The organism is Pseudomonas sp. Tav-5-1A (assembly GCF_055755055.1).
Window position 1 is genome coordinate 5905871 of the sequence record NZ_CM146901.1, and the last position, 55696, is coordinate 5961566.

Here is a 55696-nt window from a genome sequence, read left to right on the forward strand (position 1 = left end):
TCGTTGCCGTGGGAATGATCAGCGAAGGAACTGACATTCCTCGACTACAAGTATGTTGCTATCTGAGCAGAATTCGCACTGAGTTGCATTATAGGCAGGTTTTGGGGAGAGTCCTGAGGAGAGGCGGATCTGCTGACGAGGAGGCATGGTTGCTCGTCCTCGCGGAACCCTCGTTACAGCGTTTTTCCCACCGAATAGCAGAAGACCTCCCTGACGATCTCGCGGTGGTTAGTCATACTCAATTACTCAGAGTGGAAAGAGTAGGCGATTTCTGTCCAGCTGAAAATGCTCATGAACCGCTTCCCGCGCGCGCGCATGAGGTGTCGCGTAATGACAATGACGATACTGAGCATTGCTCACTAGAAGGGCGGCTGGTTCAAGAGGCAGCGTACCAAATGGACCTCTCCTCAACGTATCGAACCCAGATCCTTTCGATCTTCTGACCTTCGATGACATTTCACCCGGGGGGGAGAACCGCGAAAGGTGGCTCTGGATGCATCATCCAGCCAGCTTGACTTGCTTTTCGGGATAGCAAGCGTCTGTACCTAGCTAGGGTCACCGTGGCCAATTTTCGCCTCGCGCCCCCCCCCCCGGCTGTATTTAGTCAATCTCATCTGGTCAAGTCGAATGCAAATAGGTGGTCAAGTCAATGCAATTACGCATACCGTAGGGCATTGGCTGAATCACATATCGGCTTAGCCTTTCAAATCCCGCACATTGGCTAGGAGGAATTCACCTAAGCGTGTCCCCGGCATCACTACTCCTCTTTCAAGGCTCCGGTCTGTAGCGACAAATTAATCTACCCAGAGTGAATCTCATGTCAAAAAGATCATCTTTGTGATCTGTCACACCTAGAACAACGCCCTATGACTGCGGCGCAGGCAAAACCGCTAAAAATCCCCATTCCCCTAAATCCCTCTTGGCTTCGCACGAGCAGTGGCTTCGGCCACCAATGGATTTTCGGGCCAATAGTGCTTGGGGTATCTACCCTTGAGATCTTTCTTCACCTCGACATAGGTGCTGCGCCAGAAGTTGGCGAGATCCTGGGTGACCTGCACAGGCCTGCGGGCCGGTGACAGGAGATGCAGCATCAGCGGCTGATTGCCTTGGGCTATGCGAGGGGTTTCTGCTAAGCCAAACAGCTCTTGAAGCCGCACTGCTAAGATTGGGGGATGTTGCGAGTAGTCGATACGGATATTCGAGCCTGACGGCACTTGGATCGCCTGAGGCGCCCGGGCCTCCAGCTCCTGTGGAAGCGGCCAAGGTAGGAGGTTTCTGACCATCGAAGACAGATCCAGCTGGCTAAAGTGGCTGAGCCTCGTGACTTTACCCAAGTACGGCGTGAGCCAGTTTTCGAGTGTATCGAGGAGGTTGGCATCGCTGACATCAGGCCATTTGCTCTGTGCCTGGCCACTCTTGATATCCAGCTGACGCAGCAGGTCGACCCGCGCCTGCCACTGCCGTAGCTCAGGGTTCCACGGCAGGAGCTCGATGCCCTTACGCCTCACCAGGTTGACTAAGGCCAGCGAACGGGTTTGCTCATCAAGACTAGGCAGGGCTTTCGTCGACAATATGAGTTGCCCAACCTTCAACTGCCGCTCAGCCTTGAGCCCCCCTTCCCTCTCGTCCCAATCGACCTCATCAACAGACCTTACAAGGTCAGCCAACTCGTCATCGAACAGGGCCGGATCAAGATTACTCGCTAGGTAGATCCGCTCTTCGCGCTGCCCTTGCCGGCTACTCAGGTCGGCTACCACCAGCCACTCGTGCTTGGTGAGGGCATCGGGCTCTGGGAACACCGCAGCTCGACCGTTAGAGAGACGATACTCAGATACACCTGCACGCCTCTGCAAGCCGATTCGGTCAGGGTAGGCGAACGCCAATAGACACCCTACCCATCTTGGGTGATCGGACTCGCTAACAGGGCTGGAGGCCTTCCCGCGCAGCAGGGATCGGTACTGCCGAGCAGACTGCTTCACCCGCTGGAGGGAACCACCAATACGACGTGAATGTTGCTCGCCTGACAGGGCACTCAACCTGGTGTGAAGGTCGGCACCTGCTCCACGCAGGATGTCCTTTTCACCCAGCAGAGCCGCGATGTTGCACGCGAGGTCATCCAGGCCCATCCAATTGCCCTTGATGAGCATGTGAGCGATCCGTGGATGCGCTGGGAGCTCGCTCATGGCTGATCCGTGTGGCGTGAGCTGTCCAGCATCGTCAAGTGCGCCCAGGCGCTTCAGCAGGTCTCTGGCTTGGCCGAAAGGGGCTGATGGCGGTTGGTCGAGCCAGGTCATCTCTTCCGGCTTCATTCCCCACCGGGCTAGCTGGAGTGCCAGGGCTACGAGATCCGCTTGCAGGATCTCTGGAGTGCTGTGGCCAGCCATTTGCTCGTGCTGCGATTCCGACCACAGGCGATAGCAAACACCTGGCTCCAAGCGCCCTGCCCGCCCCGCACGCTGGGTAGCACTGGCCCTCGAGATACGCTGCGTGTCGAGTCGGGTCATGCCACTGCGAGGATCAAACTTCGGCACTCGCTCGAGACCACTGTCCACCACCACTCTGACGCCTTCGATGGTCAAGCTGGTCTCGGCGATGTTCGTAGCCAATACGATCTTCCGCGAACCCTTGGGTGCTGGGTCAATAGCAGCACGCTGGGCGTTCAGGTCGAGGTCACCGTACAGCGGGCATACGTTCACGTCTGGACGGCTACTCAACTGCTCCTTGAGGTTTTCTGCCACCCGCCGAATCTCTGCCTGCCCAGGAAGGAAAACCAGAACGCTTCCCGACTGTTCATTGATGGCGGCTAAGCAGGTGTCTGTGACTCGCGCATCGATTCGCTCGCCCGGCTGATAGGGGCTACCCCAAACCGTTGAGACCGGATACATCCGCCCTTCACTGGTGACCACAGGCGCATCATTCAGCACCTTTGAAAGGCGAGCACCTTCCAGCGTTGCGGACATCATGAGCAGCTTCAGCGGGGGCTCATCACGTAGCAGTTCGCGAGCACTCAGACACAGAGCCAGTGCAAGGTCAGAGTCAAGATTTCGAAGGTGGTACTCGTCGAAGATGACCACACCCACACCGTCGAGCGCGGGATCATCTTGAAGCCGGCGAGCCAGGATACCTTCGGTGACCACCTCGATCTGAGTTCGCGGGCCTACCTTCCTTTCAAGGCGAATGCGGTAGCCGACGGTCTCACCAACCTTCTCACCCAGTTCACTCGCCAAACGCTCAGCCGCCGCCCGAGCAGCCAACCGGCGAGGTTCGAGCATCAGGATCCTCTGGTCACCAAGCCAAGGTTCGTTCAGGAGCGCTAGGGGTACTCGAGTGGTCTTGCCCGCACCAGGTGGCGCTTCAAGGATCACTTCGTTGCGGTTGGCCAGGGCCTCTCGTAGGTCTGGCAAAACGAGGTCAATAGGTAGAGAAATCATCGAGGCTCCAAATCAGGGACGCAGTATATGACGGGCTCTGTGGAGAGGTGGTTCAGCTCAAAGGCTGTGAAGGGAAAGACGGGAGTTTTTGACAGACAAATGATGATTTCCGTGCAATCGGCAAAACATGAAATTCGTCGAAGATCACCAGGCCAACGCCCTCCAGCGCTGGATCCTCCTGCAGGCGGCGGGTGAGAATGCCCTCGGTGACCACCTCGATGCGCGTGTTCGGCCCGACCCGGCTGTCCAGGCGAATGCGGTAGCCCACGGTTTCCCCGACCTTCTCGCCCAGCTCGCTGGCCAACCGCTCGGCCGCAGCACGTGCGGCCAGGCGCCGGGGTTCGAGCATGAGGATGGTCTGCCCGGCCAGCCATGGCTCGCCCAGCAACGCCAGCGGCACGCGGGTGGTTTTACCGGCGCCGGGCGGGGCTTCGAGGACAGCTTCGTGGCGCGCCGCAAGCGCCTGGCGCAGGTCGGGCAGAACGGCATCAATCGGCAATGAAATCATGGTGGCTCCCAGGCAAGCCGGCAAGTATAACGGCGAACTAGAGCCTTATAATCATGGTCTTAGTATCAGCACCCCTGTAGGGTTGCATTCACCATTTCGGAGATTCCCATGCGTATTCCTTCGCGTTTGATTGGCGGTGTGCTGGTGGGCGCCCTGCTCACCCAGGTTACGGCCTGCGGCAGCCTGTTCTACCCTGAGCGTCGCGGCCAGATCGAAGGCCGCATCGACCCGGTCATTGCCGTGGCCGACGCCGTCGGGCTGCTGTTCTACATTATCCCGGGCCTGATCGCGTTCGGTGTCGACTTCGCCACCGGCGCCATCTACTTCCCCCATGGCAAGACCGCCCAGGTAGCGCCGGAAAAACTGCACGAGGCGGTAAGCGCCGACGGCAAGGTGGACCGCGCGAAACTGGAGGCTATCCTGCAGAACGAACTGGGCCGCACCCTGCCCTTGAACGACCCGCGCCTGATCGAAAGCCGTGGCAGCGCGGAACAACTGGCCATGTACGGCCTCAAGCCCGCCGCTTAAGCACAGGCCACCATGACCACATCCGCTCACCACATCAAGCTGCTGCGCCTGGCCACACGTGCTTCCCTGGCCACGGCGGCCATCCTGATCGTCGCCAAGGCCATCGCCTGGTGGTTGAGCGGTTCGGTCAGCCTGCTGGCCGGCCTCACCGACTCGGTGCTGGACGGCGCCACCTCGTTCCTCAACCTGCTGGCGGTGCACTATGCGCTGCGCCCGGCCGATGAAGACCACCGCTATGGCCACGGCAAGGCCGAGGCCATGGCGGGCATGGCCCAGGCCTTGTTCATCGGTTTCAGTGCGGTGCTCATCGCCTACCAGGCGGTGGAACGGCTGCAGAACCCGCAGCCGCTGGGGCAGGCCGGCATCGGCATCGCCGTGATGGTGCTGTCGTTGGTACTGACCGCAGGGCTGCTGGCCATCCAGTACAAGGTCATTCGCGAAACCGGCTCCACGGCCATTCGCGCAGACTCGCTGCACTACCGCTCGGACATGATGCTCAACGGCAGCATCCTGGTGGCCTTGCTGCTGGCGCAGTTCGGCTTCGGGCAGATGGACGCCTTCTTCGGCCTGGGTATTTCCCTGTACATCCTCTGGAGCGCCTACCAGATCGCCCGCGAAAGCGTGGCCATCCTCATGGATGAGGAACTGCCCACGGACGTCAGCGCGCAGATGCTGGCGCTGGCCTGCGCGGTACCCGGCGTGCTGGGTGCCCACGACCTGCGCACGCGGGTGTCGGGCAACCACTGGTTCGTGCAATTGCACCTTGAGCTGCCCGGCACCTTGAGCCTGACTGCCGCCCACGCCCTGTGCGAGCAGGCGGAAGCGGCGATCATGGCGCAGTACCCCAAGGCCGAAGTGCTGGTGCACGCCGACCCGGAGGAAGTGGTGCAGGCCGGCAAGGCCCACACCCCTCAGTTCACCCTGTAGCCCCGGGTGCTCAGGCAGGACGCCATGGCATTGCGGTAGCTGTAGACCACCGCCGGGTCAGGCTGGTAGGTGGCGTTGGCGGGGTCGAAACCGGTCTGCTGCACGGCGGTGCGATAGCACTCGTACTTGTCCTGCTGGATCTGTTCCGGGCTCTGGCCGTAGGCCGGGTACACCGCCACGTCATAAGGGTCGGCGGCGGGCTGGGGCTGCGGCTCTGGCTCAGGCGGCGGTTGGATCTGTTCCTGGGCCACCGGCGGGTTCACCACCACGTAGTCCTGGCTGTCGTCCGCCCACTGGTAATAGCTGCCGGCAGCCATGAAGAACAGCGCGCCACCAATCCAGACTTCGCTGGCGTAGTCGGGCAGGTAGCGGGTACGAATGCCGTAGGGCGGCCGTACGACCACGTAGCGCGGGCCATCCGGGCGGTACCAGTAGCCATTGGAGAAGAAGTAGTCACCGCCGCGATACGGCACGCGGTAGGACTGCCCCGGGAAGCGATCGACATACTGCCCCGGCCGGTACTGCGGGCCCGAGCCCCAGCCGTTGCCGTAGCCACCCGGGCGGCCCGGCCAGCGGTGGTCGTCGTGGCGGTCGCGGTTGGGCATGTCGGCGTAGTTGCCACGGATAGGCGGCTGGGTCTGGCGCACTTCATCCGGATGCGGGCGAATCGGCGGCTGCTCGACCTGCTGCTGGCGCGGCTCCTGGTGGAACTGGTATTGGCCGCTCTGCTGCGGCGCACGTTGCTGTTCCTGGTGGAACTGCGTGGGCGTGTCCTGCTGCTGATGGAACTGCGGCTGCGCGTTCTGCGGCCGGGCATTGCCGGGCTGCTCGCGGTTGAAGTTCTGTTGATGAAACTGGTACTGGCCGCTTTGTTGCGGGGCACGCTGTTGCTGTTGCGGCGGTTGTTGTGGCTGCTGTTGTTGTGGCTGCGGATGGTTTTGCTGCTGGCCACCGCCATGCTGCTGCCCTTGGGGGCCCCGCTGTTCCTGCTGCGAGTTAGGCCCTTCGGCCAGGGTTGGAGCGCTGACGCTCACACAGAGCAGACCAACACCTGCCATGTGCCAGATGCGCGACTTCATGCTTTTCCTCACGGGGGGATGGTTGGGGCGTATAGATAAGACTGGAAAAACCGCCCTCGGTTCTTCAAGTTTATCAGCCTGTATGCGATGGGTATCGGCGGGGACATGTTTTTCGTGCGCGGCGTTTTTCGCGCACAAATAAAGAAGGGAGGCCCGTCGGCCTCCCTTGAGTGTCTTCTGTCCTGCTCGACGCTTGTGGCGCCGGCTCACCTCACGCCGCCTTCTGGGCAGTGTGCAACCCGGGGGCCAGCACAGCCCCTGTGGGGGTGGTGGCCGCAACCTGCCTGCTTGGGTCTGGTTGCAGTGGACTCGTGTCCGGGTAGTGATTCTGGGTAAAAGAATACGGCGAACGCGGCGGCAGGGGATTGCTAAGATTGCTGACGAAAACATCACTTGCGCAATTTTTGCCTTCAGATGGATAATTTGCAGCAATATTAAAGATCAAGGGCAGATCCATGAGCAAGCTGGACCGATATGACCTGAGCATTCTGGCTGAATTGCAGCGCGATGCTCGTATTTCCAACCAGGAACTGGCCGAGCGTATCGGCCTGTCGCCCTCGCCGTGCTCGCGCCGGGTCAAGCAGTTGGAGGACGACGGCTACATCACCCGCCAGGTCGCCCTGCTGGACCGCAAGATGCTGGGCCTGAGCCTCACCGCCTACGTGCACATCGGCATGGACCGCCACACCCCCGAGCGTTTCGAGAACTTCGAGGCCGCGGTGCGCGCCCTGCCCCAGGTGCTGGAATGCAGCCTGGTGACCGGAATGGAAGCCGACTACCAGTTGAAGGTGGTGGTGCCGGACATGGACCACTACCAGAAACTGCTGCTGGGCCACTTGACCCGTATCGACGGCGTCACCAGCGTGCGCTCCAGCTTCGTGCTGAACCAGGTACTGGCCAGCACCGAGCTACCCCTCACCCACCTGCGCACCTGACGGAGGCTGCCCATGGACCCGGCGGTATTCGAAGAATGGATGATGACGATACTGGTGACCGTGCTGATCGGGTTCATGGGGTTTATCGTCTGGGACTTGGCGAAGAAGTCCAAGGCCGGACGGTTTGGCACCCTTATCCTGTTTGCGGTGTTGGGCCTGGGGATCCTCGCGTTCGTGATCAAGAGCGTGGTGATTGCGGTGATTGAGGCCCATTGACCGCAGTGCGCCGGGACGCGGCCGGTGGCCGCTGCTACGGGCGGGGGGCGGGGACTTCGCGGTATTTGCCTTGCTCCAGGCCATCCAGTGCCCAGTCGCCGATGCGCACGCGCACCAGGCGCAGGGTGGGCAGGCCCACGGCGGCGGTCATGCGCCGTACCTGGCGGTTGCGACCTTCCTTGATGATCAGTTCCAGCCAGTGGGTGGGCACGCTCTTGCGGAAGCGCACCGGTGGGTCGCGTGGCCACAGGTCTGGCTCTTCCAACAGGCGGGCCTGGGCCGGCAGGGTCATGCCGTCGTTGAGTTCGACGCCCTGGCGCAGGCGCTGCAGGTGTTCTTCGGTGGGCTCGCCTTCCACTTGTACCCAATAGGTTTTCGCCAGCTTGTGCCTGGGGTCGGCGATGCGCGCCTGCAACTGGCCGTCGTTGGTCAGCAGCAGTAGGCCTTCACTGTCACGGTCCAGGCGCCCGGCCGGGTAGATGCCGGGGATGTCGATGAAATCCTTGAGCGTTGCGCGCCCTTCGCCGTCGCTGAACTGGGTCAGCACGTCGAACGGCTTGTTGAACAGGATCAACCGCGGCTCGGCCGGCGGCGCCTTGGCCACGCGCCGTGGCTGCCCGGGTTTGGCAAAGGGTTTGGCGCCCGGGCGGCGGGCGTTGGTGCGGGGTGGCAAAGGCATGGGGGCAAGGTTTCAAGGCAGCTGGGCCGACTATGCTAGTGGGCCCGGCGCCTTTGGGCAAACCTCAGCGGAACGGCGGCTCGTCGAAGCTGCGCAGTTTGCGCGAATGCAGCGAAGTCAGCTCGGTGCGCAGCAGGTCCAGGGCGGCGATGCCGATCTTCAGGTGCTGGCTGACCGCGCGGTTGTAGAACGCGTTGGCCGAACCCGGCAGCTTGATCTCACTGTGCAGCGGCTTGTCGGACACGCACAGCAAGGTGCCGTACGGCACGCGCAGGCGGTAACCCTGGGCGGCGATGGTGCCACTTTCCATGTCCACGGCCACGGCGCGCGACAGGTTGATCAGCGGCCGTTCCTGGGCCCAGCGCAGCTCCCAGTTGCGGTCGTCGTAGGTCAGCACGGTGCCGGTGCGCAGGCGTTTTTTCAGCTCGTCGCCACGCTCGCCGGTGATCTGCGCGGCCGCTTCCTGCAGGGCCATCTGCACCTCGGCCAGGGCCGGGATCGGGATGTTCGGCGGCAGCACGCGGTCGAGGATGCCGTCCTGGCGCATGTAGGCGTGGGCCAGCACGTAGTCGCCGATGGTCTGCGACTGCCGCAGGCCGCCGCAGTGGCCGATCATCAGCCAGCAGTGCGGGCGCAGCACGGCCAGGTGGTCGGTGATGTTCTTGGCGTTGGACGGGCCAACGCCGATGTTGACCAGGGTCACGCCGTCGCCATCGGCAGCAATCAGGTGGTACGCCGGCATCTGGTAGCGGTGCCACACCACGCTGTCCACCAGGGCCTGGGCCTGCTCGCTGGCCATGCCCTTCTCGATCACCACGTTGCCGGGCATGACCATGCGCACGAAGCGCGGGTCGCTCTGCAATTGCTCCAGGCCATGGCTGACGAACTGGTCGACGTAGCGGTGGTAGTTGGTCAGCAGGATCCACGGCTGTACGTGGCGCCAGTCGCTGCCGGTGTAGTGGATCAGGCGGCGCAGGGAGAAGTCGACGCGGGCGGCGTCGAACAGCGCCAGCGGCATCGGGTCGGCAGTGGCCCAGTCGTACAGGCCGTCGGCCACGCCATCGGTGGCAGCGGACAGGTCGGTGCTGGGGAACACGCGGGCCAGGGCGGCGGCGGTGACACCGCTGCCGGCCAGCTCATCGCCCTGCTCGACCACGTAGGGGTACGGGATGTTCTGCTCGCTGACGCCCACTTCGACAGTGACGGAGAAGTCGCGCATCAGCGGCTTGAGCTGGTCCAGCAGGTAGGTGCGGAACGCGGCCGGCTGGGTGACGGTGACCGAATAGGTGCCCGGCGACTGTACCTTGGCGTAGGCGCGGGTAATGGGCGGGACTTCGCCGCTGTAGGTGTAGGTGACGCGCAGTTCCGGGTAGTGGAACAGCGCGCGCTGGGCCGCGTCGGGTTCGCTGCGGTCCTTGAGGTATTGCTTGAGCGCCTGGCTCAGGGCCTTGGTACCCCGCTCGTGCAGTTCAGCCAGACGATCGACGGCTTGTTCGGCGGTTTCGACAACAACAAAGGCTTCGGCAGTTCGAGTCACGGTGCGCTTCCTGTCTGATCTTGCAGACCTCCATCTTGCCTGTAACAACACATAAAGGCACGTGTTGCCCGTGACGCGGCCAGGCGCCCGACCTGCGTAGCAGCTGCCGAAGGCTGCGTCCGGCGAAGGACCTGCGTTGCCTGGGGACGCGGCCTGCGGCCGCTGCTACGGGAGGTGGGGGGTTGAGCGTTGGACCAGTGATTCGACGTCGAGGCCGCGCGGCAGCGCGCCGTAGGCGCGGCCGCCGCCGCTCAGGCGGCTGGCGATGAAGGCGTCGCTGACCAGCGCATTGCCGGCCTCCAGCAACAGCTTGGCCTGCACCGCCAGGGCAATGTCCTCGGTGAGCTGGCGGGCGCGGTACTGGATGTCGCTGGTGTCCTGGAACGCCGCTTTCAGCCCGCCGATGTGCGCCGCCAGGCGGCGATCACCATGGCCGTCACCCAGCTCGGCGAACAGGGCATCGAGCACGCCCGGTTCCTTGGACAGGGCGCGCAGCACGTCCAGGCACTGCACATTGCCCGAGCCTTCCCAGGTGGAGTTGACCGGCGCCTCGCGGTACAGCCGCGGCAGGATGCTGTCCTCGACATAGCCGGCGCCGCCCATGCACTCGGCGGCCTCGTTGATCATGGCCGGGGCGCGCTTGCAGATCCAATACTTGCCCACTGCCGTCATCAGCCGGGCGAAGCGTGCCTGCTGGCCGTCTTCCAGATGGTCCAGGGCCTGGCCCATGCGCAGGCTCAGCGCCAGCGCCGCCTCGCTTTCCAGCGCCAGGTCAGCCAGCACGTTCTGCATCAACGGCTGCTCGGCCAGCACTCGGCCGCCCACCTGGCGATGGGCGCAATGGTGCGCGGCCTGGGTCAGCGCCTGGCGCATCAGCGCGCTGGAGCCGACCATGCAATCGAAACGGGTCATGGCCACCATCTCGATGATGGTCGGCACGCCGCGGCCCTCCTCGCCCACCATCCAGGCCAGGGCGCCACGGAACTCCACCTCACTGGAGGCGTTGGAGCAGTTGCCCAGCTTGTTCTTCAGGCGCTGGATGTAGAACTCGTTGCGGGTGTCATCCGGGCGGTGGCGCGGCAGCAGGAAGCAGGTCAGGCCCTTGTCGGTCTGGGCCAGGGTCAGGAAGGCGTCGCACATGGGCGCCGAGCAGAACCACTTGTGCCCCACCAGTTCATAGGCCTGGCCCGGCCCCGGGGCGCCCACGGGGAAGGCGCGGGTGGTGTTGGCGCGCACGTCGGTGCCGCCCTGTTTCTCGGTCATGGCCATGCCCAGGGTGACCCCGGCCTTGTGCGCCATGCCGACGTTGCGCGGGTCGTACTCGGTGGCCAGCACCTTGGGCAGCCACTGCTCGGCCAGGTCCGGTTGCAGGCGCAGCGCCGGCACGCTGGCGAAGGTCATGGTCAGCGGGCAGCCACTGCCGGCCTCGGCCTGGGTGTGCAGGTAGGTCATAGCGGCGCGCGCCACGTGGGCGCCGGGGCGCGGATCGGTCCAGGGCAGGGACGGCAAGCCGTGCTCGACGGCCGCGCGCATCAGCTCGTGATAAGCGGGATGGAATTCCACCAGGTCGATACGGTGGCCGTAGCGGTCGTGGCTGCTGAACACCGGCTTGTTCTGGTTCGCCAGGAACCCCGCCGCCATCAGCGGCCCACCGGCCAGGGCACCGTAGGCGTCGATGCGCGCCTCGGCCCAGCCGCCACCGAAGCGCTTGGCCCAGGCCTGCAGCGGCAGGTCGATGCGCCACAGGTTGGCGCCATCCAGGGGCGGCGGCTGGTTGCTGACTTCGTGGGTTTCGGCGAACTGGTGCAGGTTCATGGCGGGCTCCTGGGGCAGGTTCATACCCCAGTGAATCACGCTACCCGCCCCTGTCAAAGTGACATACCGGCCTAAATGTCGGCGCTTTCGCCCTGCACCTTGACCAGCAACCAGCGGTGCAAGGTGGCTTGCAGCTCTTCGAAACGCACCGGCCGGTTCAGGCAATCGCTCATGCCGGCCTCCAGGCAACGCTCCCGTTCCTGGCGCTGGCCCACCACCGCCAGCACCGGCAGGCGCGCGCAACCGGGCAGTTCACGCAGGCGCCGGCAGGTGGCGAAGGCGTCGGTGAGCGGCGTCTGGCAGTCCAGCAGCACGGCGTCGAACCGCTCGCGGTGCAACAACTCCAGCGCGGTAATGCCATCGTCGGCCGTGCGCACGCGGTAGCCCAGCTTGAGCAGCATGCCGCGGATCACCAGCTGGTTGATGCTGTTGTCATCCACCAGCAGCACCGTGCAGTCGTGGGGCGAGCGCTGGGTGCGCTGGTGCTCGGTACGCGGCCCGGCCGGGGTTGGCCCCAGGTCGTCCACCAGGCCCAACTGCACGTGCAGTTCGAACCAGCTGCCGCGCCCCGGTTCGGAGTGATGGCTGAGCTCGCCGCCCATCAGGTCGGCCAATTGCCGGCAGATCGCCAGGCCAATGCCCAGGCCGCCGTATTCACGGGTCATGGAGCCGTCGACCTGGAAGAACCGCTGGTACAAAGTGGCGTCGGCCAGTTGGCTGAAGCCAATGCCGGTGTCACTGACCTTGAAGCTCAGCGCCAGGCCGTCCGCCGTGCGCTCGCCCACGCGCACCCGCAGCCCCACCGAGCCCTGGCGGGTGAATTTGACGGCGTTGTCCAGCAGGCAACCCAGGCACAGCGCCAGCTTCTTCGAGTCGCCCTGCAGGCGCTCGGGCAGGTCGCTGTCGGTTTCCACCGAGAACGCCAGGTGCTTGGCCTGGGCGGCCCGGCCGAATTGCATCTGCAGGCCGTCGAGCAGGGCCTGCACGCCGAACGGTTCGTGGCGCGGGTAAAGCTTGCCGGCCTGCAGTTCGGTGAGGATGAGGATGTCGTCGACCATGCGCATCATGTCCCGCGCCGAGCCGGCCGCGGTCTGCTGGTACTGCTCGAGTTCGGTGTCCATGGGCACGGTCTGCATCAGCTCCAGCGAGCCGATCACACCGTTCATGGGCGTGCGCAGCTCGTGGGTGACAGTGGCCAGGAACTCGTCCTTGAGGCGGTTGCTGTTGGCCAGTTGCTGGTTGAGCAGTTCCAGCTTCTGCCCCGCTTCCAGCAGCACTCGCGCCTGTTGCTCGCGCATGGAGTTGATGCGGTCGGCCAGGGCCAGGGACAGCAGCCCCACCTCCAGCGCCGAGCCGATCTGGCTGGCGTACATGGTGATGAAGACGTTGGGCAGGTAGCCCAGCACCATCAGGGTGTTGACGATGCCGCCCGCCAGGAACGCGGTCCAGGCGATGATGAAATAGCGTGCCAGGCGCAGGCCGCGCCACCAGGCGATCAGGCCGGCGCTGAAGATCACCACAGTGAACACCAGCGCCAGCGCCGTCGCCAGGCGCAAGGCCATGCCGTAGGTGGCGGTCAGCGACAGCATCATCGTCACCACGCCCACGCCCATCAGCACCATCAGCAGGCGGTCGAGCCAGCGGCTGTGTTCGGCGGTCTGCAGGAAGCTGCGGGCGAACTGGCTGCCGAACAGCGCGGCCGAGCCGATCAGGAACGGCGTGGCGGCGTTGGCCCACCAGGGGTTCTCGGGCCAGAAATACTGCACCCCGGCACCGTTCACCGACACCTGGTACAGGCCGAAGGAGGCGATATAGAGGATGTAGTAGAGGTAGCTGCGGTCGCGCACGCTCAGGTAGATGAACAGGTTGTAGACCAGCATCCCCAGCAGCACACCGTAGATCAGGCCCAGCACATACAGACGGGTGGGCTGATCTTCAAGGTAAGCGGTATAGGACCACAGGTTCAGCGGCGCCTGCACCGAGCCTTCGCTGTGAATGCGCAGGTAGGCGGTGGTGGTCTGGTTGGCCGGGAACGGAATGGCGAACACGTAGTTGTTCTGCTTGATCTCGCGCACCGAGTACGGCAGCTCGTCGCCCGTGCTCTGGGTCAGGCGGAACTTGCCGTTGGGGTCGGCCAGGAACAGTTCGATGCTGTCCATGGGCGGGTACGCCAGCTCCAGCAGCCAGTTGCCCACGGCCTCGGGGTCCTTGGGCACGTAGCGCAGGTCCACGCGCAGCCAGAACACCGAGCGCGAGTAGCCGGCGTTGAGCACGGCTTCGCTTTGCCGATGAAAACGATCGGCAAAGGCCGCGGACGAAACCTGCTCGATGCTGGCCGAGCCATCGACATCTTCATAGACTTGCATCACGTGCCCCAGGGGAAGGGTGCGCGTGGACTCGTCAAAATCGAGCGCGCAGGCCAGCAGCGGTAGCCAGCCCACCAGTAGAATCAGGAAATAGCGCATACAGCCCCAGCGTAGCCTGTCCGAGCGCGTCAGGAAGCCCCCATTCCCTTTGAGACGACGTCGTCCGGCAGTGCCTGTTATCGGTTTCGAAGCACTCTAGCATAGCTTCTTGCCACTAGCGCAGCGGCTGTAAAAAATTGTATCGAAGGCTCTAGGTCGGCGCTTTCAGCCAACACCAGGAAAAACTGCCTGACTATTGCGACAAAAAAACAGCCGATGCCGCCCGGTCCCGGCAAAAGCGTTTGGTGGTAAGCTCGCGCACCATGAATATCTATAGCTCCCGCCCCGTTGTCCTCTGTCTCTCCGGCCACGACCCCAGTGGCGGCGCCGGCCTGCAGGCAGATATCGAAGCCCTGATCGCCCAAGGTTGCCACGCCGCCCCGGCCGTGACCGCCCTGACCGTGCAGGACACTGTCAATGTCACCGACTTCCGCGTGCTCGACCGCGAGTGGGTACTGGCCCAGGCCAATGCCGTGCTCAACGACTCCGAGGTGGCCGCGGTCAAGCTGGGCATGCTCGGCTCGCTGGAAATGGTCGACACCGTGGTCGAGCTGCTCAGCCAGCACCCGCACCTGCCGATGGTCTGCGATCCGGTGTTGCGCGCCGGTGGCGGCGGCCGCCTGGGCAAGGACGAGGTCGGCTACGCCATGCGCGAGCGCCTGTTGCCCCTGGCCATCATCGCTACCCCTAACCTCCCCGAAGCTCGCATCCTGGCCGAACTGCCCGAAGGCAGCGCCGACGAATGCGCGGAAAAACTGCTGCCCTACGTGCGCCACCTGCTGATCACCGGCGGCCACGGTGACGAAACCGAAATCCACAACCGCCTGTACAGCCGTGACGGCCGCCGCCAGACCTTCATCTGCCAGCGCCTGCCCGGCAGCTATCATGGTTCGGGCTGCACCCTGGCCAGCGCCCTGGCCGGCCGCCTGGCCCTGGGCGAGCAACTGGAGAGCGCCGTGCAGTCGGCCCTCGATTACACCTGGCGCACCCTGCGTGACGCCGAGCAGCTCGGCAAGGGCCAGTATGTGCCTCGCCGCCTGCCACTGGATTTCTGCTCGTAACGCCGCGCCATAGAGGTAAGTGTGATGAAACTACGTGGCCTTTACGCCATTACCGACAGCAAGCTGCTGGCCGGCCGTTTCCTTGACTACGTCAAGGCGGCCCTGGACGGCGGCGTGCTGCTGCTGCAATACCGCGACAAGAGCACCGACGAGGCCCGCCGCCTGCGCGAGGCCGAAGCACTGCGCAAGCTGTGCGAACCGTACAAGACCCAGCTGATCATCAACGATGACGCCGAGCTGGCCGCCCGCCTGGGCGTGGGCGTGCACCTTGGCCAGACCGACGGCCCGCTGACCCCGGCGCGTGCGCTGCTGGGCCGCAACGCCATCATCGGTTCAACCTGCCATGGCCGCCTCGACCTGGCTGAACAAGCTGCCCGCGAAGGCGCCAGCTACGTGGCCTTCGGCGCCTTCTTCGACTCCAGCACCAAGCCCGACGCCGGCCTGGTGCCCCTGGACACCCTCAGCCAGGCCCGCGCCCAGTTCAAGCTGCCGATCTGCGCGATCGGCGGCATCACCCTGGCCAACGCCCCGCAACTTCTGGAACAGGGCGCCGACCTGCTGGCCGTGGTCAATGCCCTGTTTGGCGCCGACACCGCCCAGGAAGTGACCGCTCGCGCCCGCGCGTTCAACGCCCTGTTCGAATCCGCCTGATTAACGAGACCCTGATTATGTCCCGCTCCGAAACGCTGTTTGCCAACGCCCAGAAACACATCCCCGGTGGCGTCAACTCGCCCGTGCGTGCCTTCAAGAGCGTGGGCGGCACGCCGCTGTTCTTCAAGCACGCCGCCGGCGCCTACGTCACCGACGAAGACGACAAGCGCTACGTGGACTACGTGGGCTCCTGGGGCCCGATGATCCTGGGCCACAGCCACCCCGACGTGCTGGACGCGGTGCGCAAGCAGCTGGAGCACGGCCTGTCGTACGGCGCGCCGACCGAGATGGAAACCCAGATGGCCGACCTGGTCTGCTCGCTGGTGCCGTCCATGGAAATGGTGCGCATGGTCAGCTCGGGCACCGAGGCCACCATGAGCGCCATTCGCCTGGCCCGTGGCTTCACCGGCCGCGACAGCATCATCAAGTTCGAAGGCTGCTACCACGGCCACTCCGACAGCCTGCTGGTAAAAGCCGGCTCCGGCGCCCTGACCCTGGGCGTGCCAAGCTCGCCGGGCGTGCCCGCGGCCTTCGCCAAGCACACCCTGACCCTGCCGTTCAACAACCTGCAGGCCGTGGCCGAAATGCTGGCTGAAGTGGGCGAGGAAGTGGCGTGCATCATCGTCGAGCCGGTGGCCGGCAACATGAACTGCGTGCCGCCTGCGCCAGGCTACCTGCAAGGCCTGCGCGAGCTGTGCACCCAGCACGGCGTGGTGCTGATCTTCGACGAAGTGATGACCGGCTTCCGCGTGGCCCTGGGCGGCGCCCAGGCTTACTACGGCGTCACCCCGGACCTGAGCACCTTCGGCAAAATCATCGGCGGCGGCATGCCCGTGGGCTGCTTCGGCGGCAAGCGCGAGATCATGTCGCACATCGCGCCGCTGGGCCCGGTGTACCAGGCTGGCACCCTGTCGGGCAACCCGCTGGCCATGGCCGCAGGCCTGACCACCCTGAACCTCATCAGCCGTCCCGGCTTCCATGACGAGCTGAGCGACTACACCACGCGCCTGCTCGACGGCCTGCAGCAGCGCGCCGACGCCGCCGGCATCCCGTTCGTGACCACCCAGGCGGGCGGCATGTTCGGCCTGTACTTCAGCGGCGCCGACGACATCGTCACCTTCGAAGACGTGATGAGCAGCGACGCCGAGCGCTTCAAGCGCTTCTTCCACCTGATGCTGGAAGGCGGCGTGTACCTGGCGCCAAGCGCGTTCGAGGCGGGCTTCACCTCCATCGCCCATGGCGACGCCGAGCTTAAAATCACCCTGGATGCGGCCGAGCGCGCCTTCGCAGCGTTGAAATAAGAACGTTGTGGGAGCTGGCTTGCCAGCGAGCTTTTGAGGCCCTGAAAAGCTCGCTGGCAAGCCAGCTCCCACACAGCGTTCCAGCTGTTACTTTTACTCAATCCCTACCCACAGAGCAGAAAAACGAGTAAAGACTTTGTAAGGACAGGCCGGCTTATTTCATAATGTGCCACCAGTCCTTGTTCTGGCCGGGTCCGCCCGTTTCCTGTTGAGGTAAGTCGATCCCCATGAACCGCACCGGCCGCGCCCTTGCCCTGGGCTGCCTGTTGCTTCTTCAGCCCCTGCTGGCCTCGGCAGGCGGCAATTCGCTGTTGATTCCGGCGATGGGTCGCTGCACGCTCAACACCCAGCCCCAGGACCTGCCACAGGCCCTGGCCAGCTGCCAGGCGGCCGCCAAGTCCGGCGACGCCCAGGCGCAATACGAGCTGGGGCAGTTCTACTACGACGGCACCGCCACCCCCCGCGACCTGAACCAGGCGCTCAATTACTTCGAGCAGGCCTCGCTGCAAGGCCATGCCGACGCGCAATACCACCTGGGCTTGATGTTCTTCCACGGCGAAGGCGTGCCGGCCAACAACGTGCAGGCCTATATCGTGCTGAAGATGGCCGCCGTGAACGGCCAGGAAGACGCCCTGGACAGCGCCGACGAGGTGGCCGCGCAGATGCCGCGCGACCAGTTGGAAATGGCCACCCAGGTGCTGGGGCAGATTTTCCGCAAATACCTGCTGGAACTGCAGACCGCCGACGGGCGCTCGCCCTTCTCGCCGCTGCCCTGAGCTGACGCCGTTACTTCTCCGGCATCGGCATGGGGAATGGCATCACGTTGCTGACGCCGCGGGCTTCGCTGATTTTCGGCGTGCCCAGGCGCTCCACTTCGTCGATGCGCACGATCGAATGCATGGGCACGAAGCTGCGCACCACGCCCTCGAACTGGGCCTTGAGTTTTTCTTCGCTAGGGTCCACGACCACCTGGGTGCGCTCGCCAAAGACGAATTCCTCGATTTCCAGGAAGCCCCACAGATCACTCTGGAAGATCTGCTTGGCGTACATCTCGAACACCTGGCCCTGGTTGAGGAAAATCACTTTGTAGATTGGAGCTTCGCGTTTGGTCATCTTGGGTGGGTAACAGTCGGGGGTGGTAAAGAGGGCGAAAACTATAGCACAGGCGCCCGCCCGGCAATGCCAGGAACCCCGCTCGAAGATGAGCCGACCGATGGCAGGGCGGTTGTTACCGGGGTGGGCGCGTGCATTACATGACCACTGGACATCTGGGGCCTTTCGCCGCTGGCCTGCTGGGGTTATCCTTGAATCCAACTCAATTGCCGTCGGGCGGCTAAAAACGACCTTGAACGCACCCATAGAACCTCATCGCTTCATCCTCGAGCCCTTCGAGGCTCGCCGCTTCGCCAACCTCTGCGGGCAGTTCGACGAACACCTGCGCCTGATCGAACAACGTCTCGAGATCGAGATCCGCAACCGCGGCAACCAGTTCGAGCTGATTGGCGAACCCACGCACACCACCTCTGCCGAGCACCTGCTGCGTCGCCTGTACCGGGAGACCAAGGCCACCGAGCTGTCCCCGGACCTGGTGCACCTGTACCTGCAGGAGTCGGCCATCGAAGAGCTGGACAACCCGTCTTCCAACGAAGTGCCGGTGTCGTTGCGCACGCGCAAGGGCATGATTCGCCCGCGCGGGCTGAACCAGCAGCGCTACGTGAAGGAAATCCTGGGCAACGACATCAACTTCGGCATCGGCCCGGCCGGTACCGGCAAGACCTACCTGGCCGTGGCCTGCGCGGTCGACGCGCTGGAGCGCGAGCAGGTGCGCCGCATCCTGCTGGTGCGCCCGGCGGTCGAAGCCGGCGAGAAGCTGGGCTTCCTGCCCGGCGACCTGGCCCAGAAGATCGACCCGTACCTGCGCCCGCTCTACGACGCGCTGTACGAGATGCTGGGCTTCGAGCACGTGGCCAAGCTCATCGAGCGCCAGGTGATCGAGATCGCCCCGCTGGCCTACATGCGCGGTCGCACCCTGAACAACAGCTTCATCATCCTCGACGAAAGCCAGAACACCACCGTCGAGCAGATGAAGATGTTCCTCACCCGCATCGGTTTCGGCTCTACCGCCGTGATCACCGGCGACATCACCCAGGTCGACCTGCCCAAGGGCACCAAGTCGGGCCTGGCGCACGTCATCGACGTGCTCGATGGCGTGCCAGGCATCAGCTTCACCCACTTCAAGCCCAAGGACGTGGTGCGCCATCCGCTGGTGCAGCGCATCGTCGAAGCCTACGAGCGCTTCGATGCCCGCCCGGTAGAAAAGGACAACGTGCGCAATGGTTGAACTGGACCTGCAGGTTGCCACCAATGACCCGGTGCCCAGCGAAACGCTCTTCCAGCAATGGTGCGAGACGGCGCTGGGCATGCGCAAGGGTGACTCGGAGCTGACCATCCGCCTGGTGGACGTGCCCGAAGGGCGCGAGCTGAACAACACCTACCGTCATAAAGATTACGCCACCAACGTCTTATCCTTCCCGGCAGACGTGCCTGACGACATGCTCGACATCCCGCTGCTCGGCGATCTGGTGATCTGCGTGGCGGTGGTGGAACGCGAAGCGGCCGAACAAGGCAAGTCGCTGGAAGCGCATTGGGCGCACCTGGTCATCCACGGTTGCCTGCACCTGCTTGGTTTCGACCATGAAGAGGACGAGGAAGCCGAGGAAATGGAAGCGCTGGAACGAGAGTTGCTTGCCAAACTGGGTCATCCCGACCCCTATGCAGACGACGATGAACACTAATATTCACCACCGAAACAGCAAGGATCACGAGAAAAGGGCCATGAGCGAAGATCGATCGAGCAACGGGCAGAAGTCATGGCTGGGTAAAATCACCCAGGCTTTTGCCCATGAGCCGAAAAACCGCCAGGAGCTGCTGGAGCTGCTGCGCGAAGCCCACCAGAACAAGCTGCTCGACAGCGAAGCGCTGACCATCGTCGAAGGCGCTATCCAGGTTGCCGACCTGCAAGTGCGCGACATCATGGTGCCGCGCTCGCAGATGATCAGCATCAAGTCGACCCAGACACCTCGCGAATTCCTGCCCGCGGTGATCGACGCCGCCCACTCGCGCTACCCGGTGATCGGTGACAGCCACGACGACGTGATCGGCGTGCTGCTGGCCAAGGACCTGCTGCCGTTGATCCTCAAGGAGAACGGCGACAACTTCAACATCAAGGACCTGCTGCGCCCGGCCACCTTCGTGCCCGAGTCCAAGCGCCTGAACGTGTTGCTGCGCGAGTTCCGCGCCAACCACAACCACATGGCCATCGTCATCGACGAATACGGCGGCGTGGCCGGGCTGGTGACGATCGAAGACGTGCTGGAACAGATCGTCGGCGACATCGAGGACGAGCACGACGTGGAAGAGGACAGCTACATCAAGCCTCTGCCCAGCGGCGACTTCCTGATCAAGGCCCTGACGCCCATCGAGAACTTCAACGAGTTCTTCGACAGTGAGTTCTCCGACGACGAGTTCGACACCGTCGGTGGCCTGGTGATGAGCGCTTTCGGCCACCTGCCCAAGCGCAACGAGACCACGGAAATAGGTGCTTACCGCTTCCGCATTCTCAACGCCGACAGCCGCCGGATACACTTGCTGCGCCTGACCCCCATTTCCCGCTGAAAACGCATTAAGGATCAAAATGCGCTGGATCACCCGCCCCGGCTGGCCCGGTAACCTGCTGGCCGTGGCGGCCGGTGCCCTGACTCCCCTGGCGCTGGCGCCGTTCAACATCTGGCCGTTGTCACTGTTGTCGCTGGCGCTGCTGTACCTGGGCCTGCGCGGGCTCAGCCCGCGCCAGGCGTTCATGCGTGGCTGGGCCTACGGCTTCGGCCTGTTCGGCGCCGGCACCAGCTGGATCTACGTCAGCATTCACAACTTCGGCGGTGCCTCGGTGCTGCTGGCCGGCTTCCTGATGCTGCTGTTCAGCATTGCGGTGGCGCTGTTCTTCGCCCTGCCCACCTGGCTGTGGGCGCGCTGGCTGCGCCGCAACGAGGCGCCGCTGGCCGACGCCCTGGCCTTTGGCGCCCTGTGGGTGGCCCAGGAGGCCTTCCGCGGCTGGTTCCTGACCGGTTTCCCATGGCTGTACGCCGGTTATAGCCAACTTGACGGCCCCCTGGCCGGGCTGGCGCCGGTGGGTGGCATGTGGCTGATTTCCTTCGTGCTGGCCCTGACCGCAGCGCTGCTGTGCAACCTGCATCGCCTGCGCCAGCGCGCCTCCTTCCTGGTGGCCGGCATCGTCCTGCTGCTGGCCCCCTGGGGCATCGGCCTGGCGCTCAAGCATCACGCCTGGACCGAGCCCCTGGGCCAGCCGCTGAGCGTGGCGGCCGTGCAGGGCAACATCGAGCAGGAAATGAAATGGGACCCGGCCCAGGTCGACGCGCAGCTGGCGCTGTACCGCGACATGACCTTCACGGCGAAGAAGACCGACCTGATCATCTGGCCGGAAACCGCCGTGCCGGTGCTGATGGACAACGCCCAGGGCTACCTGGACATGATGGGCAACTTCGCCTCCAGCCATAACGCGGCGCTGATCACCGGCGTGCCGATCCGCCAGCAGGTGCGCCACCAGAACCAGTACTACAACGGCATCACCGTGGTGGGCCAGGGTGATGGCACCTACCTGAAGCAGAAGCTGGTGCCGTTCGGCGAATACGTGCCGTTGCAGGACCTGCTGCGCGGGCTGATCACCTTCTTCGACCTGCCTATGTCGGACTTCGCTCGTGGCCCGGCCGACCAGGCGCTGCTGCAGGCCAAGGGCTACCAGATCGCGCCGTTCATCTGCTACGAAGTGGTGTACCCCGAGTTTGCCGCGGGTGAAGCCGCCAAGGCCGATCTGCTGCTGACCATCAGCAACGACACCTGGTTCGGCACCTCCATCGGCCCGCTGCAGCACCTGCAGATGGCACAGATGCGTGCCCTTGAGGCCGGCCGCTGGATGATCCGCGCCACCAACAACGGCGTCACCGCGCTGATCAACCCGTTCGGGCAGATCACCGCGCAGATCCCGCAGTTCCAGAAAGGCATCCTGTACGGCGACGTGGTGCCCATGCACCAGCTCACGCCGTACCTGCAGTGGCGCTCGTGGCCGCTGATCATCCTGTGCCTGGTGCTGTTCGGCTGGGCCCTGCTGGCCAGCCGCATCGCCAAGACGGTGTGATTGGGGCCTCGGCTCCCCCGTAGCAGCGGCCGAAGGCCGCGTCCAGGGCACCACGGCAGGGCCAAGACGCAGCCTTCGGCAGCTGCTACGGATTAACGGTAAAACAGGCGATACCCGACCAACCCCACCGCCTCGTTCAACAACTGCCCGCTCTGCCAGAACGCCTTGCCCTCGGGCATCCAGCCGCCCAGCGGGCGGGCGTTGTCGATGCCCAGGAAGCCCACCGGCGCGCTCACCACCTCAAGGCCCGCATGTTCGAAGCTCCAGCGCGCCCGCGGCATGTGCCAGGCCTGGGTGACTACCACCACGCGGTGGATGCCCTGGGCCTTGAGGATCTCGGCGCTCAGGGTGGCGTTTTCCCAGGTGGTGCGGCTGGCGCCTTCCTGCCAGCGGGTGGCCACGCCGAAATCATCGCGCAACGAGGTGGCCATGATGTACGCCTCGCTGGGCGGCGAGCCGTAGTGCAGGCCGCCGGAAGTGAGTATCGGCAAGCCCGAGGCCTTGGCCAGCCGGGCCGCGTAGCGCACGCGTTCGAGATTGACGCCGGTGGGCTGGTCTTCACCGCCCCAGGCCGGGTCGCCGCGCTCGCGGCCGGCGCCCAGGATCACGATGGCATCAGCGCGTTGGGCCAGCTGCGGCCATTGTTCAGCGGTAAGGGCCGGTTCCTGCTCCAGCCCGTGGGCGGCCAACTGCACCACCCGCGGCAGGCTCATCAGCCACAGCCCGGCCAGGCCCACCACGAAGCAGGCCAGGGCCAGGCGCGGCCGCGAGCGGCGCAGCCACCAGGCCAGCAGCAGGCACAGGAAAAGCACGCCAGGCGGCAGGAACAATTGTTTGATGAAGTAACGAAAAGGCATCGAGCATCTCCCAGGATGCCCGAAGCCTAAGGGTTAAGGCGCACGGCCTCAATCTGAATGTGTGTACGCAAGTCTCGCCGGCGGTCTGGGTGCATGAGCAGCGCCTCCGGTCTATTATTTGAACTGCGCGGCCCTTGCCTTGGCGCCGGTCTTTCTCGCGGTCTTGTCCTTGATCCACACCACATTGCTGGTGGCGGGCGCGGCGTCCCTGGGGTCACGCACCACGGCACCGGCATGCACGCCCACTGGCATGGAGTCCAGGTAGGCATTGATCAGTTCCACTTCCGCGCGGCTCAAGCCACGCAACTCGAGTTCGGCAGGCGCTTCGTTGCGCAAACGTACAGATGTGCGGGCAACGTCGAGGGCCAGGCCGAGACGATCGATCAGACGCTCGAACAGCTCCGGCTTCATAGCATTAACATGTGACTCAACCATCCGTTCACCTCATTGAAGATAAAACAGCTTCCCCATTGATGAGCTTAGCGGCGCAGGCGAAACCAGCCCGCTGCAGCGACCAACGGCCAATGCCTGCGGGGCTTTGCTGGCTTTTGGCCGGGTTGGATGGGCATGCCTGGATGCAATATGGGTTTCCCACCTTGAAGCGGGGTCATGTATGCTACGGCGTTTAAAGATCGCCACCGGATTGCCGGGTGTAGCGGATTTCACGCTGCCTGGATAAGGTCACCCATTTCTCAGCGCAAAGTAGCCATGCACGAACTCTATCAGCCCCGCGAAATCGAAGCCGCCGCCCAGTCGTTCTGGGACGAGCAAAAGTCCTTTGAAGTAAGTGAACAACCAGGCAAGGAGACCTACTACTGCCTGTCGATGTTCCCCTACCCCAGCGGCAAGCTACACATGGGGCACGTGCGCAACTACACCATCGGCGACGTGATCTCGCGTTACCACCGCATGCAGGGCAAGAACGTCCTGCAGCCGATGGGTTGGGACGCCTTCGGCATGCCGGCGGAAAACGCCGCCATGAAGAACAAGGTCGCGCCGGCCAAGTGGACCTACGAGAACATCGCCTACATGAAGACCCAGCTGAAAAGCCTGGGCCTCGCCATCGACTGGTCGCGCGAAGTCACCACCTGCAAGCCTGACTACTACCGTTGGGAGCAGTGGCTGTTCACCCGCCTGTTCGAAAAAGGCGTGATCTACCGCAAGAACGGCACCGTGAACTGGGACCCGGTCGACCAGACCGTGCTGGCCAACGAGCAGGTCATCGACGGCCGTGGCTGGCGTTCGGGCGCGCTGATCGAGAAGCGCGAAATCCCGATGTACTACTTCGCCATCACTGCCTACGCCGAAGAGCTGCTGGAAAGCCTGGACGAACTGACCGGCTGGCCCGAGCAGGTCAAGACCATGCAGCGCAACTGGATCGGCAAATCGCGCGGCATGGAAGTGCAGTTCCCGTACCACCAGGCGTCGATCGGCGAAGCCGGCACCCTGAAAGTGTTCACCACCCGCCCCGACACCCTGATGGGCGCCACCTACGTGGCCGTGGCCGCCGAGCACCCGCTGGCCACCCTGGCCGCGCAGAACAACCCTGAGCTGCAGGCGTTCATCAACGAATGCAAGAGCGGCAGCGTCGCCGAAGCCGACGTCGCCACCCAGGAAAAGAAAGGCATGCCGACGTCGCTGTTCGTCGAGCACCCGCTGACCGGCGACAAGCTGCCAGTGTGGGTCGCCAACTACGTGCTGATGCACTACGGCGACGGCGCGGTCATGGCCGTGCCTGCGCACGACGAGCGTGACTTCGAGTTCGCCCACAAGTATGGCCTGCCGGTGAAGTCGGTAGTACGCACCAGCGCCGGCGACACCAACCCTGCCCCGTGGCAGGAAGCCTATGGCGAGCACGGCACGCTGATCAATTCCGGCGAATTCGACGGCCTGGACTTCGCTGGCGCATTCGACGCCATGGAAGTGGCGCTGATCAAGAAAGAGCTGGGCAAGTCGCGCACCCAGTTCCGCCTGCGCGACTGGGGCATCAGCCGCCAGCGCTACTGGGGCTGCCCGATCCCGATCATCCACTGCGACACCTGTGGCGACGTGCCGGTGCCCGAAGACCAGTTGCCGGTCAAGCTGCCCGAAGACGTGGTGCCGGACGGCGCCGGTTCGCCGTTGGCGCGCATGCCCGAGTTCTACGAGTGCAGCTGCCCGAAATGCGGCGCGCCGGCCAAGCGTGAAACCGACACCATGGACACCTTCGTGGAGTCGTCGTGGTACTACGCTCGCTACGCCTCGCCACAATACGAAGGCGGCATGGTCGACCCAGCTGCGGCCAACCACTGGCTGCCGGTTGACCAGTACATTGGCGGTATCGAACACGCCATCCTGCACCTGCTGTACGCGCGCTTCTTCCACAAGCTGATGCGCGACGAAGGCCTGGTCAGCTCCAACGAGCCGTTCAAGAACCTGCTGACCCAGGGCATGGTGGTCGCCGAGACCTACTACCGCCTGGAAGATAACGGCGGCAAGACCTGGTTCAACCCGGCCGACGTCGAGCTTGAGCGCGACAGCAAGGCCAAGGTTATCAGCGCCAAGCTGATCAGCGACGGCCTGCCGGTGGAAATCGGCGGCACCGAGAAGATGTCGAAGTCGAAGAACAACGGCGTCGACCCGCAGTCCATGATCGACCAGTACGGCGCCGACACCTGCCGCCTGTTCATGATGTTCGCCTCGCCGCCCGACATGAGCCTGGAATGGTCCGACTCCGGCGTCGAAGGCTCGCACCGCTTCATGCGTCGCGTCTGGCGCCTGGCCCAGGCCCACGTGGCCCAGGGCCTGCCGGCCGCGCTGGACGTTGCCAGCCTGAATGACGAGCAGAAGGCTATCCGCCGTGCCACGCACCTGGCCATCCGCCAGGCCAGCCAGGATATCGGCCAGCACCACAAGTTCAACACCGCCATCGCCCAGGTGATGACCCTGATGAACGTGCTGGAAAAGGCCCCGCAGGCCACCGAGCAGGACCGTGCACTGATCCAGGAAGGCCTGGAGACCGTGACCCTGCTGCTGGCCCCGATCACCCCGCACATCTGCCACGAACTGTGGAATGCGCTGGGCCACGCCGGTGCCGTCATCGACGCCGGCTGGCCGGTGCTGGACGAAAGCGCCCTGGTACAGGACAGCCTGCAGCTGGTGATCCAGGTCAACGGCAAGCTGCGCGGCCAGATCGAGATGCCAGCCAGCGCCAGCCGCGAGGAAATCGAGGCGGCCGCCCGGGTCAACGAGAACGTGCTGCGCTTCATCGACGGCCTGACGATCCGCAAGGTCATCGTCGTGCCGGGGAAACTGGTCAATATCGTCGCCAGCTGATCGGATCAGCGCGCCCGGGCAACCGGGCGCCATTTACAGAGTCGGCCCACAAGGTTTCTAGGGAGCAACAAGATGATCAAACGCAATCTACTGGTTATGGGCCTGGCCGTGTTGCTGGGCGCCTGCGGTTTCCAGTTGCGCGGCACCGGCACCAGCGTGATGGCTCTCAAGGAGCTGAACATCACCGCGCGTGACGCCTACGGCCCTACCGTGACGCAACTGCGCAAGCAGATCGCCGCCAGCGGCGTGAAGGTCTACGACGGCGCCCCCTACAAGCTGGTGCTGAGCCGCGAGCAGGAAGACCAGCGCACCGCCAGCTACACCAGCGGTACGCGTTCGGCTGAGTACGAGCTGACCACCACCCTGAGCTATGACATCGTCGGCCACGAGAACCTGAACCTGCTCAGCGACAAGGTCGTGGTAGACAAGACCTACACCCAGGATGGCAACAACCTGGCGGGTTCCGACCAGGTCGCTCACGAGACTCGCGACGAGATGCGTCGTGAAATCGTCCAGCGCCTGATGCTGCGCCTGCAGCAGATCACCCCGCAGCAGCTGGACAAGCTGCAGGATGATGCCGAAGCCAAGGCCAAGGCCCTGGCCGAGCAGGAAGCCGAAGCGCAACGCATTCGTGACGCGACGCCGCAACAGTCGCCTGTCCAGATCCCTTCGAAGTAAAAGAGGAACGGGGCGCTCAGGCGCCCCTTCTTTCATCACCATGAAACTGACCCCCGCCCAACTCAACAAGCACCTGCAAGACAGCCTCGCGCCGATCTACGTGATCAGCGGCGACGACCCGCTGCTGTGCCAGGAAGCCGCCGACGCGGTGCGCGCCGCTGCGCGCCAGCAAGGCTTCGATGAACGCCAGGTGTTCAGCGCCGACGCCAACTTCGACTGGGGCACCCTGCTGCAGGCTGGCGCCAGCCTGTCGCTGTTCGCCCAACGCCGCCTACTGGAGCTGCGCCTGCCCTCGGGCAAGCCCGGTGACAAGGGCGCTGCGGCGCTGATCGAGTACTGCTCGCGCCCTGCCGAAGACACCCTGCTGCTGATCAGCCTGCCCAAGCTCGATGGCAGCGCGCAGAAGACCAAGTGGGGCAAGGCGCTGGTCGAAGGCCAGCAGACCCAGTTCGTGCAGATCTGGCCGGTGGACGCCAACCAGCTGCCGCAATGGATTCGCCAGCGCCTGTCCCAGGCCGGCCTGGCTGCGCAGCAGGATGCGGTGGAGCTGATTGCCGCCCGCGTGGAAGGCAACCTGCTGGCTGCCGCCCAGGAAATCGAGAAGCTCAAGCTGCTGGCCGAGAACAACCAGGTAACCCTGGAAACCGTGCAATCGGCGGTGGCCGACAGCGCGCGATTCGACGTTTTCGGCCTGGTGGACGCGGTGCTGAACGGCGAGGCCGCCCATGCCTTGCGCATGCTCGAAGGGCTGCGTGGCGAAGGCGTGGAACCGCCGGTCATCCTCTGGGCTCTGGCCCGGGAGTTGCGCACGCTGGCCAACATCTCGCTGCAATACAGCCAGGGCACACCGCTGGACAAGGCCTTCAGCAGCGCCAAGCCGCCGGTGTGGGACAAGCGCCGCCCTTTGATGAGCAAGGCCCTGCAACGCCACTCGGCAAAACGCTGGGGCGAACTGCTGCAGGACGCCCAGCACATCGACGCGCAGATCAAGGGCCAGGCGCAGGGGTCGGTGTGGATCAGCCTGTCGCGGTTGTCGCTGTTGATGGCAGGCCAGCGAACGGTGCTCCCCGCCCAGTGATGAAACCCGTAGCAGCGGCCGCAGGCCGCGTCCCAGGTAACTCGGTACAAGCGCAGCGCCCAGGACGCGGCCTGCGGCCGCTGCTACGGTTGCATGGTGTGTGCAGAGGCGTATGATCGGCGCTCCAACCAAGGAGACCCGCCATGAGCAAAAAGCGCCCCAACAAGGCCAAGTCCATCATCGCCCAGCCCCTGTTCCGCAGCCGCCAGGAACGACCCACCAAGGGCAAGGGCAGCTACAAACGCGAAGCCTTCCAGTCGAAAAACTGGGAGGCTTCTCCTTTTCTGGCCGCCTGAAAAGCCCATTCACGCCGAACGTTGCCCCGCGCTACCCCTCCCCCCCTGCTCTCATGTTATGGTCCACACCTGAACCCGAAATACCTGGACCTGTGAATGCCTCTTCGTCGTCCCCAGCGTGTGCACATGCGTCACCTGCTCGCTGCTTCCGTTCTCGTTCTGCTGGGCGCTTGCGCTGAAAAGCCGACCGTCGCCGCCGATGCCCTGCCCGTCCCTGCCCAGAAAAGCTCGCCACAGGCCCCGTTGACCACGGCCGCGCCGGTGGATGCCGATGGCGTGGTGTTGCCCAGCGAAACCTTCACCCAGTGGGAAGACGGTTTCCGCCAGCAGGCCCTGCAGGCTGGCATTCGTCCGGATGTGTTCGACCGCGCCTTCGCCGGTGTTACCCCGGACCCGAGCGTGGTCAAGGCCGACCGCAGCCAGCCGGAGTTCACCCGGCCGGTGTGGGAATACCTGGATGGTGCCATCTCGCCGGTGCGCGTGCGCAAGGGCCAGGCGTTGATGAGCCAGTACGGCGACGTGCTGCAACGCATCGAGCAGCGCTATGGCGTGGACCGCCAGGCGCTGGTGGCGGTGTGGGGCATGGAGAGCAGCTTCGGCCAGTTCCAGGGTGACAAGTCAGTGATCCGCTCCCTGGCGACCCTGGCCTACGAAGGCCGCCGCCAGAGCTTCGCCCAGGACCAGTTGATTGCCGCGCTGCAGATCCTGCAGAACGGTGATATTCAACCAGAGGCGATGCTGGGCTCCTGGTCCGGCGCCATGGGCCAGACCCAATTCATCCCGTCCACCTACAACACCCACGCGGTGGACTTCGACGGCGATGGCCGCCGGGATATCTGGAACAGCGCGCCGGACGCCCTCGCCTCCACCGCCCATTACCTGCAAAGCTCCGGCTGGCAGCGTGGCCAGCCGTGGGGCTTTGAAGTGCAGCTGGCGCCAGGCTTCGACTACGCCCAGGCCGACGGCACCCTGCGCAAGCCGGTGGGCGAATGGCTGCAGATGGGCGTGAAGGTCACGCCGGGCACCCGCCTGCCCACCGGCAGCGAGCAGCTGTCGGCGTCACTGCTGTTGCCGGCGGGCTACCGTGGCCCGGCGTTCCTGGTGCTGGACAACTTCCGCGCCATCCTCAAGTACAACAACTCGTCGTCGTACGCGCTGGCGGTGAGCCTGCTGTCCCAGCGTTTCGATGGCGGTGGCTACGTGACCGGCGAATGGCCGCGCGATGACCTGCCGTTGAGCCGCACCGAGCGTATCGAGCTGCAGACGCTGCTGACCGCGAAGGGGTATGACGCCGGCACGCCGGACGGCATCATCGGCGCCAACACCCGCAAGTCGATCCGCCAGGCGCAGCAGGCGCTGGGCTGGCCGGCGGATGGGTATGCCAACCACAAGCTGCTGGATAGTTTGCGGGGTCAGTAAGCCCTGGACGGGCCTGGCGGCCGCTGCTACGAGAGGGGTGTGGTCCAGCCACTACCGCACCACATCCTGCTCCAGCATCAGGGTCTTCTGGCCCGCGTCCAGGCGCACCTGGGCGCCTAGCGGCAAGGTCAGGTTCGGGTCGCAATGACCGCTGCGCCAACCCGCCAGCACCGGGATGCCCATCGGCTCGAAGACCTCTTTGAGCAACGGCGTCAGCCGCGGCACGTCCAGCCCCGAGAAGTCGCCCACCAATACCCCGCGAAGGCCCTTGAAACGCCCGGCAAGGCGCAAGTGCGTGAGCAGCCGGTCAACCCTGTACAGGGGCTCGCCAACGTCCTCGATGAAGAGGATGGCGCCGTTCAGGTCGATTTCGTAGTCGGTGGCCAGGGTGGCGCAGATCATCGACAGGTTGCCCCCGGTCAGGCGCCCGCTGGCCACGCCATGCTCGATGCACGTCAGCGGGTGGGCCACCGGGTGCGCCAGCAGGTCACCGGCGCGCAGCTGGCCACGCAGCAGGCGGCGCAGCGAGTCCTCGGTGGGCGCCTGGCGGTTGGCCAGCAGGTCCGAGGTAAGCATGGGGCCGTGGAAGGTGACGAAGTTGCAGTGCCGGGCGAACGCCAGGTGCAAGGCGGTGATGTCGCTGTAGCCGATGAAGGGCTTGGCGTGGCGGGCGATCAGCTCGTAGTCGATGTGCTCCAGCAGCCGCGGGGTGCCGTAGCCACCGCGCAGGCAGATGATCGCGTCGTTCTCGGGGTCGGCGAAGGCGTCGTGCAGGTCCTGCAGGCGCGCCTGGTCGCTGCCGGCCAGGTAGCCCTGGTGCTGCAGCACGCCAGGGTAGACCTTGAGCCGGTGGCCTCGGCTGGTGACCCAGCGTTCGGCGGCCTCGACACTGAAATCCTTGGGGCCGGCGGGCGCGATCAGGGCGATCTGCGCCTCGGTGGGTACCCTGCGCGGCAGGGTGGCAGCGGCTTGGTGTGTCATTCGATGGGCTCCTTGCGTGAATCGAAAGCGCCTACTTTAGAGCGTTCCCGGTGACAGAACAGCATAGCCGTGTAACCCCCTGTATCCCAATGTCATGGCCCATGAACAACAATGCCGGCCGCAGTTCGGTGAACTGCCGGCCGGCACGGGTGCTTCAGGCGTCGATCAGAGCTTGATCTTGGCCTCGTGCGCCTGCTGGTCGGCGTGGTACGAGGAACGTACCAGCGGGCCGGAGGCGACGTTCTTGAAGCCCATCTTGTAGCCTTCCTCGGCGAACCAGGCGAAGGTGTCCGGGTGCACGAAACGCTGCACCGGCAAGTGGCTGCGCGATGGTTGCAGGTACTGGCCCAGGGTGAGCATGTCGATGTTGTGCTCGCGCATGCGATGCATCACCTCGATCACTTCCTCGTCGGTCTCGCCCAGGCCCAGCATCAGGCCGGACTTGGTCGGCACATGCGGCACCAGTTCCTTGAACTTCTGCAGCAGGGTCAGCGACCACTGGTAGTCCGAACCCGGGCGCGCGGCCTTGTACAGGCGCGGCACGGTTTCCAGGTTGTGGTTGAACACATCCGGCGGCTCGGCGGCGGTGATGGCCAGCGCCACGTCCATGCGGCCGCGGTAGTCCGGCACCAGGGTTTCCAGCTGCACGCCCGGCGACAGCTTGCGGATCTCCCGCAGGCAGTCGGCGAAGTGCTGGGCACCGCCGTCGCGCAGGTCGTCGCGGTCCACCGAGGTAATGACCACGTACTTCAGGCGCAGGTCGGCGATGGCCACGGCCAGGTTCATCGGCTCGTCGGCATCCAGGGCTTTCGGACGGCCGTGGCCGACGTCGCAGAACGGGCAGCGACGGGTGCAGATGTCACCCATGATCATGAAGGTAGCGGTACCACCGGAGAAGCACTCGCCCAGGTTCGGGCAGGACGCTTCCTCGCACACGCTGTGCAGCTTGTGCTTGCGCAGCAGCTGCTTGATGCGGTCGACTTCCGGCGAAACCGGGATGCGCACGCGGATCCAGTCAGGCTTCTTCGGCAGTTCTTCGGTAGGGATGATCTTCACCGGAATACGCGCGACCTTCTCGGCACCACGCAGCTTCACGCCGGCCTCGACTTTTGGCCGGGGCGGGGTCACGTTGGTCACCGGGATCATGGATTGCACGGATTCAGCTGTGTCTTGCGCGGTAGTCATATCAATCGATTCCGCCCGTCAGGGTCGTCTGCTCAGCGTAGTCGAGGTGCTTGACGAGCTGCGCGCGCAGCCGGGCACCAACCTCGGCATATTCAATCTGGCCTGCATGATCGCACAACTGGGTCATCGCCAGCCCGGCATATCCGCAGGGGTTGATACGGCGGAACGGCGCCAGGTCCATGTCCACGTTCAAGGCCAGGCCATGAAAGGAACACCCGTTGCGGATCCGCAGGCCCAGCGAGGCGATCTTCGCACCCTGGACATACACACCGGGGGCATCGGCCTTGGCCGCCGCCGGTACACCATACTCGTCCAGCAGCGCGACGAGGGTCTGCTCGATGCGCGTGACCAGGTCACGCACGCCATAGCCCAGCCGTCGCACGTCCAGCAGCAGGTACGCCACCAACTGGCCGGGGCCGTGGTAGGTCACCTGGCCGCCACGGTCCACCTGCACCACCGGGATGTCGCCGGGCACCAGCAGGTGCTCGGCCTTGCCCGCCTGGCCCTGGGTGAACACCGCGGGGTGCTGCACCAGCCAGACCTCGTCCCCGGTGGCCGGGGTGCGCTGGTCGGTAAAACGTTGCATCGCGTGCCAGACCGGCTCGTAGGCCACAAGGCCCAGTTCGCGAAAGCCCAGGCACCGCGACATCAGAGCACCATTTTAACTACGCCGGTGGCACGCAGTTCGCTGTTGATGTTGTAGAGCTGGTCTTGCCCGGTGGCCAGGATGTGCAGCTGCAGCGTGGTGTACTTGCCATTGCTGCTCTGGCGTTCGGCGGTCTTGTCATGCTCGATGTCGGCGTGACGCGTGACAATTTCGATGACTTTGTCTTTGAAGCCCGCGCCGGTATCACCGATCACTTTGATCGGATAATCGGCGCAAGGGAATTCGATTTTAGGAGCCTTGACTTCTGTGTCTGTCATAGCAGTAACGGCCTCTTAAGCCGTGAAGACGGACAAACCCCCTGGCCGCACGGCGCAGCCAGGGGGCATGCTGTTCACGTAATCAGTTGAACAAGCCGTAGAAGAATAGACGAATGCTATCCCACATGCGGCGGATGAAGCCACCTTCCTCGACCGCGTCGAGGGCGATCAGGTCGGCGCTGTGGACCACCTGGTCACCGTTTTTGACTTCCACTTTACCGATCACGTCACCTTTGGCGATAGGCGCGGTCAGCTGTGGCTTCATGGTCATGGTGGCGGTCAGGCCTTTCAGCTGGCCTTTTGGCAGGGTCATGGTCAGGTCGTCGGCAAGGCCCGCACGCACTTCGTGGGTAGCACCTTTCCAGACCGGGGCTTTAGCCAGCTCGGTGCCCTTCTGGTAGAAGGTCTGGGTTTCGAAGAAACGGAAACCGTAGGTCAGCAGCTTCTGGGTTTCGGCAGCACGGGCCGCTTCGCTGGTGGTACCGAACACGACCGCGATCAGGCGCATGCCATCACGTACGGCCGAGGCCGCCATGCAGTAGCCGGCTTCTTCGGTGTGGCCGGTTTTCAGACCGTCGACGGTCTTGTCGCGCCACAGCAGCAGGTTGCGGTTAGGCTGCTTGATGTTGTTCCAGAAGAACTCTTTCTGCGAATAGATCGCGTAGTGGGCCGGGTCGATGTTGATGATCGCGCGGGCCAGCTTGGCGATGTCGTGCGGGGTGGAGTAGTGATCCGGGTTCGGCAGCCCGGTAGGGTTCATGAAGTGGCTGTTCTCCATGCCCAGGTCGCCGGCGGTCTTGTTCATCATGTCGGCGAAGGCGTCTTCGCTGCCGGCGATGTGCTCGGACAGGGCCACGGTGGCGTCGTTGCCCGACTGGATGATGATGCCGTGCAGCAGGTCGCTGACCGACACTTGCGAGCCGACTTTCAGGAACATCCGCGAACCACCGGTGCGCCAGGCGTTCTCGCTGACGGTCACCGGATCGTTCTCACCGATCTGGCCGCGCTTGATCTCCAGGGTGGCGATGTAGGCGCTCATCAGTTTGGTCAGGCTGGCTGGCGGCAGACGCTGGTCGCCGTTGCTATCCACCAGGACTTGCCCGCTGGACGCTTCCATCAGTACGTAGGCCTTGGCAGCCAGTTGCGGCGCCGCAGGCGTCATTTGCTCGGCCGACATGGCAACTGGGGCGATCAGCAGCAGTACAGGCAGGCACAGGCGTTTGGCAAAGGTGGTGATGTTCATCCGTCTCTCGAAATTGCTAATGGGCACATGCCCTCTCGGGCAAAATCTGTTTTGTGTCGGGGCCTATGACCCCGTTTACTGCTCAGCCGTTCTGCGGGCCGTTAATCAAACGGCTGGCACCCGCCCCCAAGGACAGGCGCCAGCCGTGGTCCGGCCTGTTGCCAGGCCGGAAAAGTCATTCGGCGGTGACCACGCTAGGCGACCCCAGGTTGGCCAGGCGCACGCTGTCCTGGGTCTGCTGCACCTCACCCGGCGTGCCGATCGGCCCCATCCGCACTCGATACAGTGTCTGCTGGTTGCGCACGATCGAGCTGACGAACACCGGGGCTCGCACCATCGAACTCAGCTTCGACCTCAGCAGCTCCGCAGCGTCCGGATTGGCGAACGCTCCCACCTGGAGAAACTGGCCAGAGACTGGAACAGAAGCGTTTTTTTTTGCGTCGATCTGCGCGGGCAGGACGGCGGCGGCATGCTGTTGTGGCGGCGGCGTCCATTGCTCGATGGTGCCGGCCGACGCGGTGATGGCCGGCTTCTGCGGCACCTGCGCCACCTGCGGCTGGTCAAGCATCAGCGGCGCCGGGCGGCCGCGCTGGGCCCAGTACTGGGCCGGGTCGATACCTTCGACCTTCACGCGCGCGGTGCCGATCTCGGCATAGCCCAGCTTCTTGGCGGCGGCGTAGGACAGGTCGATGATGCGGTCGGAGTAGAACGGCCCGCGGTCATTCACGCGCAGGATCACGCTGCGGTTGTTGTCCAGGTTGGTGACGCGCACGTAGCTGGGCAGCGGCAGGGTCTTGTGCGCGGCACTCATGCCGTACAGGTCGTAGACCTCGCCGTTGGCAGTGTTCTGGCCGTGGAACTTGGTGCCGTACCAGGAGGCCGTGCCGGTGGCCACGTAGCTGCTGGCATCGTTGAGCGGGAAGTAGGTCTTGCCCAGCACCGTGTAGGGGTTGGCCTTGTACGGGCCGCTGTGCAGGGTGGGCACGGCGTCGGGGATGCGCGAGACGTCCACGTCCCACCACGGCGCGCCGTCCTTGTGGGCCCGGTTGATGTCCAGGCCAGGCTGCGAGCGCACGGTATAACCGCCGCTTTGCGGGGCACGGCTGGTCGACGAGCAGCTGACGACGAGCAGGGCCAGGGCTGCGTAGCCCATCAGCTTCAGTGGTGTGCGAATCGGCGTAGTCCGCATTACTTGACGCCCCGTGCTTGAACCAGTGCTTGCGACAGTTGATAGACGGCCATGGCATACATGGCGCTGCGATTATAGCGAGTGATGGCGTAGAAGTTGCCAAGCCCCATCCAATATTCCGGACCGAACTCACCGTCGAAGCGGAAAGCAGTCACTGGCATATCGTCGCGCAGCGCATCATGACTCGACCAGCCCAGTGCTCGCAACTGTCCAACGTTCTTGACCGGATCAATGCCCGGGCTCAGGCCTTCGTCCACGTGCTCGCCACGCACCGAGGCGCGGCTCACCACCGGCTGGCCCATCACCCAGCCGTGCTGCTTGAAGTAGTTGGCGACACTGCCGATGGCGTCATCGGGGTCACTCCAGATGTTGATGTGGCCATCGCCGTCGAAATCGACGGCATAGGCGCGGAAACTGCTGGGCATGAACTGCGGCAGGCCCATGGCGCCGGCGTACGACCCCTTGATGCTCAGCGGGTCGACCTGCTGCTCACGCGACAGCAGCAGGAACTCGCGCAGCTCCTTGCGGAAGAAATCGGCCCGTGGCGGGTAGTCGAATGCCAAGGTGGAAAGCGCGTCGATCACCCGGTAGTTGCCGGTATTTCTGCCGAAAAACGTTTCGACACCAATAATAGACACGATTATCTGCGCCGGCACGCCGTATTCCTGTTCGGCACGCTTGAGCGCTACCTCGTGCTGGCGCCAGAAGTCCACGCCACGGGCAATGCGCGCGTCGGTGATGAACAGCGGGCGGTATTCCTTCCACGGTTTCACCCGTTCGGCCGGCTTGGAGATGGCGTCGAGGATCGCCTGCTTGCGCTGCACTTCCTCGAACACGCCAATCACCTGCTCGCCGGCGAAGCCGTAGTCACGGGTCATCTCGCCAACGAACTTGGCCAGTTGCGGGGTGCCATCGTAGTCGCCGGCCGTCGCCTGTTGCGACGACCCGAGGATGCCCACCAGGCCGACCCAGGGAATGCACCGAGCGGCCCAGTTGCATACTGCTTGCATGAAATTCTTCACCTTAATCAAACCTGCGCGATCCACTTGCGATGGGTATGGATCGACATCAAAACCCCAAACGCTGACATCAGCGTCACCAGCGAAGTTCCGCCGTAGCTAATGAAGGGCAGCGGCACGCCTACGACGGGCAATAGGCCGCTGACCATACCGATATTGACGAAAACGTAAACAAAAAACGTCATGGTCAGGCTGCCGGCCAGCAGCTTGCCGAACAGCGTCTGCGCCTGGGCGGTAATCACCAGGCCACGGCCGATCAGCGCCAGGTACAACAGCAGCAAGGCGCAGATGCCCACCAGGCCAAACTCCTCGCCGAGCACGGCGATGATGAAGTCGGTGTGGCTTTCGGGCAGGAAGTCCAGGTGCGACTGGGTGCCCAGCAGCCAGCCCTTGCCGAACACCCCGCCCGAACCGATGGCGGCCTTGGACTGGATGATGTTCCAGCCGGTGCCCAGCGGGTCGCTCTCGGGGTCGAGGAAGGTCAGGATCCGCTGCTTCTGGTAGTCGTGCATGATGAAGAACCACATCGCCACCGCCACCGGCACCGCCGCGGCGATCACGCTGATGATCCAGCGCCAGCGCAGGCCGGCCATGAAGAGTACAAATGTACCCGAGGCCAGAATCAGCAACGAGGTGCCCAGGTCCGGCTGGCGCACGATGAGGATGAACGGGATGCCGATCATCATCAGGCTCGCCCCCACGTGCTTGAGCGTGGGCGGCAGCGTGCGCTTGGCCAGGTACCAGGCGATGGTGGCCGGCATGATGATTTTCATGAATTCCGAGGGCTGGAACTTGATCACCCCCGGGATGTTGATCCAGCGCGTGGCGCCCATGGCGTTGTGGCCCATGACGTCCACGGCCACCAGCAGGATCACCCCCAGGCAGTAGGCCAGCGGCACCCAGCGGGCCATGAAGCGCGGTTCCAGCTGGGCGATCAGCAGCATGGACACCAGGCCGATGCCGAACGAGGTGGCCTGCTTGATCAGCAGGTCCCAGCTCTTGCCACTGGCCGAATACAGCACGAACAGGCTGCCGGCCGCCAGGGTCAGCAGCAGGATCAACAGCGGGCCGTCGATGTGGATGCGCTGCAGCAAGGTGGCGCGGCGGCGCATCACGTCCTCGCTGGAGAGCATGCGATCGAAATTACTCTTCACGTGCGGTGATCTCCGTTGCGGTATTGCTGGCGTACTCGGGCTTGAGCCGGCCATCGGGGCCCAACAGCCAGGCGTCCATCACCTGGCGCACCACGGGCGCCGCGACGCCGGAACCGGACTCGCCGTTCTCCACCATCACCGCAACTACAATTTTGGGATTGTCAGCCGGCGCGAAACCCACGAACAGGGCGTGGTCGCGATGGCGTTCCTGAAGTTTGGAGCGGTCGTATTTTTCGCCCTGCTTGATGGCCACCACCTGGGCAGTGCCGCTCTTGCCGGCAATGCGGTATTGGGCGCCGACCGAAGCCTTGCGGGCGGTACCACGGGCACCGTGCATCACTTGCTGCATGCCGTGGTTGACGCGGTCCCAGTCGTTGGGGTCGCGCAGCACAATGTCTTCCATGGGGTTCTCGTCCACCGGCGGTTCACCTTCGATGGTGCGCGCCAGGTGCGGACGGTTCCACTTGCCCTTGTTGGCCACCAGCGCGGTGGCCTGGGCCAGTTGCAGCGGGGTGGCCTGCATGTAGCCCTGGCCGATCCCCAGGATCAGGGTTTCACCCGGGAACCATGCCTGGCGCCGGGTAGCGCGCTTCCAGTCCCGCGACGGCATCAGCCCCGGGGACTCCTCGAACATGTCCAGGGCGACCTTCTGGCCGATGCCGAAACGGTTGAGGTAGCTGGACAGGCGGTCGATGCCCATCTTGTGCGCCAGGTCGTAGAAGTAGGTGTCGTTGGACCGCATGATCGCCGTGTCCAGGTCCACCCAGCCGTCGCCGCTGCGGTTCCAGTTGCGGTACTTGTGGTCGAAGTTGGGCAATTGGTAGTAGCCGGGGTCGAACACCCGGGTGCTGGCAGTGACCACACCAGTGTCGAGGCCGGCGATGGCCACCGCCGGCTTGATGGTCGAGCCCGGCGGGTACAGGCCGCGCAGCACGCGGTTGAACAGCGGCCGGTCGATGGAGTCGCGCAGGTCGGCATAGGCCTTGAAGCTGATGCCGGTGACAAACAGGTTGGGGTCGAAGCTCGGCTGGCTGACCATGGCCAGCACCTCGCCGGTCTGCGGGTCGAGGGCTACAATGGCGCCACGACGGCCGGCCAGCGCGGCCTCGGCGGCTTCCTGCAGGTTGATGTCCAGGCTCAGGACGATGTCCTTGCCAGGCACCGGGTCGGTGCGCTTGAGTACCCGCAGCACGCGGCCACGGGCGTTGGTCTCGACTTCTTCATAACCCACCTGGCCGTGCAACTGCGGCTCGTAGAAGCGCTCGATGCCGGTCTTGCCGATATGGTGGGTGCCGCTGTAGGCCACGGCGTCGAGGCTCTTCAGCTCTTTCTCGTTGATGCGCCCCATGTAGCCCACCGAATGGGCGAAATGCGGCCCCTGGGGGTAATGGCGCACCAGCTGCGCGACCACTTCCACCCCAGGCAGGCGGAACTGGTTCACGGCAATTCGGGCGATCTGTTCTTCGTTGAGCTCGAACAGTATCGGTACCGGCTCGAACGGCCGGCGGCCCTGCTTCATGCGCTTTTCGAACATGGCGCGTTCGTCAGGGCCCAGGTCGAGGATCTGGACGATGCTGTCCAGCACCTGCGCCCAATCCCCGGCCCGCTCACGGGTCATGCTCAGGCTGAAGCTGGGCCGGTTATCGGCGATGATCACCCCGTTACGGTCGTAGATCAGCCCGCGCGACGGCGGAATCGGCTGCACGTGCACCCGATTGTTCTCCGACAGCGTGGAGTGATATTCGTACTGGATGACCTGCAGGTAATACAGGCGAGCCACCAGCGCACACACCATCACCATCACCACGATTGCGCCGACCACGACGCGGCTACGCACCAGGCGTGCGTCTTTCTCGTGATCCTTGAGGCGAATCGGCTGGGACATGAAAGGCGGCTTGTACGCTTATTTGTGGTAAGGGTGCCCGGACAGGACTGTCCAGGCGCGATACAACTGCTCGCCGATCAGGATGCGTACCAGCGGGTGCGGCAAGGTCAGGGGCGACAGCGACCAGCGCTGGTCGGCGCGCGCGCACACTTCAGGCGCCAGCCCCTCGGGGCCGCCCACCATGAAGTTGACGGTGCGCGAATCCAGCCGCCACTTGTCCAGCTCTACCGCCAGCTGCTCGGTGCTCCACGGCTTGCCGTGCACTTCGAGCGTGACGATACGCTCCCCCGGCTGAACCTTGGCCAACATGGCTTCGCCTTCCTGACGGATGAAGCGCGCCACGTCGGCGTTCTTGCCGCGGGTGTTGAGCGGAATTTCCACCAGGTCGAGGGCAAGCTCGGACGGCAGACGCTTGGCGTATTCCTGCCAACCGTCTTCCACCCACTTCGGCATGCGCGAGCCGACCGCAATCAGACGCAGACGCATGGCCCGGCCTTATTCGTTGCCCGGGGTGTGGTGCGCGCCGCTGGCGGCACGGCTCTGCTCGGCGCCCTGCCACAGGCGTTCCAGGTCGTAGAACTGGCGGGCAGCAGCGGTCATCATGTGCACGATGACGTCGCCCAGGTCCAGCAGCACCCAGTCGCTTTCGCCCTTGCCTTCTTCGCCCAGTGGCTGCGCGCCCTTGGCCTTCACGTTCTCGCGAACCTTGTCCAGCATGGCGTTGATCTGGCGGCTGGAGGTACCGGTGGCGATGACCATGTAGTCGGTCAGGCTGTGCTTGTCCTTCACGTCGATGACCAGGATGTCCTGGGCCTTGACGTCTTCCAGTGCGGCCTTGGCCAGTTCGACCAGCTCTTCGCCGGATACGCTGATTTTTTGCTTAGTCATATAAAACTCGTTCAGTTCAATTGGACGCACGGTACAGCCCGTGCGCCTCGATGTAGGCCAGTACCGCGTCAGGCACCAGGAAACGTACCGACTTCCCGCTGGCCAGCAGTTGACGGATCTGGGTGGCCGACACCGCGAGGGGGGTCTGCCAGACGAAAGTAATATTCCCGCCAGGCCCTTCAAGGGCCAGCGGGTCGCTGACCGACCGCGCGGCCAGCAGGTTGCGCAAGGCATCCGGCGGCTCGCTGTCGGCGTCAGGCCGCTGCAATACCAGGATATGGCAGTGCTGCAGCAGTTCTTCCCAGCGGTGCCAGGAAGGCAGGCCACAAAAGGCATCCCAGCCCAGCAGCAGGAACAGCTGGTCATCGGCGGCGAGTTCCGCGCGCATCAGCTCCAGCGTATCAATGGTGTAGGACGGCTTGTCCCGTTGCAGCTCCCGGGCATCCACCGTCAACGGCGCCACGCCCTGCACCGCGCATTGCACCATCGCCAAGCGGTCCTGCGGCGTCACCTGCGGGGTGTCGCGGTGCGGCGGCCGGGCGTTGGGCGTCAGGCGCAGTTCGTCCAGGCGCAGCGCATCGGCCACTTCCAGCGCGCTGCGCAGGTGGCCGATGTGCACCGGGTCGAAGGTGCCCCCCAGCACGCCGATACGGCGTGGCGCGGGTTTGCTGCCTGGCTGGCTCAGGTCGCCCAAGTCAGGCAGGCTCCTGGCCGCGCAGCTGGCCGTCGCCGACCACGATGTATTTCTCGCAAGTCAGGCCTTCCAGGCCTACCGGGCCACGGGCGTGGATCTTGTCCGTGGAAATGCCGATTTCCGCACCCAGGCCATACTCGAAGCCGTCGGCGAAGCAGGTCGGGGTGTTGATCATCACCGAGGCGGAATCGACTTCGGCGGTGAAACGGCGGGCTTCGGCCAGGTTCTCGGTGGCGATGGAATCGGTGTGGTGCGAACCGTAGTGATTGATGTGCTCGATGGCCTGGTCCAGGCCGTCGACCACGCGAATCGACAGGATCGCCGCCAGGTATTCGGTGTGCCAGTCGGCTTCGGTGGCCGGCAGCGCCTGGATGATGTCACGGGTGCGCTCGCAGCCGCGCAGTTCCACGCCCTTCTCGGCGAACTGGGCAGCCATGGCCGGCAGGAAGTCGGCGGCCACGGCCGCGTCCACCAGCAGGGTTTCCATGGCACCGCAGATACCGTAGCGGTAGGTCTTGGCGTTGAAGGCGATGCGCTGGGCCTTGGCCAGGTCGGCGTCGGCGGCAACATAGATATGGCAGATGCCATCCAGGTGCTTGATGACCGGCACCTTGGCATCGCGGCTGACGCGCTCGATGAGGCCGCGGCCGCCACGGGGCACGATGATGTCGACATACTCGGGCATGCTGATCAGCGCGCCCACGGCCTCGCGGTCGGTGGTTTCCACCACTTGCACCACGGCGGCTGGCAGGCCCGCCTCGGCCAGGCCGCGCTGCACGCAGGCGGCGATGGCACGGTTGGAATGGATGGCCTCGGAGCCGCCGCGCAGGATGGTGGCGTTGCCGGACTTCAGGCACAGGCTGGCGGCGTCGATGGTCACGTTGGGGCGCGACTCGTAGATGATGCCCACCACGCCCAGGGGTACGCGCATCTTGCCGACCTGGATACCCGACGGCCGATAGCTCATGTCGCGGATCGCACCCACCGGGTCCGGCAGGCTGGCCACCTGGCGCAGGCCGACGATCATGCCGTCGATGCGCGCAGGGGTCAGCGCCAGGCGCTCGAGCATGGCCGGCTCCAGGCCGTTGGCCCGGCCAGCGGCCAGATCCTGCTCGTTGGCGGCGGTGAGTTCGCTGCGGGCGGCATCCAGGGCGTTGGCGGCAGCCTGCAAGGCGCGGTTCTTCTGCGCAGTGCTGGCGCGCGCGATCACACGGGAGGCTTCGCGGGCGGCGCGACCCAAGCGGGTCATGTAGTCAAGAACGGACTCAGTCATGGTCTCTGTGGTCTTGGCAAAGAGGAAAGCGGCTGATTATAGCTGTCTCGAGGGTCCACCGACAGCGGTGGCAGGCGGATGGTCAAAAACAGTCACACAACGGGCAACGATTCAGCCGTGATTAAGCCACAGATGAATATTATCCTTGCGAGCTCTTTCGTATCTTCCGGTAACCGCCCGATGCTGCCTGCCCTGCCCTGGCCCGATGCTCGCCCCCTGCCCGACGCTTTCTTCGACCGCGACGCCCAGGTGCTGGCCCGCGAGTTGCTGGGCAAGGTGATTCGCCATCGCCAGGGGCCGTACTGGTTGTCGGCACGCATCATCGAGACCGAGGCCTATTACTGCGCCGAGAAAGGCAGCCACGCCTCCCTGGGCTACACCGAGAAACGCAAGGCGCTGTTCCTCGACGGCGGGCACATCTACATGTACTACGCCCGCGGCGGCGACTCGCTGAACTTCAGCGCCCAGGGCCCCGGCAACGCGGTGCTGATCAAGTCCGCCTACCCCTGGGTGGACGCCCATGCCGACGCCAACGCCCTGGCGCAGATGCAACTGAACAACCCCGACGCCAGCGGCAACCCGCGCCCGCCGGAACGCCTGTGCGCCGGGCAGACCCTGCTGTGCAAGGCGCTGGGCCTGAAGGTGCCCAATTGGGACGCCAAGCGCTTCGACCCTGAACAATTATTTGTCGAAGACCTTGGCATTATCCCGAAACAAATTATCCAGACCACCCGCCTGGGCATCCCCCACGGGCGCGACGAACATCTGCCGTACCGCTTCGTGGACGCCGAGCATGCCCGCCATTGCACAAGGAACCCCTTGCGCCGCGGTCAAGTCGAAGGTCGCGACTTTTCCATCCTCACGCAAGGAAACTGAAACATGGGCCCATGGCTCGACGGGCTGACCGCCTGGTTGTCCGCTCACCCCCAATGGCTGGGGCTGGCGATTGTGCTGGTGGCCTGCACCGAATGCCTGGCGATTGTCGGCCTGATCGTGCCCGGCACCGTGCTGCTGTTCGCCATCGCCGTGCTGGCCGGCAGCGGCGCGCTGTCGCTGGGCGAGACCTTGCTGCTGGGCTACATCGGCGGCCTGCTGGGCGACGGTTTGTCCTACTTCACCGGGCGCCATTTCCACCAGAACATCCGCCGCCTGCCTGGCTTGCGCCACCATCCCGAATGGATCGGCCGCGCCGAAGGCTATTTCCAACGCTACGGCATCGCCAGCCTGCTGGTGGGGCGCTTCATCGGCCCGCTGCGGCCGATGCTGCCCATGGTGGCGGGCATGTTCGACATGCCGCTGGTGCGGTTCGTGGGGGTGAGCCTGCTGGCGGGCGCCGGCTGGTCGGTGGTGTACCTGATGCCTGGCTGGGCCACCGGTGCCGCCATGCGCCTGCCGCTGCCGGAAGGCTTCTGGCCCCAGGCAGGCGTGCTGGCCGCAGGCTTCGCCATCCTGATCGGCCTGAGCGTGAGCGCCGCCTGGCAATCGCGCCGCCATGGCACCCGGCTGGTCACGGCCATGTGCCTGGTGCTGCTGGCGGGCGTGTTCCTGGGCTGGCCGCACCTGGTGCAGTTCGACCAGGGCATCATGACCCTGGTGCAGGAACACCGCGGTGCGCTGGCTGACGACATCGCCGTGGCGCTGACCAAGATGGGCGACTTCCGCACCCAGTTCGTGCTGGCGGCGCTGCTCTGCGGCCTGCTGCTGGTGCTGCGCCAGTGGCGGCCGGCCGTGTTTGCCGTCGGCACGCTGCTGGGGACCGCGCTGGGCAACGGGCTGATGAAGCACGTGTTCGCGCGCATGCGCCCGGACGTGATGACCCACCCCCTGGGCACCTACAGCATGCCCAGCGGCCACAGTTCGGCGGCGTTCGCGCTGTTCCTGACCCTGGCCGTGCTGGCCGGGCGCGGCCAGCCGCCAAGGCTGCGGCTGACCTGGTTGTTGCTGGGCATCCTGCCGGCGGGGAGCATCGCCCTGTCACGGGTGTACCTGGGGGCGCATTGGCCCACGGATATCCTGGCGGGCGCCCTGCTGGCGTGCTTCGTGTGCGCGGCCAGCCTGACCCTGAGCCAATGGCGCCAGCCGTTGCCAGCCATGGCGCCGAGGGTGTGGTGGGTGGTGATGCCGGTCACAACGGTGGTGCTGGCCTATTTCGCCACGCGGGAGTTTTCCCATACCCTGCTGCGCTACGCCTATTGAAGGCCGCTACGACGTTGTTGTGGGAGCTAGCTTGCCAGCGAGCTGTTGAGGCCCTAAAAACTCGCTGGCAAGCCAGCTCCCACAAAGACGGTTGTTGATACAGGGGTCAGGCGAACAGTTCGCCCTGCAGGTCGTCGAGCAGTACCTGGATGCCCGCGAGCCGCTCGGAAGGTTCCTGCAGCGCCAGCAGGTCGATCTTGTCCAGCTCAGGGAACGGCAGCAGGTACGCCAACTGGTTCGCCAGCGACTGGCGCCCGGGGATCTCGTTGCCCATGTCCAGCGCCGCCACCATCGGGTGCTCGGCCAGGGCATGCAGCAGCGCCACCAGGTCGTCGTCCTCTTCCTGCAGCGGCTGGTCGGCGCTTTCCGGCAACCACTCCACGTCCGCCACCAGCAGCTGGTCGCGCTGCAGCTCGGTGCCGGTCACGCGGAAGCGGCGCACGCCCTCCACGCGAATGCCCAGTAGGCCGTTGTCCTGCTGCTGGAAATCGCGGATCACCGCCTCGCAGCCGATAACCGCATGCCCGGTGGGCGCCGGGCCGACTTCCTGGCCTTCCAGGATGCACACCACGCCGAACCCGGCGCCCTGCCTCATACAGCGGCCGATCATGTCCAGGTAGCGCGCCTCGAAAATCTGCAGGTCGAGCATGCAGCCGGGGAACAGCACGGTATTGAGGGGGAATAACGGCAAGGTCATAGTGGTTTCCTTAAACGAACAGGCTGACGACCAGCGGCAGGAACACCGCGGTCGACACCCCCATCAGGCTCATCGCCAGCGCAGCGAAGGCCCCGCACTCCTCGCCTTCCTGCAGGGCCACCGAAGTGCCCACCGCATGGGCGGTCATGCCCAGGGCCATGCCCCGGGCTGCGGGGCTGCGTACCTTGAGCATGGACAGCATGGCCGGACCGAAGATCGCGCCGATCACGCCGGTAATCAGCACGAACACTGCCGCCAGCGCTGCCACGCCACCAATCTGCTCCGCTACCAGCATGGCGATGGGCGAGGTCACGGACTTGGGCGCCAGGGTCATCAGAATCATGTGCTCGGCGCCGAAGCTCCAGGCCAGCAACAGCCCCAGGCCGGTGGCGAACACCCCGCCTACCACCAGCGTAGCCAAGGTAGGCGCCAGCAATTGGCGGATACGCTTGAGGTTCAGGTACAACGGCACGGCCAAGGCCACGGTGGCGGGCCCCAGCAGGATGCCGAGAATGTCAGTGCTCTTGCGGTATTCGCCGTAGCTGACGCCGGTCAGCAGCAGGATACCGATGATCACCAGCATGGACACCAGCACCGGCTGCAGGAAGATCCAGCGGGTGCGCTCGTACCCGGCCAGCACCAGCTGGTAGGTGCCAAGGGTGATGCCGATGCCGAACAGCGGATGGTGAATCACCGACGCCAGCGCGCCGTGCCAGTCCAGGGTCATGAGTGGTCCCCGCGCCGCGCCAGCATTTTCTGCATCAGCCAGCCCGCCAGCGCCATGGACACCAGCACCGAGATCACCAGGGTGCCGGCAATCGCCCAGAAGTCGGCAGCAATATCACTGGCATAGGCCATCACGCCCACGGCCGGCGGCACCAGCAACAACGGCAGGTAGCGCAGCAGGCTGGACGAGGCGTCGCCCAGAGGCTTGCCCACCTCGCCGCGCACCATCAGGAACGCCAGCAACAGCAGCAGGCCGATAATCGGCCCCGGCAGCATGCTCAGCACCAGATGATTGATGGCTGTGCCCAGCAATTGGAAAACGATCAGCCACGTCAAACCACGTAACAACATATTTTTCTCCGCCCCTGGCATGCCGGGCCATTATAAGCACGCAAGCTTGGCGGCTATAAACCGCCATTCGCCATGGCCATGGAAGCTTGACCGGCGTGGATGACCATGCTGATCTAGACGCGCGTATGCCAACGCGCCATCAACAAGGAGAGTGCAGATGCCCTTTGTACCCGTTGCAGAACTCAAGCAGTACGTCGGTAAGGAACTGGGGTATTCCCAATGGTTGAAGATCGACCAGGCTCGCATCAACCTGTTTGCCGAGGCCACCGGTGACTTCCAGTTTATTCACGTGGACCCGGAAAAAGCCGCCAAGACCCCGTTTGGCAGCACCATTGCCCACGGTTTCCTTTCGTTGTCGCTGATCCCCAAGCTGATGGAAGACCTGCTGGTGGTGCCCGAGGGCCTGAAAATGGTGGTCAACTACGGCCTGGACAGCGTGCGCTTCATCCAGCCGGTGAAGGTCGACTCCAACGTGCGGCTCAAGGTAGAACTCACCGAAGTCACCGAGAAAAAGCCCGGCCAATGGCTGCTCAAGGCTACCGCCACCCTTGAAATCGAGGGTTCGGAGAAGCCGGCATATATCGCCGAACCGCTATCACTCTGCTTCGTGTAATAACCAGACAGCGGGCAATGCCGCCGGTGGCTGTTTCACCGGGGGCATTGTGCGGCATACTCGGCGCCTTACTTGCCCGGATCCCGCCATGCGCCCACTCGTTCCCCTCGCCCTGACCTTATTGATCACCGCCTGTGGCGATGGCGAGTCCCTTTCCCCTCCCGACGCGCGCCTGCCCGATGGCGGCCGCTACCGTGGCGAGGTGGTCAATGGCCTGTTGCAGGGCCAGGGCCGGATCGACTACCCCAACGGCAGCTGGTACACCGGTGCGTTCCTCAACGGCCAGTGGCACGGCCAGGGCGAATGGCACGGCAGCAACGGCGAACTCTACCGCGGCGAATTCAAGCAGGGCCTGTTCGACGGCCAGGGCACCCTGAGCGCCAACGGCACTACCTACACCGGCACCTTCAAGCTGGGCCGCCGCGACGGCGAAGGCACGCTGAAAGAGCCGGGGCAAAGCTACCGTGGCGGCTTCAAGGCCGACCAGTATTCGGGCGCCGGGCACCTGGAGCTGGACGACGGCAGCGACTACCAGGGCGTGTTCGCCCAAGGCAAACCCAACGGCGAAGGCGTGCGCAGCGACGGCAGCGGCAACCAGTTCACCGGCAATTTCGTCAACGGCGAGCTGGAGGGCCACGGCACCTTCAGCAGTTCCGACGGCGACCAGTACATCGGCGAGTTCCAGCACAACCGCCTGCAAGGCCGCGGCCGCTACGAAAGCGCCGAGGGCGACGTCTGGATCGGCGAGTTCAAGGAAGGCGCGCTGAGCGGTGAGGGCGAAATGTTCGGCAGCGACGGCAGCCACTTCAAGGGCCGTTTCGAGGACTGGCATTTCGCCGGCCAGGGCACCCTGAGCCTGGCCGATGGCAGCAGCTACGTGGGCAACTTCGACACCGACACCTACGACGGCAAGGGCACCCTCACCCACAAGGACGGCGAGGTGGAAAGCGGCTGGTGGACCAACGGCCAGCGCGTACGCGACGCCCAGGGCAAGCTGCTGCCCGACACCCTCGAACTGGGCCTGCTGAACCAGGGCGCGCTGCTGGACAAGGCGCTGGCTGCCGTGCCCGCCTCCACCAATGGCGAAATCCAGCTGTACAGCCTGACCCTGGCCGGTGATGGCAAGCAGAGCGTGTTCATGCGCGAGGCCGACTACGTCAACCACATGCTCGCCAGCCGCTTCGGCGCCGTGGGCCAGGTGAACCTGGTGAACCACCGCGACCACCTGGGCGACCGGCCCATGGCCACCCGCGAGACCCTCAGCCGCGCGGTGCAGACCATCGCCCAGCGCAGCGGCGCCGAGGACCTGGTGTTCATCTACCTGACCAGCCACGGCACCCACGAACATGAGCTGGTGCTGGACCAGCCGCGCCTGCAGCTGTCGGACCTGCCACCCGACGAACTGGCCGCGGTGCTGGCGCCGCTGAAGAACCGCGACAAGATCGTGGTGATCTCGGCGTGCTACTCCGGCGGCTTCGTGCCGGCGCTCAAGGACGACCACACGCTGGTCATGACCGCCTCGCGAGCCGACCGCGTGTCGTTTGGCTGCTCGGAGGAGTCGGACTTCACCTATTTTGGCGACGCGCTGTTCGCCCAGGCCCTGAACGAAACGGACGACCTGCAACAAGCGTTCGAACTTGCCCGCAAGCATGTTGCCGAACGTGAACAGGCGGACGGCTTCGATGCGTCCGAGCCGCAGATCTGGGCCCCCAAGGGCGTACTTGCACACTGGCAACGCCTGCGCCAGCAGCAGGCCAAGCGGGCGCTGCAAAGTGCGGCACTGGGCAGTGGGGCCCAGGCGAAAAGTGCAGGAAGCCACTAGACTTCCTGTAACAGGGGAGAGACAACATGTATTTGACGCCGCAGCACATCATGCTCGCTGGAGCCACCGGTCTCACGGGTGAACATCTGCTGGACCGCCTGCTCAACGAACCCACGGTGAGCCGCGTACTGGCGCCCACCCGTCGCCCCCTTGCCGAGCACCCGCACCTGGAAAACCCGGTAGGGCCGTTCACTGACCTGCTGCCGGCGCTGGCGGGCCGCGTCGACGTGGCCTATTGCTGCCTGGGCAGCACCATCAAGCAGGCCGGCTCCCAGGAGGCGTTCCGCCAGATCGACCACGACCTGGTCATGGCCTACGCCCACCGCGCCCGGGAGATGGGCGCCCGGCACCTGCTGGTGATCAGCGCCATCGACGCCGACGACAAGTCGAAGATCTTCTACAACCGCGTGAAAGGCGAGACCGAGCGCGACCTCAAGGCCATGAACTGGCCACAGCTGACCATCGTGCGGCCTTCATTGCTGCTGGGCACCCGGGTGCAGCCGCGCCTGGGCGAGCAGCTGGTGGCACCGCTGGCCAAATTGATTCCGGGCAAATACCGCGGCATCGAGGCGTGCCAGCTGGCGCGGGCGCTGTGGCGCCTGGCGCTTGAAGAGCAGGACGGTATCCGCGTGGTCGAATCCGACGAACTGCGCCGTCTGGGCAGGTAAGGGCCGCGTTTTCGCGCGGGACGCAGCCTGCGGCAGCTGCTACGCGAAGATCGCCTCGCCTGCATCGCGGCCAAGGCCGGCTCCTACCACGAACGGTGTAGGAGCCGACTTTAGTCGCGATGCAGGCGACGCCATTTCAAGACAGTTACCGGTACGGGATCTACAGGCCGCCTTGGGCTTGCACGCCGAAGCCGAGCACGTTGAGCACCGACAACGGCAACAGCAGCGTATCCAGCAAGGTGCTGAACGGCAGGTCAACCTGCGGCCAGGCCGGCGCCTCGGCGCCAAACTTATCCACAGGGCAGCACCCGCCTTCGATTGCATACCAATCCAGCCGCGCCCCGGAATACACCACCGGCGCGCCCGGCTTGGCCGCGTCCAGGGTGCGCACGCTGGCGCAGCCGCCCAGTTGCAGGGCGGCCAGCAGGCACGGCAGGAATCTATTCATCGCCGCCCAGGTGGTACTCGCCCCAGCGCGGCAGCATGTCCTGGGGAATGTTCAGCAGGTTCAGCACCCGCGCCACCACGAAGTCCACCAGGTCATCGATGGTCTGCGGCTGGTGGTAGAAACCGGGCGATGCCGGCAGCATCACCGCGCCCATCTGCGACAGCTTGAGCATGTTTTCCAGGTGAATGGTGGAGTACGGCGCCTCGCGCGGCACCAGGATCAGCTGCCGGCGCTCCTTGAGGGTGACGTCGGCGGCACGCTCAATCAGGTTGTTGCAGGCGCCGGTGGCGATGGCCGACAGGGTGCCCGTGGAGCACGGCACCACGACCATGGCAGCTGGCGCGCCGGAGCCTGAGGCGACCGGCGACATCCAGTCTTCCTTGCCGTAGACGCGGATCTGGTTGGCCGCAGCGCCGGTGTATTCGGTGAGGAACGCCTGCATGGCCTGGGGCTTGGCCGGCAGCACCACGTCGGTCTCGGTGGCCATCACCAGCTGCGCGGCCTTGGAGATCAGGAAGTGCACCTCGCGGTCTTCGCGCACCAGGCAATCGAGCAGGCGCAGGCCGTACTGGGCGCCCGAGGCGCCAGTCATGGCCAGCGTGATGCGTTCGGGGCCACTCATTTGAGCGCCTCGGCCAGCTTCAGGTGCAGGCCGCCGAAGCCGCCGTTACTCATGATCACCACGTGGGTGCCTGGCTGCGCCTGGCTTTGCACCCGGGCGATGATCGCCTCCAGCGAGTCGGCGACAATGGCCGGCACCGGGCACTGCGCCGCTGTGGCGGCCAGGTCCCAACCCAGGTTCGGCGGTGCGTACCAGATCACCTGGTCGGCATCGCGCACGCTGTCCGGCAGGCCGTCGCGGTGGGCGCCCAGCTTCATGGAGTTGGAGCGCGGCTCGATAACCGCGATCAGCGGTGCATCGCCGATGCGCTTGCGCAGGCCGTCCAGGGTGGTGGCGATAGCCGTGGGGTGGTGGGCGAAGTCATCGTAGATGGTCACGCCCTGCACCTGGGCCACGGTTTCCATGCGGCGCTTGACGTTCTTGAACGCGCTCAGGGCTTCGATGCCCAGGGCCGCCACCACGCCAACGTGGCGTGCCGCGGCCAGGGTAGCCAGGGCGTTGGCGACGTTGTGCTGGCCGGTCAGCGGCCAGTCCACGGTGCCTTCTACCTTGCCATCGAACAACACCTCGAAGCGCGAGCCGTCTTCGCTCAACAGGCGCGCCTGCCATTGGCCGCCAGCGCCGGTGGTCTGCACCGGGGTCCAGCAGCCCATCTGGATCACGCGCTGCAACGCCGGCTCTGTGGTGGGGTGAATCACCAGGCCTTCGCTGGGAATGGTGCGCACCAGGTGGTGGAACTGCCGCTCGATGGCCGGCAGGTCGGGGAAGATGTCGGCGTGGTCGAATTCCAGGTTGTTGAGGATCGCCGTGCGCGGGCGGTAGTGGACAAACTTCGAGCGCTTGTCGAAGAAGGCGCTGTCGTACTCGTCGGCCTCGACCACGAAGAACGGCGTGTCGCCCAGGCGTGCCGACACCGCGAAGTTCTGCGGCACGCCACCAATCAGGAAGCCCGGCGCCATGCCGGCGTGTTCCAGCACCCAGGCGAGCATGCTGCTGGTGGTAGTCTTGCCGTGGGTGCCGGCCACGGCCAGTACCCAGCGGCCCTGCAGCACGTGGTCGGCCAGCCATTGCGGGCCCGACACGTAGGGCAGGCCCTTGTTCAGCACGTATTCCACTGCCGGGTTGCCGCGCGACAGGGCGTTGCCGATCACCACCAGGTCAGGCGCAGGGTCCAGCTGGGCGGCGTCGTAGCCTTGGGTCAGTTCAATGCCCTGGGCCTGCAGTTGCGTGCTCATGGGCGGGTAGACGTTGGCGTCCGAGCCAGTGACGTGATGGCCCAATTCCTTGGCGAGTACCGCCAGCGAGCCCATGAACGTGCCGCAGATACCGAGAATATGAATGTGCATGATTGACCTCGTAAAACATCGAGGCAGGGTAGCCCACGGTAGGAAAAATCTCACGCGCTGATTGCGGCACCTGTCCGTGTGAGAGCTGGCTTGCCAGCGAGTTTTTCGCGGCACCGACAACTCGCTGGCAAGCCAGCTCCCACGGTCACGCGTTCAGCTGGCGGCTGATGCGGTGTTTGCGCAATTTTCTATACAAGGTGTTGCGGCTCACGCCCAGCTCCTCGGCCACATGGGTCATGTGCCAGCGCTGGCGTTCCAGCACGCCGATCAACGCCGTGCGCTCGGCTTCGGCCAACGGCTGCTCGGGCAAGGGCGCGGGCTGCGCCTGGTCGCGCAGGTACCCCGGCAGGTCGGCGAACGTCACCTGCCCGCCTTCGCTCAGCGCCACCAGCGTGCGCAACACGTTGCGCATCTGCCGCACGTTGCCGGGCCAGTTGAAGGCCAGCAGCGCCTGCCGTGCTTCCGGTGCCAGGTGCATCGGTTCGCCACCTGCCTCCTGGGCCAGGATGAAATCCAGCAGGGCCGGTTTGTCGGTGCGGTCGCGCAGGGCCGGCAGGTCGATTTCCAACCCGTTCAGGCGGTAATAGAGGTCTTCGCGGAAACTGCCCTCGCGCACCCGCTCCAGCAGGTTGCGGTGGGTGGCGCTGATGATACGCACATCCACTGCCACGGCCTCGCCACCCAGCGGCACCACCATGCGGTCTTCCAGCACGCGCAGCAGGCGGGTTTGCAGGGCCAGGGGCATATCGCCAATCTCATCCAGCAACAAGGTGCCGCCGTCGGCCTGCTGCAACTTGCCGCGCATGCCTTCCTTGCGCGCGCCAGTGAAGCTGCCGCCGCGGTAGCCGAACAGTTCGCTCTCGATCAGGCTCTCGGGCAGCGACGCGCAGTTGAGGGCGACGAAGGCCTTGTCGGCGCGGCGGCTGGCCTGGTGCACGGCCTTGGCGAAGGCCTCCTTGCCCGAGCCGGTTTCGCCATGGACCATCAGTGGCACGTCACGCTCGAAGACCTTCAGCGCCCGGCGGAAATCCAGCTGCAGGCGCTCGTCGCCCAGGCAGATATCCACAGCCGGGGCCGCCGGTTGCCGCGCCGGCACGGCCAGCACCTGCGGCCGCGGCCGGCCGCGCAGGCTGGCAAACAGTGGCCGGCCATCGCGGCTGCGCAGCGGCCAGCTGGCGGTGGCCTCCTGGGTGGCGCGGCCCAGCAGTTCACCCAGCGCGCATTCGAAGAACGCCTCCACGGGCTGCCCCACCAGGGTGCCGCGCCCGCGCCCCAGCAGGTTCAGGGCGCTCTGGTTGACGGCCACGATGCGCCCCTGTTCGTCGAAGGCCAGCAGGCCTTCACTGAACATGCCCACGGATTCGGCTTGCAAGTGGAAGCGCAACAGCCACTGGTCTTCGAAGTGGCGCATGAAATAGCAGCTCTCGATCATCTTCGCCGAGAGGTTGACCAGGGTCATGGTGTGGAACTGGCTCTGCCGCGAGACGTCGGCCCGCGCCGAAGACACGTCCAGCACCGCCAGCAGCTCGCCATTGGGGTCGAACACCGGGCTGGCCGAGCAGGTCAGGCCCGTATGGCGGCCGCGGAAGTGTTCATCCTGGTGAATGGTCAGGGCCTGGCGCTCCACCAGGCAGGTGCCGATGCCGTTGGTGCCCTCGCGCGCCTCGCTCCAGTCGGCGCCCAGCCACAGCCCGGCGCGCTCGAACACCTTGCGTTCGGTGGGCGCGGTGACGCAGTTGAGGATCACCCCGCGGGCGTCGGTGAGCAGCACCGCGTGGCCCGCGCCGGACAACTGTTGATGCAAATTGGCCATTTCGCCGCCGGCAATCTGCAGCACCTGCTGCATGCGCTCGCGGCTTTCAAGGATGCGCCCATGCTCCAGCACCGTGGGCGCCATGGCCACGGAAGGGTCCAGGTGGTAGTCCTCCAGGCAACGCAACCAGGAGCGGGCGATAGAAGGATCGCTGGCAGGGCTGCCGGACGGTGCCTGGCCCCGGGCGACGGTCAGCACCTGGCGGGCGTGGCGGCTGAGATGATCACTGTGCACTTTTTATTATTCTCCAGTGGAGGTGATCTCCAGCATCCTCCAGGCGCCCCCCCAATGCAATGCCACCTTCGACCCATGGGTCACGGCTGTGTCATGCCTGGCACAAAGTGTCACGCCCACTGTCGCGGGGTTGCCACGAAGCCTTGCTACAACTTATCCACAGGGCGGCCGCAAGCCTCGATTTTGCTGGGTTGCAGGGCGCTGGCCCGACACTTGCTCTACGCTTTGTACACGCCGCAAACGCGTCCTCCAGCCAAAAGCATAAAAACCCAAGGAGATACTCACCATGCGTTACGCACATCCCGGTACCGAAGGGGCTCTGGTCAACTTCAAGAGCCGCTACGGCAACTACATCGGCGGCGAATTCGTGGCGCCGGTCAAGGGTCAGTACTTCACCACCACTTCGCCGGTCAATGGCCAGCCCATTGCCGAATTCCCCCGCTCCACTGCCGAAGACATCGATAAAGCCCTGGACGCCGCCCACGCCGCTGCCGACGCGTGGGGCAGCACCTCGGTGCAGGCCCGTTCGCTGATCCTGCTGAAAATCGCCGACCGCATCGAACAGCACCTGGAAACCCTGGCCATCACCGAGACCTGGGACAACGGCAAGGCCGTGCGCGAAACCCTCAACGCCGACATCCCGCTGGCCGCCGACCACTTCCGCTACTTCGCCGGCTGCCTGCGCGCCCAGGAAGGCAGCGCCGCTGAAATCGACGGCAACACCGTGGCCTACCATATCCACGAACCGCTGGGCGTGGTCGGCCAGATCATCCCGTGGAACTTCCCGATCCTGATGGCTGCGTGGAAGCTGGCCCCGGCCCTGGCCGCCGGCAACTGCGTGGTGCTCAAGCCCGCCGAGCAGACCCCGCTGGGCATCACCGTGCTGATCGAGCTAATCGGCGACCTGCTGCCACCGGGCGTGCTGAACATCGTCCAGGGCTTCGGCAAGGAAGCTGGCGAAGCGCTGGCCACCAGCAAGCGCATCGCCAAGATTGCCTTCACCGGCTCAACCCCGGTGGGTTCGCACATCATGAAATGCGCCGCCGAGAACATCATACCGTCCACCGTGGAGCTGGGCGGCAAGTCGCCGAACATCTTCTTCGAAGACATCATGCAGGCCGAGCAGAGCTTCATTGAGAAGGCCGCCGAAGGCCTGGTGCTGGCGTTCTTCAACCAGGGCGAGGTGTGCACCTGCCCATCGCGTGCGCTGGTACAGGAGTCGATCTACCCGGCCTTCATGAAGGAAGTGATGAAGAAGATCGAGCAGATCAAGCGCGGCGACCCGCTGGACACCGAGACCATGGTCGGCGCCCAGGCGTCCGAGCAGCAGTTCGACAAGATCCTGTCCTACCTGGACATCGCCAAGGGCGAAGGCGCCGAGCTGCTGACGGGCGGCCAGGTGCAGAAACTGGAGGGCAGCCTGGCGACCGGCTACTACATCCAGCCAACCCTGCTGAAAGGCAACAACAAGATGCGCGTGTTCCAGGAAGAAATCTTCGGCCCGGTGGTGAGCATCACCACCTTCAAGGACGAAGCCGAAGCCCTGGCCATCGCCAACGACACCGAGTTCGGCCTCGGCGCCGGCGTGTGGACCCGCGACATCAACCGCGCCTACCGCATGGGCCGCGGCATCAAGGCGGGCCGCGTGTGGACCAACTGCTACCACCTGTACCCGGCGCACGCGGCGTTCGGCGGCTACAAGAAGTCTGGCGTAGGCCGTGAAACCCACAAGATGAT

The 55696-nt window shown here is 64.8% G+C and carries 53 protein-coding genes and 1 pseudogene (2 of these 54 cut by a window edge); 24 read left to right on the forward strand and 30 right to left on the reverse strand.

All coding sequences use genetic code 11. The features are described 5' to 3' along the window. Positions 1 to 443 carry the final stretch of a DEAD/DEAH box helicase gene (locus AC0J42_RS27195; protein WP_473004597.1) on the forward strand. It extends 946 nt beyond the left edge of the window, so the window shows 443 of its 1389 coding nt (coding positions 947-1389); its start codon lies off the left edge, out of view; it ends in the stop codon at positions 441 to 443. A gap of 465 nt (positions 444 to 908) precedes the next feature. On the opposite strand, the gene hrpB is transcribed toward AC0J42_RS27195, so the two are convergent. Together hrpB and AC0J42_RS27205 are read right to left on the reverse strand one after the other, a co-directional pair. Then, positions 909 to 3431: an ATP-dependent helicase HrpB gene (gene hrpB, locus AC0J42_RS27200; protein ID WP_473004598.1), complete on the reverse strand. Its 2523-nt coding sequence runs from the start codon at positions 3429 to 3431 to the stop codon at positions 909 to 911. A gap of 127 nt (positions 3432 to 3558) precedes the next feature. Beyond that, a pseudogene (locus AC0J42_RS27205) lies at positions 3559 to 3939 on the reverse strand (DEAD/DEAH box helicase); the annotation flags it as partial. 108 nt (positions 3940 to 4047) lie between these two features. On the opposite strand from AC0J42_RS27205, the gene AC0J42_RS27210 reads away from it, so the two are divergent. Beyond that, the gene (locus AC0J42_RS27210) at positions 4048 to 4467 is read left to right on the forward strand and encodes a polyribonucleotide nucleotidyltransferase (RefSeq protein ID WP_416427038.1); all 420 of its coding nucleotides are present in this window, start codon (positions 4048 to 4050) and stop codon (positions 4465 to 4467) included. 12 nt (positions 4468 to 4479) lie between these two features. Then, a complete protein-coding gene (locus tag AC0J42_RS27215) occupies positions 4480 to 5394 on the forward strand; it encodes a cation diffusion facilitator family transporter (protein WP_416427039.1) in 915 nt (304 codons plus the stop codon). Here AC0J42_RS27215 and AC0J42_RS27220 read toward each other — a convergent pair. Continuing rightward, on the reverse strand, positions 5379 to 6473 hold the full coding sequence (locus tag AC0J42_RS27220; RefSeq protein WP_473004599.1) for a DUF6515 family protein: 1095 nt from the start codon (positions 6471 to 6473) through the stop codon (positions 5379 to 5381). The genes AC0J42_RS27215 and AC0J42_RS27220 overlap by 16 nt on opposite strands. A gap of 455 nt (positions 6474 to 6928) precedes the next feature. Between AC0J42_RS27220 and AC0J42_RS27225 the strand changes: the two genes are divergently transcribed. Next, the gene (locus tag AC0J42_RS27225; protein WP_416427041.1) at positions 6929 to 7408 is read left to right on the forward strand and encodes an Lrp/AsnC family transcriptional regulator; all 480 of its coding nucleotides are present in this window, start codon (positions 6929 to 6931) and stop codon (positions 7406 to 7408) included. A 12-nt stretch (positions 7409 to 7420) separates the two neighbouring features. Continuing rightward, positions 7421 to 7624 carry a DUF2788 domain-containing protein gene (locus AC0J42_RS27230; RefSeq protein WP_416427042.1) on the forward strand — a complete coding sequence of 68 codons (204 nt, stop codon included), beginning with the start codon at positions 7421 to 7423 and terminating at the stop codon, positions 7622 to 7624. A 34-nt stretch (positions 7625 to 7658) separates the two neighbouring features. On the opposite strand, the gene AC0J42_RS27235 is transcribed toward AC0J42_RS27230, so the two are convergent. From AC0J42_RS27235 to AC0J42_RS27250, 4 genes are all read right to left on the reverse strand, one after another. Continuing rightward, the gene (locus AC0J42_RS27235) at positions 7659 to 8228 is read right to left on the reverse strand and encodes a pseudouridine synthase (protein ID WP_416427473.1); all 570 of its coding nucleotides are present in this window, start codon (positions 8226 to 8228) and stop codon (positions 7659 to 7661) included. Positions 8229 to 8367: 139 nt separating this feature from the next. Beyond that, positions 8368 to 9840, reverse strand: coding sequence for an AMP nucleosidase (gene amn, locus AC0J42_RS27240; RefSeq protein ID WP_416427043.1), 1473 nt, complete (start codon positions 9838 to 9840; stop codon positions 8368 to 8370). A 165-nt stretch (positions 9841 to 10005) separates the two neighbouring features. After that, on the reverse strand, positions 10006 to 11655 hold the full coding sequence (locus AC0J42_RS27245; protein WP_473004600.1) for an acyl-CoA dehydrogenase family protein: 1650 nt from the start codon (positions 11653 to 11655) through the stop codon (positions 10006 to 10008). Positions 11656 to 11726: 71 nt separating this feature from the next. Next, positions 11727 to 14120: a hybrid sensor histidine kinase/response regulator gene (locus AC0J42_RS27250; RefSeq protein WP_473004601.1), complete on the reverse strand. Its 2394-nt coding sequence runs from the start codon at positions 14118 to 14120 to the stop codon at positions 11727 to 11729. 263 nt (positions 14121 to 14383) lie between these two features. Here AC0J42_RS27250 and AC0J42_RS27255 point away from each other — a divergent pair, with 263 nt between their 5' ends. From AC0J42_RS27255 to AC0J42_RS27270, 4 genes are all read left to right on the forward strand, one after another. Beyond that, entirely contained in the window at positions 14384 to 15181 is a 798-nt protein-coding gene (locus AC0J42_RS27255; protein WP_416427046.1) for a hydroxymethylpyrimidine/phosphomethylpyrimidine kinase, read from the forward strand. Positions 15182 to 15205: 24 nt separating this feature from the next. Continuing rightward, entirely contained in the window at positions 15206 to 15832 is a 627-nt protein-coding gene (thiE, locus tag AC0J42_RS27260) for a thiamine phosphate synthase (protein ID WP_416427047.1), read from the forward strand. A 17-nt stretch (positions 15833 to 15849) separates the two neighbouring features. Continuing rightward, positions 15850 to 17133, forward strand: coding sequence for a glutamate-1-semialdehyde 2,1-aminomutase (gene hemL / locus AC0J42_RS27265; protein WP_416427048.1), 1284 nt, complete (start codon positions 15850 to 15852; stop codon positions 17131 to 17133). 227 nt (positions 17134 to 17360) lie between these two features. After that, positions 17361 to 17909 (forward strand): tetratricopeptide repeat protein, encoded by a 549-nt coding sequence (locus AC0J42_RS27270; RefSeq protein WP_416427049.1) that lies wholly within the window; start codon positions 17361 to 17363, stop codon positions 17907 to 17909. Positions 17910 to 17919: 10 nt separating this feature from the next. On the opposite strand, the gene AC0J42_RS27275 is transcribed toward AC0J42_RS27270, so the two are convergent. Beyond that, positions 17920 to 18246, reverse strand: a complete 327-nt coding sequence (locus tag AC0J42_RS27275; RefSeq protein WP_008374706.1) for a DUF1820 family protein — start codon at positions 18244 to 18246, stop codon at positions 17920 to 17922. Between the two features lie 232 nt (positions 18247 to 18478). Between AC0J42_RS27275 and AC0J42_RS27280 the strand changes: the two genes are divergently transcribed. The 4 genes from AC0J42_RS27280 to lnt are packed head-to-tail and all read left to right on the forward strand — an operon-like array spanning position 18479 to position 22345. Continuing rightward, complete coding sequence (locus AC0J42_RS27280) at positions 18479 to 19474, forward strand: PhoH family protein (protein ID WP_473004603.1); 996 nt, start codon at positions 18479 to 18481, stop codon at positions 19472 to 19474. Next, positions 19467 to 19928: an rRNA maturation RNase YbeY gene (gene ybeY, locus AC0J42_RS27285; RefSeq protein WP_416427051.1), complete on the forward strand. Its 462-nt coding sequence runs from the start codon at positions 19467 to 19469 to the stop codon at positions 19926 to 19928. Before AC0J42_RS27280 ends, ybeY begins: the two co-directional genes overlap by 8 nt. Positions 19929 to 19968: 40 nt before the next feature. After that, a complete protein-coding gene (locus AC0J42_RS27290) occupies positions 19969 to 20808 on the forward strand; it encodes an HlyC/CorC family transporter (RefSeq protein WP_416427052.1) in 840 nt (279 codons plus the stop codon). Between the two features lie 19 nt (positions 20809 to 20827). Further along, entirely contained in the window at positions 20828 to 22345 is a 1518-nt protein-coding gene (lnt, locus tag AC0J42_RS27295) for an apolipoprotein N-acyltransferase (protein WP_416427053.1), read from the forward strand. A gap of 92 nt (positions 22346 to 22437) precedes the next feature. Here the strand turns inward: lnt and AC0J42_RS27300 are convergent, their stop codons facing one another. Then, positions 22438 to 23202 carry a YdcF family protein gene (locus AC0J42_RS27300; RefSeq protein ID WP_416427054.1) on the reverse strand — a complete coding sequence of 255 codons (765 nt, stop codon included), beginning with the start codon at positions 23200 to 23202 and terminating at the stop codon, positions 22438 to 22440. A 114-nt stretch (positions 23203 to 23316) separates the two neighbouring features. After that, a complete protein-coding gene (locus AC0J42_RS27305) occupies positions 23317 to 23637 on the reverse strand; it encodes a hypothetical protein (protein WP_416427055.1) in 321 nt (106 codons plus the stop codon). 273 nt (positions 23638 to 23910) lie between these two features. On the opposite strand from AC0J42_RS27305, the gene leuS reads away from it, so the two are divergent. The 5 genes from leuS to AC0J42_RS27330 all read left to right on the forward strand — a co-directional run bounded on the left by leuS (position 23911) and on the right by AC0J42_RS27330 (position 29988). Continuing rightward, positions 23911 to 26517: a leucine--tRNA ligase gene (gene leuS / locus AC0J42_RS27310; RefSeq protein WP_416427056.1), complete on the forward strand. Its 2607-nt coding sequence runs from the start codon at positions 23911 to 23913 to the stop codon at positions 26515 to 26517. Positions 26518 to 26589: 72 nt separating this feature from the next. Next, positions 26590 to 27195, forward strand: a complete 606-nt coding sequence (locus AC0J42_RS27315) for an LPS-assembly lipoprotein LptE (RefSeq protein ID WP_416427057.1) — start codon at positions 26590 to 26592, stop codon at positions 27193 to 27195. A 40-nt stretch (positions 27196 to 27235) separates the two neighbouring features. Beyond that, positions 27236 to 28273 carry a DNA polymerase III subunit delta gene (holA, locus tag AC0J42_RS27320; RefSeq protein WP_473004605.1) on the forward strand — a complete coding sequence of 346 codons (1038 nt, stop codon included), beginning with the start codon at positions 27236 to 27238 and terminating at the stop codon, positions 28271 to 28273. Between the two features lie 143 nt (positions 28274 to 28416). Next, the gene (arfA, locus tag AC0J42_RS27325) at positions 28417 to 28569 is read left to right on the forward strand and encodes an alternative ribosome rescue factor ArfA (RefSeq protein WP_027981087.1); all 153 of its coding nucleotides are present in this window, start codon (positions 28417 to 28419) and stop codon (positions 28567 to 28569) included. A 96-nt stretch (positions 28570 to 28665) separates the two neighbouring features. Further along, positions 28666 to 29988: a lytic murein transglycosylase gene (locus AC0J42_RS27330; protein WP_416427059.1), complete on the forward strand. Its 1323-nt coding sequence runs from the start codon at positions 28666 to 28668 to the stop codon at positions 29986 to 29988. Between the two features lie 51 nt (positions 29989 to 30039). On the opposite strand, the gene AC0J42_RS27335 is transcribed toward AC0J42_RS27330, so the two are convergent. The 13 genes from AC0J42_RS27335 to AC0J42_RS27395 form a co-directional block, all read right to left on the reverse strand. Continuing rightward, on the reverse strand, positions 30040 to 30969 hold the full coding sequence (locus AC0J42_RS27335) for a S66 peptidase family protein (protein WP_473004606.1): 930 nt from the start codon (positions 30967 to 30969) through the stop codon (positions 30040 to 30042). A 165-nt stretch (positions 30970 to 31134) separates the two neighbouring features. Continuing rightward, a complete protein-coding gene (lipA, locus tag AC0J42_RS27340) occupies positions 31135 to 32115 on the reverse strand; it encodes a lipoyl synthase (RefSeq protein ID WP_416427474.1) in 981 nt (326 codons plus the stop codon). A gap of 40 nt (positions 32116 to 32155) precedes the next feature. Then, the gene (gene lipB, locus AC0J42_RS27345; protein ID WP_473004607.1) at positions 32156 to 32803 is read right to left on the reverse strand and encodes a lipoyl(octanoyl) transferase LipB; all 648 of its coding nucleotides are present in this window, start codon (positions 32801 to 32803) and stop codon (positions 32156 to 32158) included. Then, positions 32803 to 33078, reverse strand: a complete 276-nt coding sequence (locus tag AC0J42_RS27350) for a DUF493 domain-containing protein (RefSeq protein WP_027981082.1) — start codon at positions 33076 to 33078, stop codon at positions 32803 to 32805. The genes lipB and AC0J42_RS27350 overlap by 1 nt, the downstream gene beginning before the upstream one ends. 82 nt (positions 33079 to 33160) lie before the next feature. Next, complete coding sequence (locus AC0J42_RS27355) at positions 33161 to 34321, reverse strand: D-alanyl-D-alanine carboxypeptidase family protein (RefSeq protein ID WP_416427062.1); 1161 nt, start codon at positions 34319 to 34321, stop codon at positions 33161 to 33163. A gap of 175 nt (positions 34322 to 34496) precedes the next feature. Further along, entirely contained in the window at positions 34497 to 35510 is a 1014-nt protein-coding gene (locus tag AC0J42_RS27360) for a septal ring lytic transglycosylase RlpA family protein (RefSeq protein ID WP_416427063.1), read from the reverse strand. Then, entirely contained in the window at positions 35510 to 36520 is a 1011-nt protein-coding gene (gene mltB, locus AC0J42_RS27365) for a lytic murein transglycosylase B (protein WP_416427064.1), read from the reverse strand. Before mltB ends, AC0J42_RS27360 begins: the two co-directional genes overlap by 1 nt. Before the next feature lie 17 nt (positions 36521 to 36537). Further along, positions 36538 to 37641, reverse strand: coding sequence for a rod shape-determining protein RodA (gene rodA, locus AC0J42_RS27370; protein WP_416427476.1), 1104 nt, complete (start codon positions 37639 to 37641; stop codon positions 36538 to 36540). A gap of 31 nt (positions 37642 to 37672) precedes the next feature. Continuing rightward, positions 37673 to 39568 (reverse strand): penicillin-binding protein 2, encoded by a 1896-nt coding sequence (gene mrdA / locus AC0J42_RS27375; protein ID WP_416427065.1) that lies wholly within the window; start codon positions 39566 to 39568, stop codon positions 37673 to 37675. A gap of 18 nt (positions 39569 to 39586) precedes the next feature. Then, positions 39587 to 40054, reverse strand: a complete 468-nt coding sequence (rlmH, locus tag AC0J42_RS27380) for a 23S rRNA (pseudouridine(1915)-N(3))-methyltransferase RlmH (RefSeq protein WP_027981077.1) — start codon at positions 40052 to 40054, stop codon at positions 39587 to 39589. Between the two features lie 9 nt (positions 40055 to 40063). Then, positions 40064 to 40456, reverse strand: coding sequence for a ribosome silencing factor (rsfS, locus tag AC0J42_RS27385; RefSeq protein ID WP_027981076.1), 393 nt, complete (start codon positions 40454 to 40456; stop codon positions 40064 to 40066). Positions 40457 to 40472: 16 nt separating this feature from the next. Next, positions 40473 to 41141 carry a nicotinate-nucleotide adenylyltransferase gene (gene nadD, locus AC0J42_RS27390; protein ID WP_416427477.1) on the reverse strand — a complete coding sequence of 223 codons (669 nt, stop codon included), beginning with the start codon at positions 41139 to 41141 and terminating at the stop codon, positions 40473 to 40475. A gap of 10 nt (positions 41142 to 41151) precedes the next feature. Further along, a complete protein-coding gene (locus tag AC0J42_RS27395; RefSeq protein WP_473004608.1) occupies positions 41152 to 42423 on the reverse strand; it encodes a glutamate-5-semialdehyde dehydrogenase in 1272 nt (423 codons plus the stop codon). Between the two features lie 180 nt (positions 42424 to 42603). On the opposite strand from AC0J42_RS27395, the gene AC0J42_RS27400 reads away from it, so the two are divergent. Together AC0J42_RS27400 and AC0J42_RS27405 are read left to right on the forward strand one after the other, a co-directional pair. Next, on the forward strand, positions 42604 to 43299 hold the full coding sequence (locus tag AC0J42_RS27400; protein WP_473004609.1) for a DNA-3-methyladenine glycosylase: 696 nt from the start codon (positions 42604 to 42606) through the stop codon (positions 43297 to 43299). A gap of 3 nt (positions 43300 to 43302) precedes the next feature. Then, a complete protein-coding gene (locus AC0J42_RS27405) occupies positions 43303 to 44619 on the forward strand; it encodes a bifunctional DedA family/phosphatase PAP2 family protein (protein ID WP_473004610.1) in 1317 nt (438 codons plus the stop codon). A 106-nt stretch (positions 44620 to 44725) separates the two neighbouring features. Here the strand turns inward: AC0J42_RS27405 and AC0J42_RS27410 are convergent, their stop codons facing one another. The 3 genes from AC0J42_RS27410 to AC0J42_RS27420 are packed head-to-tail and all read right to left on the reverse strand — an operon-like array spanning position 44726 to position 46393. Further along, on the reverse strand, positions 44726 to 45316 hold the full coding sequence (locus AC0J42_RS27410) for an LON peptidase substrate-binding domain-containing protein (RefSeq protein ID WP_473004611.1): 591 nt from the start codon (positions 45314 to 45316) through the stop codon (positions 44726 to 44728). A gap of 10 nt (positions 45317 to 45326) precedes the next feature. After that, complete coding sequence (locus AC0J42_RS27415; protein WP_473006907.1) at positions 45327 to 46037, reverse strand: LrgB family protein; 711 nt, start codon at positions 46035 to 46037, stop codon at positions 45327 to 45329. Between the two features lie 2 nt (positions 46038 to 46039). Next, positions 46040 to 46393 carry a CidA/LrgA family protein gene (locus tag AC0J42_RS27420; RefSeq protein ID WP_473004612.1) on the reverse strand — a complete coding sequence of 118 codons (354 nt, stop codon included), beginning with the start codon at positions 46391 to 46393 and terminating at the stop codon, positions 46040 to 46042. Positions 46394 to 46550: 157 nt separating this feature from the next. Between AC0J42_RS27420 and AC0J42_RS27425 the strand changes: the two genes are divergently transcribed. From AC0J42_RS27425 to AC0J42_RS27435, 3 genes are all read left to right on the forward strand, one after another. Further along, positions 46551 to 47006 (forward strand): MaoC family dehydratase, encoded by a 456-nt coding sequence (locus AC0J42_RS27425; protein WP_416427071.1) that lies wholly within the window; start codon positions 46551 to 46553, stop codon positions 47004 to 47006. 88 nt (positions 47007 to 47094) lie between these two features. After that, the gene (locus tag AC0J42_RS27430; protein ID WP_473004613.1) at positions 47095 to 48828 is read left to right on the forward strand and encodes a C13 family peptidase; all 1734 of its coding nucleotides are present in this window, start codon (positions 47095 to 47097) and stop codon (positions 48826 to 48828) included. 26 nt (positions 48829 to 48854) lie between these two features. Next, positions 48855 to 49496: an oxidoreductase gene (locus AC0J42_RS27435; protein WP_416427073.1), complete on the forward strand. Its 642-nt coding sequence runs from the start codon at positions 48855 to 48857 to the stop codon at positions 49494 to 49496. Between the two features lie 160 nt (positions 49497 to 49656). On the opposite strand, the gene AC0J42_RS27440 is transcribed toward AC0J42_RS27435, so the two are convergent. The 4 genes from AC0J42_RS27440 to AC0J42_RS27455 all read right to left on the reverse strand — a co-directional run bounded on the left by AC0J42_RS27440 (position 49657) and on the right by AC0J42_RS27455 (position 53959). Then, positions 49657 to 49944 (reverse strand): YceK/YidQ family lipoprotein, encoded by a 288-nt coding sequence (locus AC0J42_RS27440; RefSeq protein ID WP_416427074.1) that lies wholly within the window; start codon positions 49942 to 49944, stop codon positions 49657 to 49659. Beyond that, complete coding sequence (ubiX, locus tag AC0J42_RS27445) at positions 49937 to 50566, reverse strand: flavin prenyltransferase UbiX (RefSeq protein ID WP_416427075.1); 630 nt, start codon at positions 50564 to 50566, stop codon at positions 49937 to 49939. Before ubiX ends, AC0J42_RS27440 begins: the two co-directional genes overlap by 8 nt. Beyond that, the gene (gene mpl / locus AC0J42_RS27450; RefSeq protein WP_416427076.1) at positions 50563 to 51912 is read right to left on the reverse strand and encodes a UDP-N-acetylmuramate:L-alanyl-gamma-D-glutamyl-meso-diaminopimelate ligase; all 1350 of its coding nucleotides are present in this window, start codon (positions 51910 to 51912) and stop codon (positions 50563 to 50565) included. Before mpl ends, ubiX begins: the two co-directional genes overlap by 4 nt. Positions 51913 to 52057: 145 nt before the next feature. Next, positions 52058 to 53959, reverse strand: coding sequence for a sigma-54-dependent Fis family transcriptional regulator (locus tag AC0J42_RS27455; RefSeq protein WP_416427077.1), 1902 nt, complete (start codon positions 53957 to 53959; stop codon positions 52058 to 52060). A 286-nt stretch (positions 53960 to 54245) separates the two neighbouring features. Here AC0J42_RS27455 and exaC point away from each other — a divergent pair, with 286 nt between their 5' ends. Further along, a protein-coding gene (gene exaC, locus AC0J42_RS27460) for an acetaldehyde dehydrogenase ExaC (protein ID WP_473004614.1) crosses the window boundary here: on the forward strand, positions 54246 to 55696 show its 5' portion. The gene runs 70 nt beyond the window's last position; the window shows 1451 of its 1521 coding nt (coding positions 1-1451); it begins with the start codon at positions 54246 to 54248; its stop codon lies beyond the right edge, outside the window.

Coding starts and splice junctions, on each gene's coding strand:
- hrpB (WP_473004598.1), bottom strand. CDS start 3,431: ATGATTTCTCTACCTATTGACCTCGTTTTGCCAGACCTACGAGAGGCC.
- AC0J42_RS27210 (WP_416427038.1), top strand. CDS start 4,048: ATGCGTATTCCTTCGCGTTTGATTGGCGGTGTGCTGGTGGGCGCCCTG.
- AC0J42_RS27215 (WP_416427039.1), top strand. CDS start 4,480: ATGACCACATCCGCTCACCACATCAAGCTGCTGCGCCTGGCCACACGT.
- AC0J42_RS27220 (WP_473004599.1), bottom strand. CDS start 6,473: ATGAAGTCGCGCATCTGGCACATGGCAGGTGTTGGTCTGCTCTGTGTG.
- AC0J42_RS27225 (WP_416427041.1), top strand. CDS start 6,929: ATGAGCAAGCTGGACCGATATGACCTGAGCATTCTGGCTGAATTGCAG.
- AC0J42_RS27230 (WP_416427042.1), top strand. CDS start 7,421: ATGGACCCGGCGGTATTCGAAGAATGGATGATGACGATACTGGTGACC.
- AC0J42_RS27245 (WP_473004600.1), bottom strand. CDS start 11,655: ATGAACCTGCACCAGTTCGCCGAAACCCACGAAGTCAGCAACCAGCCG.
- AC0J42_RS27250 (WP_473004601.1), bottom strand. CDS start 14,120: ATGCGCTATTTCCTGATTCTACTGGTGGGCTGGCTACCGCTGCTGGCC.
- AC0J42_RS27255 (WP_416427046.1), top strand. CDS start 14,384: ATGAATATCTATAGCTCCCGCCCCGTTGTCCTCTGTCTCTCCGGCCAC.
- thiE (WP_416427047.1), top strand. CDS start 15,206: ATGAAACTACGTGGCCTTTACGCCATTACCGACAGCAAGCTGCTGGCC.
- hemL (WP_416427048.1), top strand. CDS start 15,850: ATGTCCCGCTCCGAAACGCTGTTTGCCAACGCCCAGAAACACATCCCC.
- AC0J42_RS27270 (WP_416427049.1), top strand. CDS start 17,361: ATGAACCGCACCGGCCGCGCCCTTGCCCTGGGCTGCCTGTTGCTTCTT.
- AC0J42_RS27275 (WP_008374706.1), bottom strand. CDS start 18,246: ATGACCAAACGCGAAGCTCCAATCTACAAAGTGATTTTCCTCAACCAG.
- ybeY (WP_416427051.1), top strand. CDS start 19,467: ATGGTTGAACTGGACCTGCAGGTTGCCACCAATGACCCGGTGCCCAGC.
- AC0J42_RS27290 (WP_416427052.1), top strand. CDS start 19,969: ATGAGCGAAGATCGATCGAGCAACGGGCAGAAGTCATGGCTGGGTAAA.
- lnt (WP_416427053.1), top strand. CDS start 20,828: ATGCGCTGGATCACCCGCCCCGGCTGGCCCGGTAACCTGCTGGCCGTG.
- AC0J42_RS27300 (WP_416427054.1), bottom strand. CDS start 23,202: ATGCCTTTTCGTTACTTCATCAAACAATTGTTCCTGCCGCCTGGCGTG.
- AC0J42_RS27305 (WP_416427055.1), bottom strand. CDS start 23,637: ATGGTTGAGTCACATGTTAATGCTATGAAGCCGGAGCTGTTCGAGCGT.
- leuS (WP_416427056.1), top strand. CDS start 23,911: ATGCACGAACTCTATCAGCCCCGCGAAATCGAAGCCGCCGCCCAGTCG.
- AC0J42_RS27315 (WP_416427057.1), top strand. CDS start 26,590: ATGATCAAACGCAATCTACTGGTTATGGGCCTGGCCGTGTTGCTGGGC.
- holA (WP_473004605.1), top strand. CDS start 27,236: ATGAAACTGACCCCCGCCCAACTCAACAAGCACCTGCAAGACAGCCTC.
- arfA (WP_027981087.1), top strand. CDS start 28,417: ATGAGCAAAAAGCGCCCCAACAAGGCCAAGTCCATCATCGCCCAGCCC.
- AC0J42_RS27330 (WP_416427059.1), top strand. CDS start 28,666: ATGCCTCTTCGTCGTCCCCAGCGTGTGCACATGCGTCACCTGCTCGCT.
- AC0J42_RS27335 (WP_473004606.1), bottom strand. CDS start 30,969: ATGACACACCAAGCCGCTGCCACCCTGCCGCGCAGGGTACCCACCGAG.
- lipA (WP_416427474.1), bottom strand. CDS start 32,115: ATGATCCCGGTGACCAACGTGACCCCGCCCCGGCCAAAAGTCGAGGCC.
- lipB (WP_473004607.1), bottom strand. CDS start 32,803: ATGTCGCGGTGCCTGGGCTTTCGCGAACTGGGCCTTGTGGCCTACGAG.
- AC0J42_RS27350 (WP_027981082.1), bottom strand. CDS start 33,078: ATGACAGACACAGAAGTCAAGGCTCCTAAAATCGAATTCCCTTGCGCC.
- AC0J42_RS27355 (WP_416427062.1), bottom strand. CDS start 34,321: ATGAACATCACCACCTTTGCCAAACGCCTGTGCCTGCCTGTACTGCTG.
- AC0J42_RS27360 (WP_416427063.1), bottom strand. CDS start 35,510: ATGCGGACTACGCCGATTCGCACACCACTGAAGCTGATGGGCTACGCA.
- mltB (WP_416427064.1), bottom strand. CDS start 36,520: ATGCAAGCAGTATGCAACTGGGCCGCTCGGTGCATTCCCTGGGTCGGC.
- rodA (WP_416427476.1), bottom strand. CDS start 37,641: ATGCGCCGCCGCGCCACCTTGCTGCAGCGCATCCACATCGACGGCCCG.
- mrdA (WP_416427065.1), bottom strand. CDS start 39,568: ATGTCCCAGCCGATTCGCCTCAAGGATCACGAGAAAGACGCACGCCTG.
- rlmH (WP_027981077.1), bottom strand. CDS start 40,054: ATGCGTCTGCGTCTGATTGCGGTCGGCTCGCGCATGCCGAAGTGGGTG.
- rsfS (WP_027981076.1), bottom strand. CDS start 40,456: ATGACTAAGCAAAAAATCAGCGTATCCGGCGAAGAGCTGGTCGAACTG.
- AC0J42_RS27395 (WP_473004608.1), bottom strand. CDS start 42,423: ATGACTGAGTCCGTTCTTGACTACATGACCCGCTTGGGTCGCGCCGCC.
- AC0J42_RS27400 (WP_473004609.1), top strand. CDS start 42,604: ATGCTGCCTGCCCTGCCCTGGCCCGATGCTCGCCCCCTGCCCGACGCT.
- AC0J42_RS27405 (WP_473004610.1), top strand. CDS start 43,303: ATGGGCCCATGGCTCGACGGGCTGACCGCCTGGTTGTCCGCTCACCCC.
- AC0J42_RS27410 (WP_473004611.1), bottom strand. CDS start 45,316: ATGACCTTGCCGTTATTCCCCCTCAATACCGTGCTGTTCCCCGGCTGC.
- AC0J42_RS27420 (WP_473004612.1), bottom strand. CDS start 46,393: ATGTTGTTACGTGGTTTGACGTGGCTGATCGTTTTCCAATTGCTGGGC.
- AC0J42_RS27425 (WP_416427071.1), top strand. CDS start 46,551: ATGCCCTTTGTACCCGTTGCAGAACTCAAGCAGTACGTCGGTAAGGAA.
- AC0J42_RS27430 (WP_473004613.1), top strand. CDS start 47,095: ATGCGCCCACTCGTTCCCCTCGCCCTGACCTTATTGATCACCGCCTGT.
- AC0J42_RS27435 (WP_416427073.1), top strand. CDS start 48,855: ATGTATTTGACGCCGCAGCACATCATGCTCGCTGGAGCCACCGGTCTC.
- AC0J42_RS27440 (WP_416427074.1), bottom strand. CDS start 49,944: ATGAATAGATTCCTGCCGTGCCTGCTGGCCGCCCTGCAACTGGGCGGC.
- ubiX (WP_416427075.1), bottom strand. CDS start 50,566: ATGAGTGGCCCCGAACGCATCACGCTGGCCATGACTGGCGCCTCGGGC.
- mpl (WP_416427076.1), bottom strand. CDS start 51,912: ATGCACATTCATATTCTCGGTATCTGCGGCACGTTCATGGGCTCGCTG.